The organism is Streptomyces sp. BBFR102, assembly GCF_051397025.1.
In the GTDB taxonomy this organism is placed as follows: Bacteria; Actinomycetota; Actinomycetes; order Streptomycetales; family Streptomycetaceae; genus Streptomyces.
In genome coordinates this window covers 5,038,465-5,096,135 of record NZ_CP195757.1, presented here as the reverse complement: position 1 = coordinate 5,096,135, position 57,671 = coordinate 5,038,465, and the positions used below count along the sequence as shown (strand labels likewise).

At 72.9% G+C, this 57,671-nt stretch carries 43 protein-coding genes, 3 rRNA genes and 1 pseudogene (2 of these 47 only partly in view); 32 read left to right on the top strand and 15 right to left on the bottom strand.

Annotated features, from left to right (window positions below; all coding sequences use genetic code 11):
- On the top strand, positions 1–735 hold the 3' portion of the coding sequence (gene mmuM / locus ACSLIC_RS22535; RefSeq protein ID WP_436740449.1) for a homocysteine S-methyltransferase. The gene continues 141 nt to the left of window position 1, outside the view; 735 of the gene's 876 nt are visible here — the last part of the coding sequence; the start codon falls outside the window, past its left edge; its stop codon occupies positions 733–735.
- A 246-nt stretch (positions 736–981) separates the two neighbouring features.
- On the opposite strand, the gene ACSLIC_RS22530 is transcribed toward mmuM, so the two are convergent.
- Positions 982–2,217 carry a YhjD/YihY/BrkB family envelope integrity protein gene (locus tag ACSLIC_RS22530; RefSeq protein WP_436739519.1) on the bottom strand — a complete coding sequence of 412 codons (1,236 nt, stop codon included), beginning with the start codon at positions 2,215–2,217 and terminating at the stop codon, positions 982–984.
- 17 nt (positions 2,218–2,234) lie between these two features.
- Here ACSLIC_RS22530 and ACSLIC_RS22525 point away from each other — a divergent pair, with 17 nt between their 5' ends.
- The 17 genes from ACSLIC_RS22525 (at position 2,235) to ACSLIC_RS22445 (ending at position 17,995) form a co-directional block, all read left to right on the top strand.
- The gene (locus tag ACSLIC_RS22525) at positions 2,235–3,869 is read left to right on the top strand and encodes an acyl-CoA dehydrogenase family protein (RefSeq protein WP_436739518.1); all 1,635 of its coding nucleotides are present in this window, start codon (positions 2,235–2,237) and stop codon (positions 3,867–3,869) included.
- Between the two features lie 509 nt (positions 3,870–4,378).
- Entirely contained in the window at positions 4,379–5,668 is a 1,290-nt protein-coding gene (locus ACSLIC_RS22520; protein WP_436739517.1) for a GAF domain-containing protein, read from the top strand.
- Between the two features lie 53 nt (positions 5,669–5,721).
- Positions 5,722–6,357, top strand: coding sequence for a GNAT family N-acetyltransferase (locus tag ACSLIC_RS22515; protein ID WP_436739516.1), 636 nt, complete (start codon positions 5,722–5,724; stop codon positions 6,355–6,357).
- Between the two features lie 187 nt (positions 6,358–6,544).
- Entirely contained in the window at positions 6,545–6,631 is an 87-nt protein-coding gene (locus ACSLIC_RS22510) for a putative leader peptide (protein ID WP_436740448.1), read from the top strand.
- Between the two features lie 123 nt (positions 6,632–6,754).
- The gene (locus tag ACSLIC_RS22505) at positions 6,755–8,452 is read left to right on the top strand and encodes a nitrite/sulfite reductase (protein ID WP_436739515.1); all 1,698 of its coding nucleotides are present in this window, start codon (positions 6,755–6,757) and stop codon (positions 8,450–8,452) included.
- A complete protein-coding gene (locus tag ACSLIC_RS22500; protein ID WP_436739514.1) occupies positions 8,449–8,631 on the top strand; it encodes a hypothetical protein in 183 nt (60 codons plus the stop codon). The genes ACSLIC_RS22505 and ACSLIC_RS22500 overlap by 4 nt, the downstream gene beginning before the upstream one ends.
- Positions 8,628–9,353 (top strand): phosphoadenylyl-sulfate reductase, encoded by a 726-nt coding sequence (locus ACSLIC_RS22495; RefSeq protein ID WP_436739513.1) that lies wholly within the window; start codon positions 8,628–8,630, stop codon positions 9,351–9,353. The genes ACSLIC_RS22500 and ACSLIC_RS22495 overlap by 4 nt, the downstream gene beginning before the upstream one ends.
- 3 nt (positions 9,354–9,356) lie before the next feature.
- The gene (gene cysC, locus ACSLIC_RS22490; protein WP_436739512.1) at positions 9,357–10,025 is read left to right on the top strand and encodes an adenylyl-sulfate kinase; all 669 of its coding nucleotides are present in this window, start codon (positions 9,357–9,359) and stop codon (positions 10,023–10,025) included.
- Complete coding sequence (cysD, locus tag ACSLIC_RS22485) at positions 10,022–10,963, top strand: sulfate adenylyltransferase subunit CysD (RefSeq protein WP_436739511.1); 942 nt, start codon at positions 10,022–10,024, stop codon at positions 10,961–10,963. The genes cysC and cysD overlap by 4 nt, the downstream gene beginning before the upstream one ends.
- Positions 10,964–10,965: 2 nt before the next feature.
- Positions 10,966–12,309 (top strand): sulfate adenylyltransferase subunit 1, encoded by a 1,344-nt coding sequence (locus ACSLIC_RS22480; RefSeq protein ID WP_436739510.1) that lies wholly within the window; start codon positions 10,966–10,968, stop codon positions 12,307–12,309.
- Position 12,310: 1 nt separating this feature from the next.
- Entirely contained in the window at positions 12,311–12,451 is a 141-nt protein-coding gene (locus tag ACSLIC_RS22475; RefSeq protein ID WP_436739509.1) for a hypothetical protein, read from the top strand.
- 120 nt (positions 12,452–12,571) lie between these two features.
- Positions 12,572–13,687: an ABC transporter substrate-binding protein gene (locus ACSLIC_RS22470; protein WP_436739508.1), complete on the top strand. Its 1,116-nt coding sequence runs from the start codon at positions 12,572–12,574 to the stop codon at positions 13,685–13,687.
- A gap of 80 nt (positions 13,688–13,767) precedes the next feature.
- Entirely contained in the window at positions 13,768–14,592 is an 825-nt protein-coding gene (locus tag ACSLIC_RS22465) for an ABC transporter ATP-binding protein (protein WP_436739507.1), read from the top strand.
- Positions 14,579–15,496, top strand: a complete 918-nt coding sequence (locus ACSLIC_RS22460) for an ABC transporter permease (RefSeq protein WP_436739506.1) — start codon at positions 14,579–14,581, stop codon at positions 15,494–15,496. Before ACSLIC_RS22465 ends, ACSLIC_RS22460 begins: the two co-directional genes overlap by 14 nt.
- A 2-nt stretch (positions 15,497–15,498) precedes the next feature.
- A complete protein-coding gene (locus ACSLIC_RS22455; protein WP_436739505.1) occupies positions 15,499–16,272 on the top strand; it encodes a sirohydrochlorin chelatase in 774 nt (257 codons plus the stop codon).
- Between the two features lie 209 nt (positions 16,273–16,481).
- Positions 16,482–16,970 (top strand): glutathione peroxidase, encoded by a 489-nt coding sequence (locus tag ACSLIC_RS22450; protein ID WP_436739504.1) that lies wholly within the window; start codon positions 16,482–16,484, stop codon positions 16,968–16,970.
- A 440-nt stretch (positions 16,971–17,410) separates the two neighbouring features.
- Positions 17,411–17,995, top strand: a complete 585-nt coding sequence (locus tag ACSLIC_RS22445; protein ID WP_436739503.1) for a TetR family transcriptional regulator — start codon at positions 17,411–17,413, stop codon at positions 17,993–17,995.
- A 144-nt stretch (positions 17,996–18,139) separates the two neighbouring features.
- Here ACSLIC_RS22445 and ACSLIC_RS22440 read toward each other — a convergent pair whose 3' ends face one another.
- Positions 18,140–19,351: a S8 family serine peptidase gene (locus tag ACSLIC_RS22440; RefSeq protein WP_436739502.1), complete on the bottom strand. Its 1,212-nt coding sequence runs from the start codon at positions 19,349–19,351 to the stop codon at positions 18,140–18,142.
- 626 nt (positions 19,352–19,977) lie between these two features.
- Between ACSLIC_RS22440 and ACSLIC_RS22435 the strand changes: the two genes are divergently transcribed.
- Positions 19,978–20,643 (top strand): DUF6197 family protein, encoded by a 666-nt coding sequence (locus ACSLIC_RS22435; RefSeq protein ID WP_436739501.1) that lies wholly within the window; start codon positions 19,978–19,980, stop codon positions 20,641–20,643.
- 762 nt (positions 20,644–21,405) lie between these two features.
- Complete coding sequence (locus ACSLIC_RS22430) at positions 21,406–22,266, top strand: aminoglycoside phosphotransferase family protein (RefSeq protein ID WP_436739500.1); 861 nt, start codon at positions 21,406–21,408, stop codon at positions 22,264–22,266.
- Between the two features lie 44 nt (positions 22,267–22,310).
- Here the strand turns inward: ACSLIC_RS22430 and ACSLIC_RS22425 are convergent, their stop codons facing one another.
- Together ACSLIC_RS22425 and ACSLIC_RS22420 are read right to left on the bottom strand one after the other, a co-directional pair.
- Positions 22,311–23,024: an exonuclease domain-containing protein gene (locus tag ACSLIC_RS22425; protein WP_436739499.1), complete on the bottom strand. Its 714-nt coding sequence runs from the start codon at positions 23,022–23,024 to the stop codon at positions 22,311–22,313.
- Positions 23,025–23,173: 149 nt separating this feature from the next.
- Positions 23,174–24,415, bottom strand: a complete 1,242-nt coding sequence (locus ACSLIC_RS22420) for an SAV2148 family HEPN domain-containing protein (RefSeq protein ID WP_436739498.1) — start codon at positions 24,413–24,415, stop codon at positions 23,174–23,176.
- 294 nt (positions 24,416–24,709) lie between these two features.
- Here ACSLIC_RS22420 and glgX point away from each other — a divergent pair, with 294 nt between their 5' ends.
- The 3 genes from glgX (at position 24,710) to ACSLIC_RS22405 (ending at position 30,889) form a co-directional block, all read left to right on the top strand.
- The gene (glgX, locus tag ACSLIC_RS22415; protein ID WP_436739497.1) at positions 24,710–26,857 is read left to right on the top strand and encodes a glycogen debranching protein GlgX; all 2,148 of its coding nucleotides are present in this window, start codon (positions 24,710–24,712) and stop codon (positions 26,855–26,857) included.
- 92 nt (positions 26,858–26,949) lie between these two features.
- On the top strand, positions 26,950–29,421 hold the full coding sequence (gene treY, locus ACSLIC_RS22410) for a malto-oligosyltrehalose synthase (RefSeq protein ID WP_436739496.1): 2,472 nt from the start codon (positions 26,950–26,952) through the stop codon (positions 29,419–29,421).
- Between the two features lie 184 nt (positions 29,422–29,605).
- Positions 29,606–30,889 carry a M14 family zinc carboxypeptidase gene (locus tag ACSLIC_RS22405; RefSeq protein WP_436739495.1) on the top strand — a complete coding sequence of 428 codons (1,284 nt, stop codon included), beginning with the start codon at positions 29,606–29,608 and terminating at the stop codon, positions 30,887–30,889.
- Positions 30,890–31,031: 142 nt separating this feature from the next.
- Here ACSLIC_RS22405 and ACSLIC_RS22400 read toward each other — a convergent pair whose 3' ends face one another.
- Positions 31,032–31,583 (bottom strand): FHA domain-containing protein, encoded by a 552-nt coding sequence (locus tag ACSLIC_RS22400; RefSeq protein ID WP_436739494.1) that lies wholly within the window; start codon positions 31,581–31,583, stop codon positions 31,032–31,034.
- A gap of 224 nt (positions 31,584–31,807) precedes the next feature.
- Between ACSLIC_RS22400 and treZ the strand changes: the two genes are divergently transcribed.
- The 3 genes from treZ to ACSLIC_RS22385 all read left to right on the top strand — a co-directional run bounded on the left by treZ (position 31,808) and on the right by ACSLIC_RS22385 (position 36,535).
- The gene (treZ, locus tag ACSLIC_RS22395) at positions 31,808–33,574 is read left to right on the top strand and encodes a malto-oligosyltrehalose trehalohydrolase (RefSeq protein ID WP_436739493.1); all 1,767 of its coding nucleotides are present in this window, start codon (positions 31,808–31,810) and stop codon (positions 33,572–33,574) included.
- Positions 33,571–34,053 carry an NUDIX hydrolase gene (locus ACSLIC_RS22390; protein WP_436739492.1) on the top strand — a complete coding sequence of 161 codons (483 nt, stop codon included), beginning with the start codon at positions 33,571–33,573 and terminating at the stop codon, positions 34,051–34,053. Before treZ ends, ACSLIC_RS22390 begins: the two co-directional genes overlap by 4 nt.
- A 112-nt stretch (positions 34,054–34,165) precedes the next feature.
- A complete protein-coding gene (locus ACSLIC_RS22385) occupies positions 34,166–36,535 on the top strand; it encodes a GTPase-associated protein 1-related protein (protein WP_436739491.1) in 2,370 nt (789 codons plus the stop codon).
- A 327-nt stretch (positions 36,536–36,862) separates the two neighbouring features.
- Here the strand turns inward: ACSLIC_RS22385 and ACSLIC_RS22380 are convergent.
- The 8 genes and pseudogenes from ACSLIC_RS22380 to ACSLIC_RS22345 form a co-directional block, all read right to left on the bottom strand.
- Positions 36,863–37,488 (bottom strand): annotated as a pseudogene (locus ACSLIC_RS22380) (transposase family protein).
- 588 nt (positions 37,489–38,076) lie between these two features.
- Positions 38,077–38,193: ribosomal RNA gene (gene rrf / locus ACSLIC_RS22375) — 5S ribosomal RNA — on the bottom strand.
- 97 nt (positions 38,194–38,290) lie between these two features.
- Positions 38,291–41,412 (bottom strand): 23S ribosomal RNA (locus tag ACSLIC_RS22370).
- Between the two features lie 308 nt (positions 41,413–41,720).
- Positions 41,721–43,245: ribosomal RNA gene (locus ACSLIC_RS22365) — 16S ribosomal RNA — on the bottom strand.
- Together the 16S, 23S and 5S rRNA genes form the textbook arrangement of a ribosomal RNA operon.
- Positions 43,246–43,994: 749 nt before the next feature.
- On the bottom strand, positions 43,995–44,402 hold the full coding sequence (gene msrB / locus ACSLIC_RS22360; RefSeq protein WP_436739490.1) for a peptide-methionine (R)-S-oxide reductase MsrB: 408 nt from the start codon (positions 44,400–44,402) through the stop codon (positions 43,995–43,997).
- Between the two features lie 13 nt (positions 44,403–44,415).
- Positions 44,416–45,819, bottom strand: a complete 1,404-nt coding sequence (gene murC / locus ACSLIC_RS22355; RefSeq protein ID WP_436739489.1) for a UDP-N-acetylmuramate--L-alanine ligase — start codon at positions 45,817–45,819, stop codon at positions 44,416–44,418.
- A gap of 124 nt (positions 45,820–45,943) precedes the next feature.
- Positions 45,944–46,501 (bottom strand): indole-3-glycerol phosphate synthase, encoded by a 558-nt coding sequence (locus tag ACSLIC_RS22350; RefSeq protein WP_436739488.1) that lies wholly within the window; start codon positions 46,499–46,501, stop codon positions 45,944–45,946.
- Between the two features lie 120 nt (positions 46,502–46,621).
- Complete coding sequence (locus tag ACSLIC_RS22345; protein WP_436739487.1) at positions 46,622–47,404, bottom strand: pyrimidine reductase family protein; 783 nt, start codon at positions 47,402–47,404, stop codon at positions 46,622–46,624.
- 85 nt (positions 47,405–47,489) lie between these two features.
- On the opposite strand from ACSLIC_RS22345, the gene zapE reads away from it, so the two are divergent.
- The 6 genes from zapE to ACSLIC_RS22315 all read left to right on the top strand — a co-directional run bounded on the left by zapE (position 47,490) and on the right by ACSLIC_RS22315 (position 55,635).
- A complete protein-coding gene (gene zapE / locus ACSLIC_RS22340) occupies positions 47,490–48,608 on the top strand; it encodes a cell division protein ZapE (RefSeq protein ID WP_436739486.1) in 1,119 nt (372 codons plus the stop codon).
- 421 nt (positions 48,609–49,029) lie between these two features.
- Positions 49,030–50,394, top strand: a complete 1,365-nt coding sequence (locus ACSLIC_RS22335; protein WP_436739485.1) for a PhoX family protein — start codon at positions 49,030–49,032, stop codon at positions 50,392–50,394.
- A gap of 182 nt (positions 50,395–50,576) precedes the next feature.
- A complete protein-coding gene (locus tag ACSLIC_RS22330; protein WP_436739484.1) occupies positions 50,577–51,455 on the top strand; it encodes a polysaccharide deacetylase family protein in 879 nt (292 codons plus the stop codon).
- A gap of 30 nt (positions 51,456–51,485) precedes the next feature.
- Positions 51,486–52,199, top strand: a complete 714-nt coding sequence (locus tag ACSLIC_RS22325) for a peptidyl-tRNA hydrolase (RefSeq protein ID WP_436739483.1) — start codon at positions 51,486–51,488, stop codon at positions 52,197–52,199.
- A gap of 325 nt (positions 52,200–52,524) precedes the next feature.
- The gene (locus ACSLIC_RS22320; protein WP_436740447.1) at positions 52,525–53,856 is read left to right on the top strand and encodes a multinuclear nonheme iron-dependent oxidase; all 1,332 of its coding nucleotides are present in this window, start codon (positions 52,525–52,527) and stop codon (positions 53,854–53,856) included.
- Between the two features lie 135 nt (positions 53,857–53,991).
- Positions 53,992–55,635 carry an alpha/beta hydrolase gene (locus ACSLIC_RS22315; RefSeq protein ID WP_436739482.1) on the top strand — a complete coding sequence of 548 codons (1,644 nt, stop codon included), beginning with the start codon at positions 53,992–53,994 and terminating at the stop codon, positions 55,633–55,635.
- Positions 55,636–55,648: 13 nt separating this feature from the next.
- On the opposite strand, the gene hemQ is transcribed toward ACSLIC_RS22315, so the two are convergent.
- Both hemQ and hemG read right to left on the bottom strand, forming a co-directional pair.
- On the bottom strand, positions 55,649–56,365 hold the full coding sequence (gene hemQ, locus ACSLIC_RS22310) for a hydrogen peroxide-dependent heme synthase (RefSeq protein WP_436739481.1): 717 nt from the start codon (positions 56,363–56,365) through the stop codon (positions 55,649–55,651).
- 4 nt (positions 56,366–56,369) lie between these two features.
- A protein-coding gene (gene hemG, locus ACSLIC_RS22305; RefSeq protein ID WP_436739480.1) for a protoporphyrinogen oxidase crosses the window boundary here: on the bottom strand, positions 56,370–57,671 show its 3' portion. 171 nt of this gene lie beyond the right edge of the window; 1,302 of the gene's 1,473 nt are visible here — the last part of the coding sequence; its start codon lies off the right edge, out of view; the stop codon is at positions 56,370–56,372.

Genomic DNA, 57,671 nt, shown 5'->3' with positions numbered 1-57,671 from the left:
GAGGTGGCGATCACCGCGAGCTACCAGGCGACCTTCGAGGGGTTCGCGCGCCGGGGTACGGGACGGGCGGCCACCGCGCGGCTGCTGGCGGCCGGTGTCGAGCTGGCCCGGCGGGCGGCGGACGAGGCGCGGGCGCACGACGGGGTGGTGGGGCCGCTCTGGGTGGCGGCCTCGGTGGGGCCGTACGGGGCGATGCTGGCCGACGGCTCCGAGTACCGGGGGCGTTACGGGCTGAGCGTCGCGGGACTGGAGCGCTTCCACCGGCCCCGTCTGGAGGTGCTGGCCGCCGCCGGGCCCGACGTGCTGGCACTGGAGACGGTGCCGGACGCGGACGAGGCGCGGGCGCTGCTGCGGGCGGTCCGGGGGCTCGGGGTGCCGGCCTGGCTCTCGTACTCCGTGGCGGACGGCCGGACCCGCGCCGGTGACCGCCTCGCGGACGCCTTCGCCCTGGCCGCCGACGCGCCGGAGGTGGTCGCGGTCGGCGTCAACTGCTGTGATCCGCGCGAGGTGGAACCGGCGGTCCGGCTCGCCGCCCGTGTCACGGGCAAGCCGGTGGTGGCCTATCCGAACAGCGGCGAGCGCTGGGACCCGGGCGCCCGTACCTGGCGCGGGCCCGCCCGGCCCCTGGCCGGCCTGGCCGGGGCATGGGTGGCGGCGGGGGCCCGGCTGGTCGGCGGCTGCTGCCGGGTGGGCGCGGGGACGGTACGGGAGGTGGCGGAGGCGGTGCGGGGGTAGGCCGTCCCTGACCCGTGCCAGGTGTTGCCGATGCGTTCAGCACGCGTGTTCCGCCGCCGCCCACGCTCGCGCCCACGGGCACGCGGACGTCCGGCCGGGTCCTTTCGACGCGCCCGTCATCGCCGCCGCCGGCCTCACCGCCTCCCCCGCCTTCCGCCGACGGCTCGGGCCGGAGTTCCCCGAGGGCGCCGAGCCGGCACCGCACGTCGGGGCGGGCCGCTCCCGGCGGGGGGCGGGGTACGAGGGTCAGCGGTCGCTGTCGCCCCGGGGGAAGACCGGGGCCGACGAGGCAGCGGGGTGCGGGGCCGGGGCGCCGTCGGGGGGCCGGTCGGCGGCTCCGATCCCGGCTTCGGGTGGGCGCGTCGCAGTCGCGGGCTCCGGGGCGCCACCGCGCCGGATCTGGCCGCGCAGCCGGCCGGTGACGTCCTCCGGGGGCAGGAACTTGGACCAGCGCTCGGGGAACTCGGAGGGCATCTCCGGGTCGTCGGGGTCCTCCCGCCCGGCCCGGGCGCCGGCCGCCGCGCGCTCCTCGCGGGCGGCGTCGTTGGCGGCGCGGGCGGCGGCGGTGGCCACGGAGGGCCAGACGCGGTCGATGGCGGCGTTGACGGCGGCGCCGACCAGCACGGCGAAGGCCGAGACCCCGATCCACAGCAGCACGGCGACGGGGGCGGCCAGCGAACCGTAGATGGTGGGGCCCTCGACGGTGTTGGTCAGGTAGATCCGCAGCAGGAAGCTGCCGAGGACCCACATGCCGAGGGCGACCAGGGCGCCCGGGGTGTCCTCGATCCACGGGGAGCGGACCGGCACCGACACGTGGTAGAGCGTGGTCAGGAAGACCACGGAGAGAAGGAGGAGGACCGGCCAGTAGAGGAGCTGGACCAGGTTCTCGCTCCAGGGCACCACCGAGACCAGGGTGTCCGGTCCGATCACCATCAGCGGCAGCACGACCGAGCCCACCAGCAGGGCGACGATGAAGAGGAGGAAGGCGAGCAGCCGCGTCTTGACGATGCCGCGCACACCGTCCAGGCCGTACATGACCGTGATGGTGTCGATGAAGACGTTGACCGCGCGCGAGCCGGACCAGAGCGCCAGCAGGAAGCCGATGGAGATCAGGTCGGGGCTGCCTCCTTTGGTCACGTCGTGCAGGATCGGCTGGGCGATCTCGCGGACCCCCTGGTCGGTGAGGACCGCGCGGGACGCCTCCAGGATGTTCTGCTCGACGCTGGCGATGGTGTCGGCGCCGGTCCAGCTGTCGACGTAGCCGAGCAGGCCGATGAGGCTGAGCAGCAGCGGCGGCACGGAGAGCAGCGTGAAGAACGCGGCCTCGGCGGCCAGCCCGAGGATGCGGTACTCCATGCAGGAGTTGACGGTGTCCTTCAGCAGCAGCCAGGCGGTTTTCCGCATCGACACGTTGCGGTAGAGCGCACGAGCACGTCGAAGCCGGCCGGAGGGCCGCTCGGGTGTTTCCTTTGCCTGGTCCACCTCCTTACCGTAGCGGCATGGCAGCCAGCACCCACACCGTGACCAATCAGCCCCCGCCCTTGGTCGGATACGACGTCTACGCGGCGGACCGCGCGCTCACCGAGGGCGTGGAGCGCCACCTCGACGCGGCGCTCCTCGACGAGGCACGGGCGGAGCTGTCCGAACTCGGGCGTGCCGCCGGTTCCGCGCAGGCCCAGGAGTGGGGCGTCCTCGCCAACGAGAGCAGCCCCGTCCTGCACACCCACGACCGGTACGGCCACCGGATCGACGAGGTCGCCTTCCACCCCGCCTGGGACCGGCTGCTGGGCCACGCCGTGTCGGCGGGGCTGACCGCCGCCTGGTCCCGGCCCGGCGGCCATCTGCGGCGCGCGGCCGGGTTCCTGGTGTGGACGCAGGCCGAGGCGGGCCACGGCTGCCCGCTGTCGATGACCCACGCGGCCGTCCCCGCGCTGCGCCGCGATCCGGAGCTGGCCGCCTTCTGGGAGCCGCTGCTCACCTCCCGGACGTACGACCCGGGGCTGCGGCCCGCCGCCGAGAAGGCCGGTGTGCTGGTCGGGATGGGGATGACCGAGAAGCAGGGCGGCAGCGACGTCCGGGCCAACACGACCCGCGCCGAGCCGCTCGCCGAGTCCGGCACGTACCTGCTGACCGGGCACAAGTGGTTCTGTTCGGCCCCGATGTCCGACGCCTTCCTGGTGCTGGCGCAGGCGCCCGACGGGCTCTCCTGCTTCCTGGTGCCGCGGGTGCTTGCGGACGGCACCCGCAACCCCTTCGCGATCCAGCGGCTCAAGGACAAGCTCGGCAACCGGTCCAACGCCTCCGGCGAGGTCGAGTTCGACGGGACCTGGGCGCGGCGGGTGGGCGAGGAGGGGCGGGGGGTGCGCACCATCATCGACATGGTGGCCGCGACCCGCCTGGACTGCGTCCTCGGCAGCGCGGCGACGATGCGGCAGGCCCTCGCGCAGGCCACCCACCACGCGGCGCACCGCTCGGCCTTCGGCGGGCTCCTCGCCGACAAGCCGCTGATGCGCAACGTCCTCGCCGACCTCGCCCTGGAGTCCGAGGCGGCGACCACCCTGGCGCTGCGGCTGGCCGCCGCCTACGACGACGGGAGCGAGGCCGAGCAGGCGTTCCTGCGGATCGCGGTGCCGGTCGCCAAGTACTGGGTGACCAAGCGGTGCACCGCGGTGGCCGCCGAGGCGCTGGAGTGCCTGGGCGGCAACGGCTACGTGGAGGAGTCCGGTATGCCCCGGCTGCTGCGGGAGTCGCCGCTCAACTCCCTCTGGGAGGGATCGGGCAACGTGCAGGCCCTCGACGTGCTGCGCGCGATGGGCCGCGAGCCCGGGGCGCTCGACGCCTTCCTCTGCGAGGTGGGCCGGGCGCGCGGCGCCGACCACCGGCTCGACGGGGCGATCAAGCGGCTCCTCACCGAGCTGGCCGACCTCGACGGCATCGAGGGGCGGGCCCGGCGGCTGGTCGAGCGGATGGCCCTGGTCCTCCAGGGCTCCCTGCTCCTGCGCTTCGCCCCACCGGAGGTCGCCGACGCCTTCTGCGCCTCCCGCCTGGGCGGCGACTGGGGGCACGCCTTCGGCACGCTGCCCCACACGCTCGATCTGGGCGCGGTGGTCACGCGGGCGACGCCGCGGGTCTGAGCGGAGACAGGCCGGCAACGGCCGAACGGGGGCTGGCACGCCTCCTCAGGGCCGCAGCACGATCTCCCCCACGTGGCGCCTTCGGGCCAGCGCCATGAGCAGGGCGAGGTGGCGGGGCGCGTGCACGGCCGAGCCGACGACCTGGTCCGGCGCTTGAGGGCACTTCCCAAGCCCGTCCGGCGCCTGAGGACACCCCACCGCAGCCGTCCGAGACCCGAGGACACCCCCCAGCCGGTCCGGCACCTGAGGACGAAGAAGGGGGTGGTGCCGCGCCGACACGGCACCACCCCCAGCAGCCACCCCTCGGCCAGGAGCCGAAGGCGAAACCACCCCCCAAGCTTCATCTCCCGCCCCACCTCGCACGAGAGTTGCAGAGGGTTGCAGCCCGATCGGCGAAGTCCACCCCCGCACCCCCCGCTCCCAGGCACGATGTCCAAAGCACCGCGCCCCGCCACCCGGCGCACCCCCGCGCGGAGCGCACCCCCGGGCGACGATCGAGGAGACCCACCGTGACCCAGGCAGCCATCGACCTAGGCCGCCTCACCGGCCGGGACGTGCGCCGTGCGGCGAGGCTGATGGCCGAGACGCACGCGGCAGCCCTCTCCGGCAAGCCCCCGGCCGTCCCGCCCCGCCCGGAGATAGGCGCGTCCTGGGAACGGATGCTGCGCCGGGGCGTCGACCCGGAGCGGGCGGTCCGCCCCCGCCCGCTCACCTCCGCCGAGCTGGCCGAGCGCCGCCAGCGCTCGCACCTCACCGAGGTGCTGCCGCTGCTGCGGGACGGCCTGGTCTCGGTGGCGGAGGCGGCGCAGCACATCATGGTGGTCTGCGACGCGGACGGCATCGTGCTGTGGCGCGAGGGCCATCAGGCGGTGCTCCGTCACGCGGACGCGACAGGACTGGTCCCGGGCGCCGACTGGCGGGAGGCCACCTCGGGGACCAACGGCCTCGGCACGCCCCTGGTGGCGCGCCGGCCGGTACAGGTCTTCTCGGCCGAGCACTTCGTCCGCACCCACCACCGGTGGACGTGCTCGGGCGCGCCGATCACCGACCCCCGCGACGGCCGCCTGCTGGGCGTGGTCGACGTGAGCGGTCTGCTGGAGACCCTGCATCCGGCGATGCTGAAGCTGGTGGAGTCGGTGGCGAAGCTGGCCGAGGCGGAGCTGCGCGCCCGCCATCTGCGCAGCCTGGACCGGCTGCGTTCGGTCGCGGCGCCGCTGCTGGCCCGGATCGGCGGACGGGCCGTGGCCGTGGACGAGGCGGGCTGGGTCGCGGCGGTCACCGGCATGGCGCCGGTGGACCGGCTGCCGTTGCCGCGGGCGCTGAGCGCGGGCCCGGTCCGCCTCGGTCCGCTCGGCCTCTGCGGGGCCGAGCCGCTGCCCGGCGGCTGGCTGCTGCGACCGGCCCCGTGCCCGCGCGCGGGGGCGGCTCGGCTGCGGCTGGACCTCTCCGCACCCGCCCGGCCGTCGCTGACGGTGGCGGGCGAGGTCGGCTCGTGGACGCACGACCTCTCGCCGCGCCACGCCGAGCTGCTGTTCCTCCTGGCGGGCGAGGAGTCGGGGTGTTCGGCCGCCGCTCTGGCCGAGGCGGTCTTCGGGGACCCGGGGCGCCGGGTGACGGTCCGGGCGGAGCTGTCGCGGATGCGCCGCTACCTCGGCGAGCTGCTGGAGCACCGCCCGTACCGCTTCCGGGAGGGTACCGGCGTGCAGGTGGTGCTCCCCGAGGACCGGTCGGCGCTGCTGCCGCACTCGCTGGCCCCGGCCGTGGCACGGGCCCGCGGCCAAGCGGCGCCCCGGCGCTGAGCAGGGCGGGAGGCGGGTCGGGGGCCGGCCGGGGCGCATGGTTGCCTGGCCGTATGAGCATCACCGTGACCACCTGGTACCTGGAGCAGACCTCCCCCGCGGATCTGCGCCCCGCCACCGCGGCCCGCGCCCGGGCCGCCGCTCCGGACGGCGGCGGCCCGCTGATCATGCGGGCGGAGACCCCGTCCCCGGAGTTCAGCCGCTTCCTCTACGCCTCCGTCGGCCAGGACATCCGCTGGACCGACCGGCTGGCGCTGACCTGGGCCGAGTGGGAGCGGGCGGTCTGCCGTCCGGAGGTGGAGACCTGGGTGGCGTACGACCGGGGCACGCCCGCCGGGTACGCCGAGCTGGAGGCTGCGCCGGACGGTTCGGTGGAGATCGTCTACTTCGGGCTGATCCCGGCCTTCCGGGGGCGCGGGATCGGCGGGCCGCTGCTGTCGGAGGCGGTGGCGCGCGCCTGGGACCTCGCCGAGCGGCGGGAGAGCTTCGCTCCGACCGAGCGGGTGTGGCTGCACACGTGCAGCAAGGACGGTCCGCACGCGATGGACAACTACCTGCGGCGCGGCTTCCGGCTCTACCGCACCGAGACGGCCGAGGAGGACGAGGTGGCGACGCCCGGCCCGTGGCCGGGGGCCGGCCCGCTGCCGTACGGCGTCGAGGAGCCCGGGCGGCCGGCCGCCGGGGACTGATCCGGCGTCAGGAGCGGTCCGCCCGGCGCGGCGTGACCGCTACGTCCGCAATGCGGCTCGTTCGTCCAGCGCCGGCGCCGGCCGTCGCACTCTCCCTCCGACACCCTTGTCCCGCCATTCGGGACAGGGGTGTCCGCATGTTGGATTATGGTGGACTGCCGGAAGAGCGACGTGCCACGCTTCCGCCATGTCCACAGCTGGAACTGCCTTGGTGAGTCGGCGGCACGTCGATCTCGGCCGCGTGTCCAGCGCCATCTGTCGGCCGGGCCGCTAGTCCTCAGCGCCTGCCCCGCCCCCTCTCTCCCCGCTCGGCCCGCACCACGTCGCGCACGCCTGCCCGCTCGCACGTATGCCCAGGTCAGAGCCGCTTCCTGCTGTCCCGAAGGACGTATCAGCCATGGCCGCAACCCCGCAGAATCCCGCTGCCGCCACGCCGCGCCGCAAGGCGGGCCGTCACCGTGGTGAGGGTCAGTGGGCAGCGGGTCACCTCACCCCGCTCAACGGCAACGAACAGTTCAAGAAGGATGACGACGGTCTCAATGTGCGGACACGCATTGAGACGATCTACTCCCAGCGTGGTTTCGCCTCCATCGACCCCGACGACCTGCGCGGCCGTATGCGCTGGTGGGGTCTGTACACCCAGCGCCGCCCCGGCGTCGACGGCGGCAGGACCGCCGTGCTGGCGCCGGAGGAGCTGGACGACGAGTACTTCATGCTCCGGGTCCGCGTCGACGGCGGCCGGCTGACGACCCGGCAACTGCGGGTGATCGGTGAGATCTCCCAGGAGTTCGCCCGGGGCACCGCCGACATCACCGACCGGCAGAACATCCAGTACCACTGGATCAGGATCGAGGACGTCCCCGAGATCTGGAACCGGCTGGAGGCCGTCGGCCTGTCGACGACCGAGGCGTGCGGCGACACCCCGCGCGTCATCCTCGGCTCGCCGGTCGCCGGGATCGCCGAGGACGAGATCGTCGACGGCACCTGGGCCATCGAGGAGATCCAGCGCCGCGTCATCGGCAACCCCGCGTTCTCCAACCTGCCACGGAAGTTCAAGTCGGCGATCTCCGGCTCGCCGCTGCTGGACGTCGCCCACGAGATCAACGACGTCTCCTTCGTCGGCGTCCGCCACCCCGAGCTGGGCCCCGGCTTCGACCTGTGGGTCGGCGGCGGGCTCTCCACCAACCCCAGAATCGGCCAGCGCCTCGGCGCCTGGGTGCCGCTGGCGGAGGTGCCCGAGGTCTACGAGGGCGTCATCTCGGTCTTCCGCGACCACGGCTACCGCCGCCTGCGCACCCGCGCCCGGCTGAAGTTCCTCCTCGCCGACTGGGGCACCGAGAAGTTCCGCCAGGTCCTGGAGGACGACTACCTCGGCCGCAGGCTCACCGACGGCCCCGCCCCGGAACAACCGCTGGCCCGCTGGCGCGACCACATCGGCGCCCACCGGCAGCGCGACGGCCGCTTCTGCGTCGGCTTCGCCCCACGCGTCGGCCGCGTCGACGGCACCACCCTGGTCGAGATCGCCGAGCTGGCGGAGGCGCACGGCTCCGGCCGGCTGCGCACCACGGCCGAGCAGAAGATGCTCGTGCTCGACGTCGAGGAGGAGCAGGTCGCCCCGCTCAGCGCCGGCCTGGAGGCGCTCGGCCTGGCCACCGCCCCCTCGCCCTTCCGGCGCGGCACGATGGCCTGCACCGGCATCGAGTTCTGCAAGCTGGCGATCGTCGAGACCAAGGCGCGCGGCGCCGCGCTCATCGACGAACTGGAGCGCCGCATACCGGAGTTCGACGAGCCGATCACCATCAACCTGAACGGCTGCCCGAACGCCTGCGCCCGCATCCAGGTCGCCGACATCGGCCTCAAGGGGCAGCTCCTGACGGACCCCGACGGCAGGCAGGTCGAGGGGTTCCAGGTACACCTCGGCGGTGCGCTCGGCCTGGAGGCCGGTTTCGGCCGCAAGGTGCGCGGACTGAAGGTCACCGCCGACGAACTCCCCGACTACGTCGAGCGGGTGCTCAGGCGCTTCCAGGAGGGGCGCGAGGAGGGCGAGCGGTTCGCGACCTGGGCCGCCCGTGCCGACGAGGAGGCCCTGTCGTGAGCGAGCGCGCCGCCCCCTTCCACTGCCCGTACTGCGGCGACGAGGACCTGCGCCCCGGTGAACAGGGCCACGGCGCGTGGGAGTGCGCCGCCTGCAACCGCGCGTTCCAGCTGAAGTTCCTGGGCCTGCTCACCCGTGGGCCGGCCCGTGGCACGTACGGAGAGGGCGAGGCGGTATGAGCGGGACACGCGTCGAACCGGCCGCGGCGGACGCCGGCGAGGCGGAGCTGCGGGCCCTCGCCGAGCGGGCCGGGGCCGAGCTGGAGGAGGCGCCGGCGCTGGAGATCGTGCGCTGGGCCGCCGGCACCTTCGGCGAGCGGTTCTGCGTCACCTCCTCGATGGAGGACGCGGTCGTCGCCCACCTCGCCTCCCGGGTGCGGCCCGGCGTGGACGTCGTCTTCCTCGACACCGGCTACCACTTCCCGGAGACCCTCGGCACCCGCGACGCCGTCGCCGCCGTCCTCGACGTCAACGTCCTCACCCTGAGCCCGCGTCAGAGCGTGCCCGAGCAGGACGCCGAGTACGGCCCGAAGCTCCACGAACGTGACCCCGGCCTGTGCTGCGCCCTGCGCAAGGTCAAGCCCCTCGCGGAGGGCCTGTCGGGGTACGACGCCTGGGCGACCGGGCTGCGCCGCGACGAGTCGCCGACCCGCGCCGGCACCCCGGTCGTCGGCTGGGACGCGCGCCGCCGCAAGGTCAAGGTCTCCCCCATCGCCCGCTGGACCCAGGACGACGTGGACGCGTACGTCGGCGAGTTCGGCGTGCTGACCAACCCGCTGCTCACCGACGGCTACGCCTCCGTCGGCTGCGCCCCCTGCACCCGCCGCGTGGCGGCCGGGGAGGACGCCCGGGCCGGGCGCTGGGCGGGCACGGCCAAGACCGAGTGCGGGCTGCACGGCTGAACCATGGAGACCACCACCCCCGCACCGCCCACCGGGGCGGCCCCCTCGCAGACCCGTACCCCGCAGCATGATCCGCAGAGGCAGGAGAAGAACGTGAGCGGAGCCACCGTCTGGCTCACCGGTCTGCCGAGCGCCGGCAAGACCACCCTCGCCCGGGAAACGGCGGCCCTGCTCGGCGCCGACGGCCACCGCACCGAGGTCCTCGACGGTGACGAGATCCGCACCTTCCTCTCGGCCGGCCTCGGCTTCGGGAGGGCGGAGAGGGACACCAACGTCCAGCGCATCGGCTTCGTCGCCGAACTCCTCGCCTCGCACGGCGTGACCGTGCTGGTGCCGGTCATCGCGCCGTACGCGGACAGCCGCGCGGCCGTCCGCGAGCGGCACGCGAAGAACGGCACCCCGTACCTGGAGGTGCACGTCGCCACCCCGGTGGAGGTCTGCGCCGAGCGCGACGTGAAGGGCCTGTACGCGCGTCAGGCGGCGGGCGAGATCAGCGGCCTGACGGGAGTGGACGACCCCTACGAGGTGCCCGAGGCCCCGGATCTGCGGATCGGGACGCACACCGCGACGGTCGCCGAGTCGGCCGAGAGCCTGCGGACGCTGCTGGCCGGGCGCGGGCTGCTCACCCCCGGGCAGCCCGCCGGCTCCGAAGAAGAAAGGCGAGGCGCATGAGAACCATCGCTTCCTCCGCGCGGGCCGCCGGCCCCGAGACCCCGTACGCCCTGAGCCACCTGGACGCGCTGGAGTCGGAGGCCGTGCACATCTTCCGGGAGGTGGCGGGCGAGTTCGAGCGTCCGGTGATCCTCTTCTCGGGCGGCAAGGACTCCATCGTCATGCTGCACCTGGCGCTGAAGGCGTTCGCGCCGGCGGCGGTGCCCTTCTCGCTGCTGCACGTGGACACGGGGCACAACTTCCCCGAGGTGCTGGAGTACCGGGACCGCACGGTGGCCGGGCACGGGCTGCGGCTGCACGTGGCCTCGGTGCAGGCGTACATCGACCGGGGTGACCTGCGTGAGCGCCCGGACGGGACCCGCAACCCGCTCCAGACCGTGCCGCTGACCGACGCGATCCGGGAGCAGCGTTTCGACGCGGTCCTCGGCGGCGGGCGGCGTGACGAGGAGAAGGCCCGCGCCAAGGAGCGGGTCTTCTCGCTGCGCGACGCGTTCTCCCAGTGGGACCCGCGCCGCCAGCGCCCCGAACTGTGGCAGCTCTACAACGGCCGCCACGCCCCCGGCGAGCACGTCCGCGTCTTCCCGCTCTCCAACTGGACCGAGCTGGACGTCTGGCAGTACATCGCCCGCGAGTCCATCGAGCTGCCGGAGATCTACTTCGCCCACGAGCGGCCGGTGTTCCGCCGCGGCGGCATGTGGCTCACCGCCGGCGAGTGGGGCGGCCCGAAGGACGACGAGCCGGTCGAGACCCGCCTCGTGCGCTACCGCACCGTCGGCGACATGTCCTGCACCGGAGCCGTCGACTCCGGCGCCACCACTCTGGACGCCGTCATCACCGAGATCGCCGCCTCCCGCCTCACCGAGCGCGGCGCCACCCGCGCCGACGACAGGCTCTCCGAGGCCGCCATGGAGGACCGCAAGCGCGAGGGGTACTTCTAGCCGTGACCGCCACCACCGCCGAGCAGCTCTCGGCCACCACCCTGCTGCGGTTCGCCACCGCCGGCTCCGTCGACGACGGCAAGTCCACCCTGGTCGGGCGGCTTCTGCACGACTCCAAGTCGGTCCTCACCGACCAGTTGGAGGCCGTCGAGGCCGCCTCGCTCAGCCGCGGCCACGACGGCCCGGACCTGGCGCTGCTCACCGACGGCCTGCGCGCCGAGCGCGAACAGGGCATCACCATCGACGTGGCCTACCGCTACTTCGCCACCCCCCGGCGCCGGTTCATCCTCGCGGACACACCGGGCCACGTGCAGTACACCCGCAACATGGTCACCGGCGCCTCCACCGCCGAAGTGGCCGTGGTCCTGGTCGACGCCCGCAACGGCGTCGTCGAGCAGACCCGCCGCCACGCCGCCGTCGCCGCCCTGCTGCGCGTCCCCCGCGTCGTCCTCGCGGTCAACAAGATGGACCTCGTCGACTACGCCGAGCCGGTGCACGCCGCCATCGCCGAGGAGTTCACCGCGTACGCCACCTCGCTGGGCGTGCCCGAGGTGAGGGCCATCCCGATCTCTGCGCTGGCCGGGGACAACGTGGTGGAGCCCTCGGCGCGGATGGACTGGTACACCGGCCCGACCGTGCTGGAACACCTGGAGACCGTCCCGGTCAGCCACGACCTGACCGCCTGCGCCCCGCGCTTCCCGGTGCAGTACGTGATCCGGCCGCAGAGCGCCGAGCACCCCGACTACCGGGGCTACGCCGGGCAGATCGCCTCGGGCGCGCTCCGGGTCGGCGAGGAGGTGGTGGTGCTGCCGTCCGGGCGGACCAGCACCGTCGCGGCGATCGACGCGCTCGGCGAGCCGGTCGGCATCGCCTGGGCACCGCAGTCGGTGACGGTGCGCCTCACCGACGACGTGGACGTCTCGCGCGGCGACCTGATCGCGCCGGCGGCCCAGGCACCGGAGCTGACCCGCGAGGTCACCGCGACCGTCTGCCACGTGGCGGACGCCCCGCTGACCGTGGGCCACCGGGTGCTGCTCAAGCACACCACCCGCACGGTCAAGGCGGTCGTGGAGGCGATCCCCTCGCGGCTCACCCTGGACGACCTCTCCCAGCACCCCGAGCCGGGGCGCCTTGAGGCCAACGACATCGGCCGGGTGCGGCTGCGCACCGCCGAGCCGCTGGCACTGGACGCGTACGCGCTCTCGCGGCGTACCGGATCGTTCCTGCTGATCGACCCGGCGGACGGGACGACACTGACCGCCGGCATGGCGGGCGACGCCTTCGCCGACGGTACGGCCGCCGCCGCGCCGGCCCCCGAGGCCGACGACGAGGGCTGGGACTTCTGAGATGACGACGGACGGCAGCACCGCCGCGGGCGCCGGCCCCTCCTTCGCGGACGTCTACGCGACGTTCGCGAAGGAGGGCGGCCGGGTCGGCAGCGGGGTGCTCGGCAGCGGGCAGGGCGGGGTCGCGCGATGTGCGCGCTGACGTACGCGCACCGCTCGCGCGCCCGCACCCCCCACCCGCTCCAGCGAAGACCGCCGACCGCCCGGCCGCCCCGACACCGGGGCCCCTGAGTGCCGCCGGGCCTGCGAGAGGACACCTCCCGTGCCTGCCAGCCGTCCCCCGTTCCGTACCCGTACCCGCGTCCTGGGCGCCGCTGCGGCCCTGCCGCTGCTCGTCGGCGCCCTCGCCTCGTGCGGCTACGGTGCGGGCGCCGCCGACGAGAAGCCTGAGAGGGCCACGGGCGGCGGCAAGCTCTCCACCGACAAGGTGAAGATCGGCTACTTCCCGAACCTCACCCACGCCACCGCCCTGGTCGGCGTGGAGAAGGGCCTCCTCGAGCGGGAGCTGGGCGGCGCCGAACTGGTCCCCTCCACCTTCAACGCCGGTCCCTCCGAAATCGAGGCGCTCAACTCGGGCTCCATCGACATCGGTTTCATCGGCCCCTCGCCGTCCGTCAACGGCTACGCCACGTCGCACGGCGACAGCCTGCGCGTCATCAGCGGCTCCGCCTCCGGCGGCGTCAAGCTGGTCGTCAACCCCGACAGGATCAAGCAGCCCGAGGACCTCAAGGGCAAGAAGATCGCCACCCCGCAGCTGGGCAACACCCAGGACGTGGCGTTCCTGCACTGGATCTCCGAGCAGGGGTGGAAGGTCGACCCGCAGTCGGGCGAGGGGGACGTCTCGGTCGTCCGCACCGACAACAAGATCACCCCGGACGCCTACGCCTCCGGTTCGCTGGACGGCGCGTGGGTGCCGGAGCCGACCGCCTCCAAGCTGGTCGCCGACGGCGCCGAAGTGCTGCTGGACGAGGCCGACCTGTGGCCGGACAGGAAGTTCGTGATCACCAACATCATCGTGTCGCAGAAGTTCCTCAAGGAGCACCCGGACGCCGTCGAGGCGGTGCTGCGGGGCACGGTGAAGACCAACAAGTGGATCAACGACAACCCGGACGAGGCCAAGGCGTCGGCCAACGAGGCGCTGAAGAACCTCACCGGCAAGCCGCTGCCCGCAGGCATCCTCGACCCGGCGTGGGAGTCCATCGAGATCACCGACGACCCGCTGGCCGCCACCCTCGACTCGCAGGCCGAGCACGCGGTCGGCGCCGGTCTCCTGGAGAAGCCCGACCTCAAGGGCATCTACGACCTGCGACCGCTGAACAAGGTGCTCGGGGCCGAGGGCGCGCCCCCCGTGGACGACGCCGGGCTCGGCGTCGGGTAGCCCTCGCCGCCCGGTACCCCGACCGCAGCCCGTCCGCCCGCTCGCCCCGGGCGGCCGGCCCCTTCCCGGAGGTGACTCCCATGACCACCACGGCCACCGAGGCAGGCCCCGCAGACGGTACGCCCGCCAAAGCCGCGCCGCCCCCCGCCGCCCGCGTCTGCCACGTCTCCAAGTCCTACCCCGGTCCGGCCGGGGACCAGCTCGTCCTCGACGACATCACCCTGGACGTGGCACCGGGCGAGTTCGTCACGCTGCTCGGCGCGTCCGGGTGCGGCAAGTCCACGCTGCTCAACCTGATCGCGGGGCTGGACGCGCCGAGCGGCGGCACCATCGAGACGCCCGGCCGCCCGGCACTGATGTTCCAGGAGCACGCGCTCTTCCCCTGGCTGACGGCGGGCAAGAACGTCGAACTGGCGCTGAGGCTGCGCGGCGTGCCCAAGCCGGAACGCCGCCCGCGCGCCGAGGAACTCCTGGCGCGGGTACGGCTGGCCGGCGCCCACGGCAAGCGGGTGCACGAGCTGTCCGGCGGCATGCGCCAGCGGGTGGCACTGGCGCGGGCGCTGGCCCAGGACAGCCGGCTGCTGCTGATGGACGAACCGTTCGCCGCGCTCGACGCCATCACCCGCGACGTCCTGCACGACGAGCTGACCGGGGTCTGGCGCACCGCCAACACCGACCCCGACGGCCGGAAGCTGTCCGTCCTGTTCGTCACGCACAACGTCCGCGAGGCGGTACGGCTCGCCCAGCGCGTCGTGCTGCTGTCCTCCCGTCCCGGCCGGGTGGCCCGGCAGTGGACGGTGGACATCCCGCAGCCGCGCCGCATCGAGGACGCGGCCGTGGCGGAGCTGTCCGTCGAGATCACCGAAGAACTGCGTGGGGAGATCCGTCGCCATGGCCGGCACTGATACCCGCGGCGCCGCCGAAAGGACGGCCCGCGAACCCGAAAAGCCCGCCGAGGACCTGGCGGGTCTGGGGGCGGGGCTCGACGCCCTGGACGCGGTCCCCGCCCGCCGCACCCCGCTGCGCGAGACCCTGGTCCGCAAGGTGCTGCCACCGCTGGTCGCGGGGGCGCTGGTCCTGGTGGTCTGGCAGGTCCTGGTCCGGGCGCAGGTCACCGAGGCGTACAAGCTGCCTTCGCCCGGCGCCGTCTGGGCCGAGGTCCTTGACGCCTGGCACCAGGGGACGCTGCTCGGCTACATCTGGACCAGCGTCTCGCGCGGCCTGCTCGGTTTCCTCTTCGCGCTGGCCATCGGTACGCCGCTGGGGCTGCTGGTGGCGCGGGTGGCGTTCGTCCGGGCCGCGATCGGGCCGATCCTCTCCGGCCTCCAGTCACTGCCGTCGGTGGCCTGGGTGCCGCCGGCGGTGATCTGGCTGGGCCTCGACGACCGGATGATGTTCGCGGTGATCCTGCTGGGCGCCGTCCCCTCCATCGCCAACGGCCTCGTCTCCGGCATCGACCAGGTGCCCCCGCTCTACCTGCGGGCCGGCCGCACCCTGGGCGCGAGGGGGCTGCGCGGCACCCGGCACATCGTGATGCCCGCGGCGCTGCCCGGCTACCTGGCGGGACTGAAGCAGGGCTGGGCGTTCTCCTGGCGGTCGCTGATGGCGGCGGAGATCATCGCCTCCTCGCCGGAACTCGGCGTCGGCCTCGGCCAGTTGCTGGAGAACGGCCGCACCGCGAGCAGCATGCCCGTGGTCTTCCTCGCCATCCTGCTCATCCTCGTCGTCGGCGTCGCCATCGACCTGCTGATCTTCAGCCCGCTGGAGCGCTGGGTACTGCGCGACCGCGGGCTGCTCGTGAGGAGCTGACCATGCGCCACCTCGCCCCGCCCTCCTGCGCCCCGCCCGTCCTGGTGATGGTCGCCCACGGCAGCCGGGACCCCCGGCACGCCGCCACCGTGCGCACCCTGGCCGAGCGGGTCCGCGGGCTCGCCCCCGGACTGCGGGTCGAGGCCGCCTTCCTCGACTTCGAGGCCGAGACGGTGCCCGCCCTCCTGGCGCGGCTGTACGCCGAAGGGGTGCGGGACGTCGTGGCGCTGCCGCTCCTGCTGACCCGGGCCTTCCACGCCAAGGCCGACCTGCCCGCCGTCCTTGGCGAGAGCACGGCCGCGCTGCCCCTGCTGCGCGTTTGGCGGGCCGGGGTGCTCGGCCCGTCCCCGCTGCTGGTGGCGGCGTTGGAGCGGCGGCTTCGCGAGGCCGGGGTGGAGCTGGGGCGGCGTGGCTCGACCGGGGTCGTGCTGGCCTCGGCGGGCTCCCGTGACCCGGAGGCGATCGCGGTGGTCGCGGACATCGCGCGGGAGTGGCGGCGTACCGGTTGGTGCGCCGTGCGGCCTGCGTTCGCCTCCGCCTGCGGCCCCGGGCGTCCCCGGACCGAGGAAGCGGTCTCCGCGCTGCGCGCCGGGGGCGCGCGCCGGGTGGTGGTCGCACCCTACGTCCTGGCCCCCGGGCGGCTCCCGGACCGGATCGCGGCGGGGTCCGCCGGGGCGGACGTGCTCGCACCGGTGCTGGGGGCCGCTCCCGAGGTGGCCCGCCTGGTCCTGCGCCGCTATCGCGCCGTGGTGGCCTCGCATCCGGTGGCGGCCTGACCCCGGCCGGGGCCGTCCACCCCGCCCGGCCCGGAGCGGACGGTCCCGGCCGACGAGGCGCGCCCGCGCACCACCCCGGCGTCCGCGGGCACCGGCCACACCCGCGACACCGTGCCGCGGGGCCCGCCGCTGTCCACAGGGCGGCGGGGCGCGGCGGATCGCGGGTATCGTCGGCCCGGCCGGCACCCCCTACTTCCCCCAGGAGCGACATGTCCGTCCTCGATGTCGAGATCGACGCCCTCACCGGCGGTTCCGCAGACCTGGCCCAGTACGGGGGCTCGGCCGTGCTGGTCGTCAACGTGGCGTCCCGGTGCGGCCTGACGCCGCAGTACGCGGGGCTGGAGAAGCTGCACCAGCGGTACGCGGAACGCGGGTTCACCGTGCTGGGCGTGCCGTGCAACCAGTTCATGGGGCAGGAGCCCGGCACCGCCGAGGAGATCGCGACGTTCTGCTCGGCCACATACGGCACGTCCTTCCCGATGACGGAGAAGACCGACGTCAACGGCGCCGGCCGGCACCCGCTCTACACGGGGCTGGTGGGGACGGCCGACGCCGAGGGCCACACCGGGGACATCCGCTGGAACTTCGAGAAGTTCCTCATCGCCCCGGACGGCACGGTCGCCGCGCGCTTCTCGCCCCAGACGGAGCCCGAGGCCGAAGAGATCACCTCGGCTGTGGAGGCCGTCCTGCCCCGCTGAGACCGGGTGTTCACGCGTCGAGGCCGAAGCGGCAGCGGGCCCCGCCCGCTCAAGCCGTTCCCGCGCCTCCCGGCCCGGGCGGACGGCAGCACCTCGGCCTCCGCGGTGACCCCCTGCCCGGCGCGGGACTCCGGCGTCCTGGCGGTGGGCAGTACGCCCGCCGGGCCGCCCGGTGTGCGCGGTCCCGGCGGGGGCGCCAGGCCGGGCGGTGCGAAGACGGTCCCGGCGGTCAGGCCGGACCGGCCGCGTGCCCCGGCCGTCCGACGTTCGCCCGTGGTGGGCGGTGGGCCGGCGGCGCGCGGGCGTCGTCGGCCGTGCCGGGCCGGCCCCGGTGCACGCGCGCCCGGGGGCCGGCCTCCCCTCCGTCGGCCCGTGGGGCGGGCCGGTCGGAGTGGCGCACTCCGGCACCGGCGGACCGGTCTGTCGGTTAGCGTGGCGCCATGTCACTGGAACCCTCGGCCCAGCGCGGAGTCGCGGCCCGGCGGCGCATCCTCGACGCCGCCACGACGGAATTCGCCCGGCACGGCGCCGCGGGCGCCCGGGTGGAGCGCGTGATCCAGGCCGCGCAGACCAACAAGGCCCAGCTGTACGGGTACTTCGGCAACAAGGCCGGCCTCTTCGACGCGGTGGTGGACGACTCGCTGGACCGGATCGCCACCCTGGTCCCGATCGACGCCGAGGATCTGGCCGGCTGGGCCGTCCGCCTCTACGACGCGTACCTGGAGGCGCCGGAGCTGATCCGCCTCGCCACCTGGGTCCGGCTGGAACGGAAGCCGGCCGGGTATCTGACCAAGCGCCCCACCCGGTCCGACAGCGCCAGGACCGAGGCCATCACCCGTGCCCAGGCGGCCGGGCTGGTCCGCGAGGGCGACCCGTTCGACCTCTTGGCGCTGGTCATCGCGATGTCCTGCGCGTGGTCCCCGGCGAGCGGGGTCTACACCGCCACCGTCGGCGAGGACCCGGCGGCCCACGAACGCCGCCGCGCCCTCCTGCACGACTGCGTACGGAGCGCCACCGCGCCCTGACCCCCCTGGAGCCGACGGGCCCGGGAACGCGAACGGCCGCCGTGCCCCGTGGGGGTGGGCACGGCGGCCGCCGCTTCAGAGGGCGGGTGTCCCGGGCCGGAGCCCGGGACACCCGGTGCCGAACTGGCCGGCGTGGCGCGTCGGTTACTCGGTGACCTTCAGGAGCAGGTTGGGCGTGCCGGCGCTCGGGTCGGTGATGGCGTCCGGGGTGGCACCCTCGGTGAGCGCGGTGGCGACCTCCTCCGGGGTGGCCTCCGGGTTGCCCGCGAGGTAGACGGCGGCGGCGCCGACGACGTGCGGGGTGGCCATGGAGGTGCCGGAGATGGTGTTGGTGGCGTCGTCGCCGGTGTTCCAGGCCGAGGTGATCTCGGAGCCCGGGGCGTAGATGTCGACGATCTCGCCGTAGTTGGAGAAGGACGACTGCGCGTCGTCCTCGTCGGAGGAGGCCACGGTGATGGCTTCCTCGACGCGGGCGGGCGAGCTGGACGAGGCGTCGCTGGACTCGTTGCCCGCGGCGACACCGTAGGTGACACCGGCGGCGATCGAGTTGCGGACCGCCGTGTCGAGGGCCTCGTCGGCGCCGCCGCCGAGGCTCATGTTGGCGACGGACGGGCCGGAGTGGTTCTCGGTGACCCAGTCGATACCGGCGATGACCTGCTCGGTGGTGCCGGAGCCGTTGTCGTCCAGGACGCGGACGGCGACGATGTCGGCCTTCTTGGCGACACCGTGGGCGGCGCCGGCGATGGTGCCGGCGACGTGGGTGCCGTGGCCGTTGCCGTCGTCGGCGTCGTCGTCGTTGTCCACCGCGTCGTAGCCGGAGGTGGCGCGGCCCTCGAAGTCCTCGTGGGTCACGCGGACGCCGGTGTCGATGACGTAGGCGGTGACGCCCTCACCGGCCGCGTCGGGGTAGTTGTACGCGCCGTCACCGGCGGTCTCGGCCTGGTCGATGCGGTCCAGGCCCCAGGACGGCGGGTTGGTCTGGGTCGCGTCGATGCTGAACTTCTTGTTCTGGACGACCTTCTCGACCGCCGGGTCGGCGGCCAGGCGCTTGGCGTCCTCCAGGGACATGCCGGCGGTGGAGAAGCCGTTGACGGCCGAGCCGTAGTTGCGCTTGAAGGTGCCGCCGTACTCCTTGGCCAGGCCCTTCTTCTCGGCCTTGCTGGCCTTCTCGTCGAGCATGACGATGTAGCTGCCGGAGACGGCGCCCTTGGCGGCGGTGCCGTAGACCTTGCCCTCGGCGGGCGCCGGAGTGGCACCCGCGAACGGGCTCGCGAAGACGGTGACACCGACCGCCATGGCGGTGGTGGCTATCGCGGCGGTGAGCTTGGCCCGGCGGGCACGCTGGTGAGTTGCCATGAAGAGGGATCTCCTCGCGCTGTGTGGGGGGTTATGAGGATGCGCGGCGCACACCGTCCGCCCGAGTACGACAGTGGGGGTGGGGCGGGTGATGCGGCCGGACACCAACTGCCCCGGAAACTCTGGCGAATTGCTGGGGCTGGGACGAAACACTGTCTGATTGACGCGCGCAGATCAAGACCTTCATGAGTCTGTGACTTGTTCAACAAGTTTTCGTAATCACAAATCCGCGACCTGCTGACACTTCGGGCACCAGCGGTCGCTTCCCTCACTTTCCGGGGGTATGCGGGTCACGAGCGTGAAGGTTCTGCGAGCGTTCCGGCGACTTGGTGATCACCTGGTCGGGGCTCGTGAGCACTCGCGAATGCGCCCCACGCGCCCGGCACGACCGGAGTCCCGCGCCCCAGTTGAACCGGCCACCGGCTGGCCGAATCCCCAGGGCCGCCTCCCCGCCGCGACGTCGAGATCCGGCCACCCGATCGGCCGGTAATCCTCCCCACGGGCCCCGGCACCCCCTCCGCCGAACGGACGCCACCCATCTCGCAGCGGTACAGGGGCGCGGCGCGAAAGCCGACACAACACAGCGAACACCGCACACCGGACACCACTCGTCGCAGGAGACCCCCATGACGCTCTCGCACGCCCCCTCCCCCGACGCCCTGGACGAGGAGGCCGCCCGGCTCCACGAGTCCGCTGTCTGGCAGGAACTCGTCGCCTCCTGGCCTGTCACCGCCGCCCCCGGCGCCCGGCCCGACGGCACACCGGCCCCCGGACCGGGCGCCTCCTCCCCCCGCCAGGACCTGGCCGCCTCTCAGGAGGAGTGGCGCGCCCTGCTCTCCGTCCCGGTCTCCGAACTCGTCGCGCGGGCGGCCCGCGCCCTCCCCGCACCGGACCCGGCGGCCGGCTCCCCGCTGCCGGGCCGCGTACAGGCGGTCCTCCCCGACCGCCTGTACGGCTGGCGGCGCGCGGGCCGCTCCGAGGTGCTCCCCTCGGTCCACATGGCGTACGCGCGCCGCGTCCTGGTCGAGTGGGGGTGGCAGAACCGTCCGTACCGTTTGCGGAACCTGCGCGGCGCCCGCTGCCTGTGCGGCGCCCTGCTCACCGCCCACCGCCTCGGCCACGGAAGCCTGGACACCGCCAACCGGTCGGCCGCCTGGCTGATGACCGAGCTGCGCGCCCGGGGCTGGCGGGACCTCATCGGCCCGTGGAACCGCGCCCCGGGCAGAACGGCCGGCGAGGCCCTGGAACTCCTCGACGCGGCGAGGGCCCGGGCCCGCCGCGCGGGCGAATGAGCCGGGCCCTCGACCCCGCCCGGTGTCCGGCAGTTCGCGGGGCTCGTCGGCCGCCGCGCCGCCCTGGCCCAGGAGGCCCCCGGCGGGCCGGGGCGGGACCTGCTCGGCGGGCCCGGTGGTGACGCGGGGCAGCGCGTACGGGTGCTCCTCGACGAGCCGGACGAGGAGCTGCTCGCGGACGGCGCGACGGGCGGTCCAGATGTCGTCGGCGTCCTGGGGGTGACGACCACGCGCACTTCCATGGTGGCGGCGGTGAGTCGGCGACCGCCAGGCTCCGGGAGCACCCGTCCCACGCCTCGCGGTGGTCGGGGATCTCCTCGGTCCTCTTACGCGCCGGACCGAGCGGGGCCCGGTGGTCGGGCGGGAGGAAGACCGACCCGGTCGTCCTCCCGCCGCCGCGCGACCAGTTCGCGAAGGGCCGGCTGGTGAGGCAGGAGACGGGCATGGTGATGCGCCGCTCGTCCCAGGTACGGACCGCGACCCCGGTGAGGGTCACCTCGCCCGGCCGGCCGCCGGCGCCGCCCTGGCTGCGGCGTTCCGCGAGGGCCGGCGGCCCGAACGGCAGTCGGCCGGGCCGCCGGTTCCGGCTCGGCCAACGCCGGGGACCGAGGAGGCGACGGAGGAACCCGCCACCGTCCGGCCGCCTCCCCTCCCCCTCGCCTGTGCCGCGCCGGGGCGGGCCGGGCGGGGCACAGCAGGTCCCCGGACCCCGGCGTCACCGAGGGTGAAAGACTGGCCGGGCACCATACATACGGAGGAACGATGGACGAGCCCCAGGCCAGATCCGTGCTGGCCGCCGCCGGCCTCACGACCCCGGCCGAAGAGGCGGTTCTGCTGGCCTTCGGCGAGAACGCCGTCTTCGCCTTCGGCGACGTCGTGGCCAAGGTGGGCCGCGCCCCCGAGCTGCTCGAACGCGCCCGCCGCGAACTGCGGATCGCCGTCTGGCTCCAGGAGCAGGGCGTCCCCGCCGTCCGCGCCGTACAGCCCGAGCCCCTGCTGGTCGACGGCCACCCCGTCACCCTGTGGCGCCGGCTGTCCGAACCGGTCCGACCGGCAGCCCCGGCGGACCTCGCCGCCCTGCTCCGCCAGGTCCACGCGCTGGACCCGCCCCCGTTCGGGCTGCCCCGCCGGGAACTCCTGGGCGGTGTCGAGCGCTGGCTGCGGCTGGCGGGCGACGCCGTCGACCCGGCCGACGCCGACTACCTCCGCGAACGCAGGGACGGCTTCGCCCAGGCGGCGGCCACCCTGGTCCCGCACCTCCCGCCCGGCCCCATCCACGGCGACGCGCTGCCGCGCAACGTCCACATCGGCCCCGACGGACCGGTCCTCACCGACCTGGAGACCTTCTCCTCGGACCTGCGCGAACACGACCTGGTGGTCCTGGCCCTCTCCCGCGACCGGTACGGCCTCCCCGACGAGGAGTACCGGCGGTTCACCTCGGTCTACGGCTGGGACGTGCGGGAGTGGGAGGGCTGCGCGGTCCTGCGCGGCGCCCGCGAGACGGCCAGCTGCGCCTGGGTCTCCCAGCACGCCCCGGGCAATCCCCGGGCACTGGCCGAGTTCCGCCGCAGGGTCGCCTCACTCCGCGAGGGCGACACCGAGGTCCGCTGGCACCCCTTCTGACGGCGGACCGCTCCGGCAGGTGCCCACCCGGTCCCGTCCGCCGCTCAGGCGGCCTCGGCGTGCAGCGGCCAGCCGCCGTCGACGACCGCGCCCCGCTCCCCCTTGCGCCGCAGGTACGCCTGGAAGTCGGCGGCCCGCTCGGCGGCCCAGGCGATCTGCCGCTCGTGGAGCGCGGCCGGGCCGAGGGCGGCGACCTTGGGGTGGCGCAGGGCTATCGCCCGGGCCAGCCGGGCCGCCGCCAGGGCGTCCGCCGAGGCGTCGTGGGCGTCCTCCAGCTCCACGCCGTACTCCGAGCAGACCGCCGAGAGGCGGCGGCTCCCCTTGCGGTACCGGTCGACGGCGCGGTCCACGGTCAGCGGGTCGATCACCGGCCCGACGGGCGCGCCGCCGAGCCGCTCGGCGAGCGAGGGGAGCCGGTGGCGGCGGAGTTCGGCGGCGAGCAGGGTGAGGTCGAACGGGGCGTTGTAGGCGACGACGGGGACGCCCGCGCGCCAGTACCCGGCGAGCGCGTCGGCGACCGCGTCGGCGACCTGGTCGGGCGGGCTGCCCTCGGCGGCGGCCCGGGCGTCGGTGATGCCGTGGACGGCGGTGGCCCCGGCCGGGATGGGTATGCCGGGGTCGGCGAGCCAGGTGCGGTGGCCCCGGCGCTCCCCGTCCGCCACCTCGATGACGGCGGCCGTGACGATCCGCGCCTCCCGCGGGTCGGTGCCCGTCGTCTCCAGGTCGAACCCGATCAGCAGCTCCCGGTGCCAGCCCATGGCCGCCCCTCCTTCTTGTGCGTTCCCCCAGTGGTGCCCCACCTTCGCACGCACCACCGACAGCGCCGCTTCGTCCACCTCGCCGTGCCTGCCACCTGCCCTGCGGCGCACCGGGGCGCACCCGGCGTGCCGCAGGGCGGCGGACCGCGTCAGGAGACGGGCCGCGAGTCGGCCCAGGCCAGCTCGAACTCCTCCCGGTAGGTCTCGAACAGCCCGTTCTCGCCCGGCCCTTCCCCGCGCACCACGCGTCCGCCGCCGCGCAGCACGAGGACCGGGGCTTCCATGCCCCGGGTGCGCCGCAGGTAGGACTGGACGACGGCGACCCCGTCGGCGCCGTCCCCGTCGACCAGGTAGGCGGTGAAACGGGGCGTCTCGTCGTACACCTGGATCTCGAAGGCGCCCGGGTCGCGCAGGCGGGCTCGGACCCTGCGCATGTGGAGGATGTTCATCTCCACCGAGCGGCTCAGCTCGCCGCGCTTGAGGCCCAGCTCTCGCTCGCGGCGCTTGACGGCGCTGGAGGCCGGGTTGAGGAAGAGGAGCCGGACGCGGCTGCCCTCCTCGGCCAGGCGGACCAGGCGGCGCCCGGAGAAGTTCTGCACGAGCAGGTTGAGCCCTATCCCGATGGCGTCCAGGCGCCGGGCCCCGCCGAACAGGTCCTCGGCGGGGAACTGCCGCAGCAGCCGCACCCGGTCCGGGTGGACGCCGACCACGTCCGCGTACCGGTCGCCGACCAGGTCCTCGACGGCGTCGACGCGCAGCCGCCGCGCCGAGGGCACGTCGGAGCCGGCGCCGAGCATCTCCAGCAGGACCGCCGAGGCCCGTTCGGCCTGCGAGAGGACGGCCTGCGACAGGGCCCGGTTGCGGGAGACGACGTTGCGGGTGACCTCCAGCTCGTCGAGGGCCAGCTCGACGGCGCGCCGGTCGTCGAAGTACGGCTCGAAACAGGGCCAGTGCTGCACCATCAGCTCGCGCAGCTGCGGCAGGGTGAGGAAGCTCAGCACGTTGTCGTCGGCCGGGTCGAGCAGGTAGCCCTTGCGGCGGCTGACCTCGCGCACGGCGACGGCCCGCTGCACCCACTCCTGCCCGGCGGGTCCGGCGGCGGCGACCACCCACTCCTCGCCGTGCACCGGCTCGTAGACCGGGCGCAGCACGGCGGCGACCACGGCGCGCAGCCGCTGCTCGACCAGATTGAGCCAGATGTAGGCGCGCCCGGCGCGCTGGGCGCGGGTACGGACCTCGCTCCAGGCGTCGGCGCCCCAGTCCAGCTCGGGGCCTATCTGGGCGCCGGTCTCCACCGGCCGCGCCAGGGACACCGCTCCGGACGGGACCTCCCCGGAGCCCCCCTCGTGACCTGGGTCACCAGGGGGCAGCTCCAGCCCTCCCGAGCTCACCCGCGTACCGCCTTCCGCTCCCCGGAGGCCCCCGGCACTCCCCTGTCCAACGATCAAGGAAGGGTACTCCGGGTGTGGCGGGTGTGCAGCCCGATGCCCGGGGTCCTCTCCCAACTCGACGAGCCGTCAAGGCCGTTGCCGGAAGCCTAATGGACCCCCGGGGTCCCGTCGGCCGCGGTCACCCGGGTGGACCGGCCGAAGTCCTAGGTACTGCCCCCACTTTCCGGGAGACTCGGCCCGAAGCGGTCCCACTGTTCCGGGCTTGCCCCGGGCCTCAGATGGAAGAGTCGAGCCATGCAGGTCTGGCCTGGACAGGCGTATCCCCTCGGTGCCTCCTACGACGGCGCCGGCACGAACTTCGCGGTCTTCTCGGAGGCGGCGGACCGGATCGAACTGGTGCTGCTGCACGACGACGGCTCCGAGACGGCGGTCGAGCTGCGGGAGACCGACGCGTTCGTACGCCACGCGTACCTGCCCGGCGTCATGCCCGGCCAGCGATACGGCTTCCGCGTGCACGGCCCCTACGCCCCCGAGCGCGGCCAGCGCTGCAACAGCGCGAAGCTCCTCCTCGACCCCTACGCCCGCGCGGTCAGCGGCAAGATCACCTGGGGCGAGGAGGTGTACGGCTACCACTTCGGCTCCCCGGAGAAGCGCAACGACCTCGACTCGGCGCCGCACACCATGTCGTCGGTGGTGGTCAACCCGTACTTCGACTGGGGCGACGACCGGCGCCCGCGCACGGACTACCACCGCACGGTGATCTACGAGGCGCACGTGAAGGGGCTGACGATGCTCCACCCGGCCCTGCCGGAGGAGCTGCGCGGCACCTACGCGGCCCTCGCGCACCCGGCCATCCTGGAGCACCTGACCGAGCTGGGCATCACCACGCTGGAGCTGATGCCGGTCCACCAGTTCGTCAACGACCACCGCCTCGCCGACGCGGGCCTCGCCAACTACTGGGGCTACAACACCATCGGCTTCTTCGCCCCGCACAACGCCTACGCCTCCTGGGGCGACAGGGGCCAGCAGGTGCTGGAGTTCAAGTCGGCGGTGCGCGCCCTGCACCAGGCGGGCATCGAGGTCATCCTCGACGTGGTCTACAACCACACCGCCGAAGGCAACCACCTGGGCCCGACCCTCTCCTTCCGGGGGCTGGACAACGCCTCGTACTACCGTCTGAGCGGCGACGACCCCCGCTACTACATGGACACCACGGGCACCGGGAACTCGCTGCTCATGCGGTCCCCGCACGTCCTCCAGCTGATCATGGACTCGCTGCGGTACTGGGTGACGGACATGCACGTGGACGGGTTCCGCTTCGACCTGGCGGCGACCCTGGCCCGGCAGTTCCACGAGGTGGACCGGCTGTCGTCCTTCTTCGACCTGGTGCAGCAGGACCCGGTGGTCAGCCAGGTCAAGCTGATCGCGGAGCCGTGGGACGTGGGCGAGGGCGGCTACCAGGTGGGGAACTTCCCGCCGCTGTGGACCGAGTGGAACGGCAAGTACCGCGACACGGTGCGCGACATGTGGCGCGGCGAGCCCCGCACGCTGGCGGAGTTCGCCTCCCGGCTCACCGGCTCCTCCGACCTGTACCAGGACGACGGGCGCCGGCCGCTGGCCTCCATCAACTTCGTCACCTGCCACGACGGCTTCACCCTGCACGACCTGACGGCGTACAACGACAAGCACAACGACGCCAACGGCGAGGGCAACCGGGACGGCGAGAGCCACAACCGGTCGTGGAACTGCGGGGCCGAGGGCGCCACCGAGGACCAGAAGGTTCTGGAGCTGCGCCGGCGGCAGATGCGCAACTTCATCGCCACCCTGATGCTGTCGCAGGGCGTGCCGATGCTCAGCCACGGCGACGAGTTCACCCGCACCCAGCGCGGCAACAACAACGCCTACTGCCAGGACAGCGAGGTGTCCTGGGTGCACTGGCCCGAGCAGGCCGACGGCCGGGCGACGTCGCAGGAGCCGAAGGACGGGCAGTCGCTCCTGGACTTCACCCGGACGATGGTGTGGCTCCGCCGCGACCACCCGGTCTTCCGGCGCCGCCGCTTCTTCCACGGACGCCCGGTGCGGGGCACCCACGACGGCCTCTCCGACATCGCCTGGTTCACGCCCGAGGGCGAGGAGATGACCCAGCGGGACTGGGACTCGGCGCAGGCCAGGGCGCTCACCGTGTTCCTCAACGGCAACGCCATCTCGGAGCCGGGCCCGCGCGGCGAGTCGACCCACGACGACTCGTTCCTGCTGATGTTCAACGCCTCGCCCGAGCCGCTGGAGTTCCTCGTCCCCACCGGGCTGGGCCAGGAGTGGCAGGCCGTGGTGGAGACCGCCGCGCCGGAGGGGGCCCGGCCGGGTGACGGCCCGAAGGTGCGGGCGGGGCAGCGGCTGGCCCTGCCCGACCGCAGCCTGACCGTGCTCCAGCGGCCGGCCTGACCTCTGAACGGCGCCCGCCCCGGGCCGGGCGCCGTCACCCCGGCGCGCCACGCGATGACAACAACGGCCGCGCGGCGGGTACGTACTCCTCCATGACGCCCGCCTCCCCGGTGCCGCCCGCGCCGCCCACCGCCACGTACCGGATTCAGCTCCACCCCGGCCACCCCTTCGCCGCCGCCGAGGCCGACGTGCCGGCCCTCGCCGCGCTCGGTGTCTCCCATCTCCACCTCTCTCCCGTCCTGGAGGCGGTGCCCGGCTCCTCCCACGGGTACGACGTCACCGACCCGACCCGCGTCCGCGCGGAGCTGGGCGGGGAGGCGGGGCTGCGCTCCCTCTCCCGCGCCGCCCGCGACCGGGGCATGGGCCTGGTCGTCGACGTCGTCCCCAACCACATGGCCGCCGACCCGGTCCACAACCGGGCCCTGCGCACGGTGCTGCGGGACGGGCCGCACTCGCCGTACGCGGCCTGGTTCGACATCGACTGGGCGAGGGGCGGCGGGCAGCTGCTGCTGCCGGTGCTCGGCCAACGCACGGGCGAGGCCGTGGCGGGGATGCGCGTCGAGGACGGCGAGCTGCTCCTGCCCGGCGGGCCGGCCCTGCCACTGCGCGCGGGCACCGAGCGACTGCCGCTGCCGGAGCTGCTCGACGCCCAGTGGTACCGGCCGGTGTGGTGGCGGCTGGCCCGCACCGAGCTGAACTACCGGCGCTTCTTCACCGTCAACGACCTGATCGCGGTCCGCGTGGAGGACCCGGCCGTCTTCGAGGCCACCCACGCCACCCTCCTCGCCCTGCTCGACGAGGGCGTCGTGCACGGACTGCGCGTCGACCACCCCGACGGCCTCACCGACCCGGGCGGCTACCTGGCCCGGCTGCGCGAGCGCGCCGGCGGACGGTGGACGGTGGTCGAGAAGATCCTCGCCGACGGCGAACCGCTGCCACCCGCCTGGCCGGTGGCCGGCACCACGGGCTACGACGCGCTCCGCCACGTCGACGCGGTCCTCACCGACCCCGAGGGCGCCCGCACCCTGGTGGAGCAGTACCGCGCCTTCGCCGACCCGGAGCCCGAGGAGGGCGGCGAGTGGCAGGCCACCGCGCGCCGCGCCGCCCGCGAGGTCGCCGGACACGACCTCGCCGCCGAGGTGGAGGCCCTGGTGCGCACCGCCTCCCGGGTCTGCGCCGCCGACCTCGGCCTGCGCGACCACGCCCCGTGGGCCCTGCGCGCCGCCGTCCGCGAACTCCTCGTCCGGGTGCCCGTCTACCGCCCCTACCCGGAGCAGTCCCCCGCCGAGACGGCCGCCGTCCTCACCGAGCGGGCCGCCCGGGAGGCCCGCGCCGCCTTCGACGTGCCGGAGGAGGCGCACGCCGTGGACGTCGTCCGGGGCCTGGCCGCGGGCACCCTGACCGGCCTGACCGACACGGCGGGCACGGCCGCCTTCCGGGCCCGCTTCGCCCAGGTCGCCTCCGCCCTGCACGCCAAGGCCGTCGAGGACCGGGCGTTCTACCGGTACGTCCCCCTCCTCTCCGCCTGCGAGGTCGGCGGCGACCCGGGCACCCCGGCCCTGCCCCCGGAGGCGTTCCACGCGTTCTGCGCGCGGCTCCAGCGGGACTGGCCCGCGACCGGCACGGTGCTCTCCACCCACGACACCAAGCGCAGCGCCGACGCCCGTGCCCGGATCGCGGTGCTCGCCGAGTTCCCGCGCCTGTGGGGCGAGTTCCTGACCGGCGCCGTCCAGCACGCGGGCAAGGACGCGGCGGCCGCCGTCGGGCTGCCCTTCACCTGGGCCGCCTGGCAGACCGCCTGCGCCCTGCTGCCCGAGGACGGCGCCCCGCCCTCCGAGCGCGCGGGCCAGTACGCCGACCGGCTCGTCGGCGCCCTCCTCAAGCACGCGCGCGAGGCGGGCCTGCACACCACCTGGACCGAACAGGACCCGGCGTACGAGGAGGCCGTGGAGCGGTACGTCCGCGGGGGACTGACCGGCGCCGCCGCCGACCGGCTCCCCGCCCTCGCCGAACGCCTCGCCCCCTCCGTCCGCGCCCGTGTCCTGGGGGCCGCCCTGCTCCACCTGACGATGCCCGGGGTCCCCGACGTCTACCAGGGCACCGAACACGACCGCCGCACCCTCATGGACCCCGACAACCGCCGCGCCGTCCCCTCCCCGGGCGGGGCGCTGCGGGCACGGGGCACCGCAGGCCCTCCCACCGGCCTGGACGAGGAGAAGCTGGCTCTCACCGCCACCGCGCTGCGCCTGCGCCGGCACCGCCCCGCCCTCTTCGGCGCCGCCTCGGGCTACCACCCGCTCGCCGCCCGGGGCCCCGCCGCCGCCCACTGCCTCGCCTTCGGCCGGGGGCCCGGCGGGACCCCGGCGCTGCTCACCGTGGTGACCCGCCTGCCCGGCGCCCTGCACCGGACGGGCGGCTGGCGGGACACCGCCCTCCCGCTGCCTCCCGGGCGCTACGTCGACCTGCTGACCGGCACCCGCTCCGACCCCCGCGAAGGTGAGGTCGCGCTCGCCGCCCTCCTCGCCGACCGCCCCGTGGCCCTGCTCCAGCGCGAGGGGGAATGACAGCGCCGGCTGCGTACACGTGGGGCCGTACGCCGGAGTGCGCCGTATCGCACCTGGCGTAGTTGCGCGCCGGACGGCGCGTTCCCCTCCCCCGCACGCCCCGGCGCGGCGGATCGTACGGTGCATGCCCGACGGCCGCGCCCGCGCAAGCCGTCGGCGGCGATCCACAGGGGGGTGGGCCCGTATGTCCCCGCACGAGCACGCGGTCTCCACCGTCGCACCGGACGACCGGGACGCGGCGGCCGAGCGCTTCCCGGTGCCGTCGGAACTGGTGCGCGCCGCCACCGCACTGGTACGCCGCCATCCCCGGCTCTGCGCCCTGCGCCGGATCGGGGCCTCCCGCGCCGGTCGCCCGCTGCACCTGCTCTCCGTCGGCCACGCCGACGCGGCCGTCCTGGTCGTCGCGGGGGCGCACGCCAACGAGCCGGCGGGCGGACCGGCCGTGCGCCGCCTGGCCGAACGCGTCGCGGCCGATCCCGCCCTACGGGCCCGCACCTCCTGGCACTTCCTGCTCTGCGCCGACCCCGACGGGGCGCGCCTGCACCGGATGCACACCCCCGTCTCGCTCCTGGAGTACCACCGGCGCTTCTACCGTCCGCGCGGCGCCGAACAGCCCGAGTGGTCCCCCAGTTACGTCCCGCCGCACCGCCTGCCGCCCGAGACCCGCGCCCTCACCGGTGCCCTGGACGAGCTGCGCCCCTACCTCCAGGTCTCCCTGCACGGCACCGACCTCGGCGGCAGCTGGGTGCAGGTGACCCGCGACATCCCCGGCCTCGCCGAGCCCTTCGCCAAGTCCGCCGCCGAACTGCGCATCCCGGTCGAGGCGGGCCCCTCGGACGCGGTGGGCTGGCCCGTCTCGGGCCCCGGTGTCCACGTCATGCCCGAACCGGGCACGGTCACCCCGTTCCCCAGCGTCCCCGAGGACGTCCGCCACAGCACCTGGCACCACATCCACCGCTACGGGGGCCGCACGGCCGTGGTCGAGGTCCCCCTGTGGGCGAGCGAGCGCGTCACCGACCTCTCCCGCCACCCGGACCCCGCCGCCGCACTGCGCGCCAGCGCCCACCGCCTGCGCACCCACACCAGCGCCGTCACCCGCGTCCTCACCACCGCCCTGCCCCACCTGCCCGACCCGCCGGGCCCTCTGACCCGTTCGGCCCGCTGGATTCTCGACCTCTCCCCCGCCCTGGCCGACGACTGGGAGCGCCTCCCCTCACCAGGCGCCACCGCCGCCTACGTCTCCGGCATCGAAGCCTTCGGCCGCCGCCTCCCCCTCCGCGCCGCCGGCATGCTCCTGCGCGAACTGGCCCGCCACCACCCCCCGTCGGCCACCACCCTGGATTCCCTCGTCACCCACTGGTCCCACGACTTCACCACCCGCTTCGCCCCCCGCTGGGTCCCTCTGGAAGCCCAGACAGAACACCAGACCAGAACCACCCTCGCAGCAGCCACCCACACGCCCCACTGAACCCGGGCGACCCACCGCAGCCCATCCGCGTCCCGACGGGCGCCCCTCCAAGCCCGATGGGCGCGCCCCGCCAGCCCGGCCGGCGCCTCCAAGCCCGGCCGGCGTTCGAGGCCACCGGCCCCGGCCGTCACCTGAGGCCGGTTCAGGAGACCGCCACGCGATACACCATCGACCCGAAACTCACGTGATCCCCGTCCCGCACCACGGCGAAGCCGACGACCCGGCGCCCGTTCACGGACGTCCCGTTGGTGGACGCCAGATCCCGCAGCACCCACACACCCCCCTCGAAGCTGAGCTCCGCGTGATAGCGCGACACCGTGTCATGGCTGAGCCGCAGCCCGTTCCCCCGGTCCCGCCCTATCCGCAACGCCCCCCGCAGCTCGGGCCCGGGCAGCAGCAACTTGGGCAGCCGCTCGGCCTGCCAGGCCCGCCGCATCTTGACGGTGAACCCGGAGACGGCCCGTACCGACCCGAACACCACCCGCGAGAGCGCCCCCTCCTGGGGCAGATCCGCCGTCAGTTCGGACAGCTGGGCCGTACTGCGCGCCGCGAGCGCCAGCTCCATCCTCCGGACGAACGTGTCGTGCGAGAGTCTTCCCTCGGCGGCCCCGTCCCGCAGCACCTTCAGTGCCCGGTCCCGCTGCGCGTCGGTGACGCGTGGCGCCGGCTGGGGATGGAACTGCGAGGTGGTCACGGCCTGATTGTCCGCCACGCCGTAACACGCTGTCCAGCGCAGCACCCGTCCCCACCGGCCCGTCAGCGGGCCTCGGCCGGAAACGAATTGATCTCGCCACCCCGTCCTGCCCCCGGTTGTCGGTGGCAGCGTGTTCACTGTCGACAGCGGTGTGTGAGCGCCGCGGAGGGCGCCCCGCGCACGACGGCACGGGGCGGCACCGACCGAGGACGGGCGAGAGACGGATGACCGAGGGGGCCGAGGTGGCACGGTTCGAGGTATGGGCGCCGGACAAGGACGAGGTGGCGCTCGAAGTGGGCGGTCAGCGCCTCCCCATGCAGCGGGACGTCTGCCGCCAGGGCTGGTGGACCGCCCAGGCCCCGGCCGAGGACGGCACCCGGTACGGCTTCTCGGTCGACGGCGGCCCGGTCCTGCCCGATCCCCGCTCCCGCCGCCAGCCCGAGGGGCCGGACGGCCCGAGCGCCGTCGTCGACCACGACGCATACGAGTGGCGCGTCCCGTGGCCGGGCCGCGGCCTGCCGGGCGCGGTCCTCTACGAACTGCACGTCGGCACCTTCACCCGCGAAGGCACCCTCGACGCCGCGGCCGGCCGCCTCGACGCTCTCGCGGCCCTGGGCGTCACCCACGTCGAGCTGATGCCGCTCGCTCCCTTCCCGGGGGTGCACGGCTGGGGGTACGAGGGCGTGTCCCTCTGGGCGGTCCACGAGCCGTACGGCGGCCCGGCGGCCCTGAAGCGCTTCGTCGACGCGGCCCACGAGCACGGCCTCGGCGTCGTCCTCGACGTGGTCCACAACCACCTCGGCCCGTCCGGCAACCATCTCCCCGCCTTCGGCCCGTACTTCACCGGCGCCCACCACACCCCGTGGGGTCCGGCCGTCAACCTCGACGCCCCCGGCTCCGACGAGGTCCGCTCCTTCCTGGTGGAGAGCGCCCTGGCCTGGCTGCGCGACTACCGCCTGGACGGCCTGCGCCTGGACGCCGTGCACGCCCTCTGCGACACCCGGGCGGTGCACTTCCTGGAGGAACTGGCGGACGCCGTCCGCGCCCTCTCGCGCGACCTGGGCCGCCCCCTCTTCCTCATCGCCGAGTCCGACCTCAACGACCCACGCCTGATCACCCCCAGGGACCAGGGCGGCCTCGGCCTCCAGGCCCAGTGGAACGACGACTTCCACCACGCCCTGCACACCGCTCTCACCGGCGAGGCCGCGGGCTACTACGCGGACTTCGCCGAACAGCCCCTGCGCGCCCTGGCCAAGACCCTCACCGGCGGTTTCTTCCACGACGGGACGTACTCCTCCTTCCGCGGCCGCACCCACGGCCGCCCCCTGGACCGCACCCGCGTCTCCGCCCACCGTCTCCTCGGCTACGCCCAGACCCACGACCAGATCGGCAACCGTGCCCAGGGCGACCGCCTCGCCGGCTCCGTCCCGCCCGGCCTGCTGGCGTGCGCGGCCGCTCTGGTCCTCACGGGCCCGTTCACACCGATGCTCTTCATGGGCGAGGAGTGGGGTGCGCGCACTCCCTGGCAGTTCTTCACCGACCACACCGACCCGGAGCTGGCCGAGGCGGTCCGCCAGGGGCGCCGCCGCGAGTTCGCCGCACACGGCTGGGCCGAGGAGGAGATCCCGGACCCGCAGGACCCGGCCACCCGCGACCGCTCCTGCCTCGACTGGTCGGAGCGCGACCGGGAGCCGCACCGGCACCTCCTGGAGTGGCACCGCACCCTGATCGCGCTGCGCCGCGCCCGGCCCGACCTCCTCGACGCCGACCTGGCGGCGGTGCGCGTCGCCTTCGACGAGCAGGCCCGCTGGTTCGCCTTCCGCCGGGGCGACATCCGGGTGGCCCTCAACCTCGGCGCCGGGCCGGCGGCCATCCCCCTCGGTGGCGGCGCCCTGCGCACCCTCGCCGCCTGGGACGACTCGGCCTCCCCGGACACCGACGGCGTCCTCCACCTCGGCCCGCACTCGGCGGTCGTCCTGGGCGAGCGGTGACGGCGCCCCCCGGAACACCGCGTCTGCGGGTGGCCGCCTACGTGGTCCGGCGCCGCCCGGTCCCGGCTCTCCTCGTCTTCGACCACGTCGGCATGGCGGAGGCGGGCACCCAGGTCCCGGCGGGCGGCATCCGTCCCGGCGAGCCGCCGGAGCGCGCGGTGCTGCGGGAGACGGCGGAGGAGACGGGACTGACGGCCACCGTGGTCCGGCGGCTCGGGGTGGAGGAGAAGCCGCACCCGCAGACGGGCCTGCCCCGCCGGACCACCTTCTTCCTCCTCCACGCCCCGGACGACGCGCCGGACACCTGGCTCCACCAGGTCGGGGGCGAGGGAGGCGACGCGGGGCTCACCTTCGCCTGCCGCTTCACCCTCCTCCCGCTGGGCGGACCACTGGCCGACCGTCAGGACGCCTGGCTGGCCGCCGCCGATCCCGCCTGGGCCACCCTCGGCCCGCCGCCCCGCCCCGCGGACCGCTCGTAACCGTTCCGCCGAACTCCGCCCGTGAGAACGCCTGTTCTGCTGGGATGGTACCGGCGCCCCATCGGGTACCCGCCGGTGTCCGGGCCCGACCGGCGCGAAAGGATGCGGACGTATGAGCCTCGCCCAGCTGCACCACACCTCGTCCGGCCCCGGCTTGGCCGCCGTCACCCCCGGGGTCCCGCCCGGCGTCCGGAAGGCGGCGGAACAGCTCTTCGGCTACGTCCCGCCCCGAGGCACACCTCCGCGTCCCACCCCCGCCGAGGTGGACCGGCTGCCCGCCGCGTTCTCCCTCACCGCGGTGGTCGACGGCAGCCTCCTGCTCAGCCACACCACGCCCGTGGCGGCAGGCGGTCCGGCCGGTCTCACCGCCCACACCCACGCGGTCCACCTCCCGCACGGGGCCGCCCTCCCGGACGGCGTACTGCCGGTCTTCTGCTGGGGCGCGCCGCAGTGGGCCCGCACCGCTCCCGAGGGCGGGGTGCCGAAGCCGGTCGCCGCGTTCACCCCGGCCCGCGAGCTGAGCCGGAGTTCCCTCACCCGGTTCGCCGCCTCCCGTGTGCCGTGGCTCGCCACCTTCTTCGCCGAGGTACGCGCCCTGGTCGCCGACGCGTCGAGCCCGCCCCTCGTCCTGGTCGAGCGCGACCCGGTGGCCGTCGCCCGCTGGCTCGCCCTGGCCGCGACCGCCCTCCCGCCGGCCAAGGCCCACCGGCTCACCTTCACCACGTACACCCGCGCCCCAGGTCACGGGCACCGGATATCCGGCATGCTCCCCGAGGACTACGCCGCGCTGGACGATCCCGGCCGCTACCGGGTGCTCGACTGCGCAGCCGCTCCGCCGCCCCCGCGCACCGTCCCGGACGTCTGGGCCCGCCTGTGCGCCCGCGTCTGGCTGGCCGGTGCCCCCGGCCTGTTCAAGGAGACGGCCCACTCCCCCGAGCCGGGCTGCCTGGCGGCCTCGGCGGTACGCACCGGGGTCCAGGTCGACGCCGAGGCCCGCGCGGTCGCCGCCGCCTGGATCACCTCCGCGGGGCCCTCCGTGGGCCAGAGCGACCTCTCCGACTTCGTCACCGCCCTCAGCGCCGCCGCCGACCAGAACGACCCCGTCGAGGCCCCCGCCCTCACCGGCCTGCGCGAGGCCCTCCGCGGCCGACTCCCCGCCGGCCAGCTGGAACCCCTGACGGCCACCGCCCTCACCGCCGCCATCCGCACCGGCATGCCGCGCCTGCCCTTCCTCTACGCCGGAGACCTCGGCCCCGCCCTGCGCGACCGGCTGGCCTCCCGGCTCCGTTCCGACATCCGGAGCGGCCTCACCGACCCCGGCTCACCTCCGCTCGGCCGCCCGCTGGCCCTGCTGCGGATCGCCGAGACCCTGGGCATCGACCACGCCGACCTGCTGCCGGAGCTCACCGCGCGGGCGGCGCGCGCCGTCTTCGCCGACCCGGTGGGGGCGGCGGACATCGACGAGTTCCGGGACAGCCTGGCCGGCAGCCCCGCCGTGCGGAACGCGGTGGTCGACCAGCTCGACGCCCTGGCCGCCGAGGACCCGCTCGCCGGCTCCCGCGTACTGGCCGCGCTGCCCCTGGAGGTGGACCGCTTCACCGCGCCCCACCTGCTGCTCTACTCCCTCCCTGTTCCGCAGGGCGACCGCGTCGCGGCGGTGGAGGGTCTGCTGCGCGCGATCGGCTTGTCGCCCATGACCGCTCCTGAGGCACTGGGCACCGCCACCCGCCGCGTCTGGGCGGAGTCTCCACCCACCGGCGACGAGGCACGGCGCCTGCTGTCCGCCACCGGCTCCGACACCCACCGGACCGCCGGCACCCTGCCGCTCCTGCTGCGCGCTGCGTTCGACGCCCGCCCCGACGACGAGGAGGCCGGCCTTCTCGCGACCGACCTCCTGAACTCCTTCGCTCCCGACCTGACACCGCGCGACCGTGCCGCCCTGGAGCTGCTCCTCTACACCGACCGTCTCGGCACCCCGGCCGAAGGCGCCGAATGGGTACGTCACCTCACCGCGCACGCGTCATCGGCGGCGCCCCTCCCGACCGCCCTGCGGACCCGCGCCGAACGGGCTCTCGCCCAGCGCCTGCTCGCGGGCGACGCTGCCGACATCGCCGAACTGAGCGACCTCGCCCGCTCCGGAGACCCCGCGCTCCTCGCCGCCTACGCCCAGGTGGCGGCCGAGGAGACCACGCTCCAGCGGCTCCGGACCGACCCGGCCTACGCAGCCGCGTGCTTCCGCGACTGGTCGTCCCATCCGGCCGCGACTCCCGAGTGGGACCAGACGCGGCTCTCCCTCCTCACGGCCGTGCTCCGCCCCGTCGTCCGTGCCCTGTCCGCAGAGGCGGTACGCCGGATCGAACACCTCTTGGCGTCCCACCGCAGCACCCTCGCCGAGGAGTTCCGCGCCGCGAACCAAGGCCGCCTGACCCGTCTCGCCCGAGGACTGACCCACCGGGCCCGCCGCCGAGGCACCCAGCCGTAGACCCCACGGTACGAAGGATGGACACAACAGCGAGGCCCCCGGCCTGCGATCGAGAAATCTGACGTCTCCACCGCACTGCCCGGGGGCCTCGTTGATCACCATCCTGCCGCACTCCACCGGCCCGTTCCGCCCACGGAAGGGGCCACCGAACCATCGTCACCCGCGAGAGCGACAGCCACCGAGGGCCCCACCCGCCCCAGCGTGCGATGCCTGCACTGATGTACCGAACACGCCATCCACCAACACCCGGGCCGACACAACCTCACCCCCGCAACCTCGGTACGCCCCCCTCACAACCAGGCGCGAACAGGCCGAAGCCGTACTCGATCAGCCAGCAGCCCGCGCGACGACCCCACGCCCAGGCAGTGAACTCTTCCAGCGTGGCCGCTCAAGAGTGAGTACGGCCTTGGCGATGGACGCCGCCAGGACTTGAGTCGTGCCATTCAGCGCTCGGCGGGTGCGCGAGCCGTGGCGAGAGCACGGTTGGCGGTGTGCTGGGTCAAGGTGAGCTACCGCCGGGCGCCGCTTGAGTCCGAAGGCCATCCAGGGGCCGGCACCCTGGTAGGCCCGGTCGGCCAGGGCGGGCACGCCCTGGCACTCGCAGATGCGGTCATCCGGTGCGTGCGAGCTGCGGTCAGGTCGTGACACCGTCCCGACAGTGTGGGCGAGTCCACAGCACGTTGCCGACCGGGTCGGTGACGACCTGCACATCCACACGGCGGCGGCGATGCTTGGCGGAGTAGTCGGCCCTGCCGTCGCCGGTGCGGTCGCACTCAGCAAGGGTGCCGTCGCGCAGTACGTAGTCAGGACCGTTCTCGCGCAACACCTTGAGCAGGCCCGGCGGCGAGCCGGGCGAGGGTGTCCTGCTTGCGCAGATACACCAGGGCAACCAGCGCACGCTGGTGCGGGGGCAGCTTGCAGCGGCGGCCACCCTCGCGGGTGTCGATGAGCATGGCGGCCCACCCGACCAGGGCGGGAGGCAGGTCGAGTACGGCAGGATATGGGCGAGGCTCCCACGCTGATGAGTTGAGACGTCGAACACCTCTCTCAACGGCACGGGAGCCTCGTGCCGTTGCGGATGCCGGGCTCGTCACCCATCATCCGGTGGCCGCCCTGGAAACGCTCACTACGAGGTCGACCTCGACGCCATAGACGGCGGGGTCGACCATGCGCTCCTCATCCCCGAGCGAAAAACCTGGCGACGTCGTACGGGGCGTCACCCCCACCCCGCCTCGGACCGGCCCGATGAGGCCCGTGCCCTGGTCGTGGCCGTCGAAGAAGACGCGCGCGATCTGAGGGGCGCCCTGCGTGACGCAAGGGTCCACGGCCACAGTGCGGCCTCGGCGACCTGGCGATTGCGGGTGATCAGATCAGCAGCCAGGAGACCGTTCGGCACCAGCAACGCACACGCACGGTCCACTCCCTTGGCCAGTTTGGCGGCGCCCAGCCGGCTCCCACCAGGAAAAGCCCCTGAACGCAAAAATGCCTCGGACCCCGGAAACCTGTTTTCACAAGATTTCCAGGGCCCGAGGCCACAAAGAGTTCGGCGGCGTCCTACTCTCCCACAGGGTCCCCCCTGCAGTACCATCGGCGCTGTGAGGCTTAGCTTCCGGGTTCGGAATGTAACCGGGCGTTTCCCTCACGCTATGACCACCGAAACACTACGAAACACACCAGCAACCATACCCACCCAAACAGGGGGGCCTATGGTTGGTGTTCGTGGTTTCAGAACCAACACAGTGGACGCGAGCAACTGAGGACAAGCCCTCGGCCTATTAGTACCGGTCAACTCCACCCCTTACAGGGCTTCCATATCCGGCCTATCAACCCAGTCGTCTACTGGGAGCCTTACCCTCTCAAGGAGGTGGGAATACTCATCTCGAAGCAGGCTTCCCGCTTAGATGCTTTCAGCGGTTATCCCTCCCGAACGTAGCCAACCAGCCATGCCCTTGGCAGAACAACTGGCACACCAGAGGTTCGTCCGTCCCGGTCCTCTCGTACTAGGGACAGCCCTTCTCAATATTCCTACGCGCACAGCGGATAGGGACCGAACTGTCTCACGACGTTCTAAACCCAGCTCGCGTACCGCTTTAATGGGCGAACAGCCCAACCCTTGGGACCGACTCCAGCCCCAGGATGCGACGAGCCGACATCGAGGTGCCAAACCATCCCGTCGATATGGACTCTTGGGGAAGATCAGCCTGTTATCCCCGGGGTACCTTTTATCCGTTGAGCGACGGCGCTTCCACAAGCCACCGCCGGATCACTAGTCCCGACTTTCGTCCCTGCTCGACCCGTCGGTCTCACAGTCAAGCTCCCTTGTGCACTTACACTCAACACCTGATTACCAACCAGGCTGAGGGAACCTTTGGGCGCCTCCGTTACTCTTTAGGAGGCAACCGCCCCAGTTAAACTACCCATCAGACACTGTCCCTGATCCGGATCACGGACCCAGGTTAGACATCCAGCACGACCAGAGTGGTATTTCAACGACGACTCCACACACACTGGCGTGCATGCTTCACAGTCTCCCACCTATCCTACACAAGCCGAACCGAACACCAATATCAAACTGTAGTAAAGGTCCCGGGGTCTTTCCGTCCTGCTGCGCGAAACGAGCATCTTTACTCGTAATGCAATTTCACCGGGCCTATGGTTGAGACAGTCGAGAAGTCGTTACGCCATTCGTGCAGGTCGGAACTTACCCGACAAGGAATTTCGCTACCTTAGGATGGTTATAGTTACCACCGCCGTTTACTGGCGCTTAAGTTCTCAGCTTCGCCACACCGAAATGTGACTAACCGGTCCCCTTAACGTTCCAGCACCGGGCAGGCGTCAGTCCGTATACATCGCCTTACGGCTTCGCACGGACCTGTGTTTTTAGTAAACAGTCGCTTCTCGCTGGTCTCTGCGGCCACACCCAGCTCACCGAGAAAATCGGATCACCAGACATGGCCCCCCTTCTCCCGAAGTTACGGGGGCATTTTGCCGAGTTCCTTAACCATAGTTCACCCGAACGCCTCGGTATTCTCTACCTGACCACCTGAGTCGGTTTAGGGTACGGGCCGCCATGAAACTCGCTAGAGGCTTTTCTCGACAGCATAGGATCATCCACTTCACCACAATCGGCTCGGCATCAGGTCTCAGACACAAGCCAGGCGGATTTACCTACCTGACGTCCTACACCCTTACCCCGGGACAACCACCGCCCGGGATGGACTACCTTCCTGCGTCACCCCATCACTCACCTACTACCAGCTCGGGTCACCGGCTCCACCACTTTCCATCCCCCGAAGGGTCCGGAACGGCTTCACGGGCTTAGCATCACTGGATTCAATGTTTGACGCTTCACAGCGGGTACCGGAATATCAACCGGTTATCCATCGACTACGCCTGTCGGCCTCGCCTTAGGTCCCGACTTACCCTGGGCAGATCAGCTTGACCCAGGAACCCTTAGTCAATCGGCGCACACGTTTCTCACGTGTGAATCGCTACTCATGCCTGCATTCTCACTCGTGAACCGTCCACAACTCGCTTCCACGGCTGCTTCACCCGGCACACGACGCTCCCCTACCCATCACAGCCTCCGTTGGGAGTATTGCTGCAATGACACGACTTCGGCGGTACGCTTGAGCCCCGCTACATTGTCGGCGCGGAATCACTAGACCAGTGAGCTATTACGCACTCTTTCAAGGGTGGCTGCTTCTAAGCCAACCTCCTGGTTGTCTCTGCGACTCCACATCCTTTCCCACTTAGCGTACGCTTAGGGGCCTTAGTCGATGCTCTGGGCTGTTTCCCTCTCGACCATGGAGCTTATCCCCCACAGTCTCACTGCCGCGCTCTCACTTACCGGCATTCGGAGTTTGGCTAAGGTCAGTAACCCGGTAGGGCCCATCGCCTATCCAGTGCTCTACCTCCGGCAAGAAACACACGACGCTGCACCTAAATGCATTTCGGGGAGAACCAGCTATCACGGAGTTTGATTGGCCTTTCACCCCTAACCACAGGTCATCCCCCAGGTTTTCAACCCTGGTGGGTTCGGTCCTCCACGACCTCTTACAGCCGCTTCAACCTGCCCATGGCTAGATCACTCCGCTTCGGGTCTAGAGCGTGCAACTCAAACGCCCTATTCGGACTCGCTTTCGCTACGGCTTCCCCACACGGGTTAACCTCGCTACACACCGCTAACTCGCAGGCTCATTCTTCAAAAGGCACGCAGTCACGACGCACCGAGAAAACTCGATGCGCGACGCTCCCACGGCTTGTAGGCACACGGTTTCAGGTACTATTTCACTCCGCTCCCGCGGTACTTTTCACCATTCCCTCACGGTACTATCCGCTATCGGTCACCAGGGAATATTTAGGCTTAGCGGGTGGTCCCGCCAGATTCACACGGGATTTCTCGGGCCCCGTGCTACTTGGGTGTCTCTCAAACGAGCCGCTGATGTTTCGACTACGGGGGTCTTACCCTCTACGCCGGACCTTTCGCATGTCCTTCGCCTACATCAACGGTTTCTGACTCGTCCCACGGCCGGCAGACCGTAGAAGAGAGATCCCACAACCCCGCATGCGCAACCCCTGCCGGGTATCACACACATACGGTTTGGCCTCATCCAGTTTCGCTCGCCACTACTCCCGGAATCACGGTTGTTTTCTCTTCCTGCGGGTACTGAGATGTTTCACTTCCCCGCGTTCCCTCCACACTGCCTATGAGTTCAGCAGCGGGTGACAGCCCATGACGACTGCCGGGTTTCCCCATTCGGAAACCCCCGGATCAAAGCCTGGTTGACGACTCCCCGGGGACTATCGTGGCCTCCCACGTCCTTCATCGGTTCCTGGTGCCAAGGCATCCACCGTGCGCCCTTAAAAACTTGGCCACAGATGCTCGCGTCCACTGTGCAGTTCTCAAACAACGACCAACCACCCACCACCCCGAGACATACATCCCGAGTTCACTGGGGCCGGCACCGAAGAAACAGCCACAACATGGCCGCTCCCTCAGACACCCAACAGCGTGCCCGACACCCCAACCCCAAGATCCGTTTTCCACGCCGAAGCAGTACTCACATCTCAAGCAGATTGACAGTGCCGAATAGTCAACGTTCCACCCATGAGCAACCAGCACCAGACATTCGCTGATGAACTGGCCTCTGACCAGGCAAACCTGGTAAGAAGTGCTCCTTAGAAAGGAGGTGATCCAGCCGCACCTTCCGGTACGGCTACCTTGTTACGACTTCGTCCCAATCGCCAGTCCCACCTTCGACAGCTCCCTCCCACAAGGGGTTGGGCCACCGGCTTCGGGTGTTACCGACTTTCGTGACGTGACGGGCGGTGTGTACAAGGCCCGGGAACGTATTCACCGCAGCAATGCTGATCTGCGATTACTAGCGACTCCGACTTCATGGGGTCGAGTTGCAGACCCCAATCCGAACTGAGACCGGCTTTTTGAGATTCGCTCCACCTCACGGTATCGCAGCTCATTGTACCGGCCATTGTAGCACGTGTGCAGCCCAAGACATAAGGGGCATGATGACTTGACGTCGTCCCCACCTTCCTCCGAGTTGACCCCGGCGGTCTCCCGTGAGTCCCCAGCACCACAAGGGCCTGCTGGCAACACGGGACAAGGGTTGCGCTCGTTGCGGGACTTAACCCAACATCTCACGACACGAGCTGACGACAGCCATGCACCACCTGTACACCGACCACAAGGGGGCGCCCATCTCTGGACGTTTCCGGTGTATGTCAAGCCTTGGTAAGGTTCTTCGCGTTGCGTCGAATTAAGCCACATGCTCCGCCGCTTGTGCGGGCCCCCGTCAATTCCTTTGAGTTTTAGCCTTGCGGCCGTACTCCCCAGGCGGGGCACTTAATGCGTTAGCTGCGGCACGGACAACGTGGAATGTTGCCCACACCTAGTGCCCACCGTTTACGGCGTGGACTACCAGGGTATCTAATCCTGTTCGCTCCCCACGCTTTCGCTCCTCAGCGTCAGTATCGGCCCAGAGATCCGCCTTCGCCACCGGTGTTCCTCCTGATATCTGCGCATTTCACCGCTACACCAGGAATTCCGATCTCCCCTACCGAACTCTAGCCTGCCCGTATCGACTGCAGACCCGGGGTTAAGCCCCGGGCTTTCACAACCGACGTGACAAGCCGCCTACGAGCTCTTTACGCCCAATAATTCCGGACAACGCTTGCGCCCTACGTATTACCGCGGCTGCTGGCACGTAGTTAGCCGGCGCTTCTTCTGCAGGTACCGTCACTTTCGCTTCTTCCCTGCTGAAAGAGGTTTACAACCCGAAGGCCGTCATCCCTCACGCGGCGTCGCTGCATCAGGCTTTCGCCCATTGTGCAATATTCCCCACTGCTGCCTCCCGTAGGAGTCTGGGCCGTGTCTCAGTCCCAGTGTGGCCGGTCGCCCTCTCAGGCCGGCTACCCGTCGTCGCCTTGGTGAGCCACTACCTCACCAACAAGCTGATAGGCCGCGGGCTCATCCTGCACCGCCGGAGCTTTACACCGTCCAACATGCGTTGGACGGTCATATCCGGTATTAGACCCCGTTTCCAGGGCTTGTCCCAGAGTGCAGGGCAGATTGCCCACGTGTTACTCACCCGTTCGCCACTAATCCACCCCGAAGGGCTTCATCGTTCGACTTGCATGTGTTAAGCACGCCGCCAGCGTTCGTCCTGAGCCAGGATCAAACTCTCCGTGAATGTGTACCCGACTGCGTCCGGTTAAGGACTGCGGGTGCAACAGACACAAGAGCGGTACGACAAGGAGGAATAGTCCCTGTCGTACACAGCGTCCTCGCTGTTGTATTTCAAAGGAACCTCAACCTGCCAGAAACCTGGCCGGTCGGGGTATCAACATATCTGGCGTTGACTTTTAGCACGCTGTTGAGTTCTCAAGGAACGGACGCTTCCTTTGTACTCACCCTCTCGGGCTTTCCTCCGGGCGCTTCCCTTCGGTATTTCGTGTTCCGACTCTATCAGACTCTTTCGTGTCCGACTTCCTCGGTGCCTTTCCGGTTCCAGCCCCGCGTTTCCGCTTCGCTTTTCCCTTTCCGGCGGTTCCGACTCTATCAGATCCTTTCGGGCCTGATTCCCGGTCAGCGGGATTCGCCTTCGCGGCTGTTTGGGCCGTTCCGACGTCCAGAACCATAGCGGATTCTCTTGATCTCTCACAAACCGGCCGAATGGCTTCGACTGATGTCTCGCAGAGATGACAGAGGGCCTCTGAAAGAAATTCCGGGGCTGCCTGTGGGCACGCCTGAGAAAGGTTCTCCTGGAGGGTTCTGCTGGGGTTTTGGAATGGGCCGCGCTCCACGCGGCCGAGGCGCTCGCCCAACCCGTTGAGGATGGACAGCAGCTCGTTGAACATTACGCATCCCCGGAGGGAGAGTCAAGCGGGCCCGTGCTCCTCCGGAGGAGCACGGGCCCGGGGCACTGTCGGGGAGGAGCGGTCAGCTCTGCTTCGGGGACAGTCGCATGGAGATCGAGTTGATGCAGTAGCGCTGGTCGGTGGGGGTGTCGTACCCCTCGCCGGCGAAGACGTGGCCGAGGTGGGAGCCGCAGTTCGCGCAGCGGACCTCGGTGCGGACCATGCCGTGGGACCGGTCCTCGATCAGCTCGACGGCGTCCGAGTCCTTCGGGTCGTAGAAGCTCGGCCAGCCGCAGTGCGACGCGAACTTGGTGTCGGAGGTGAAGATGTCCGCGCCGCAGGCCCGGCAGGAGTACACGCCCTCCGTCTTCGTGTCGGTGTACTCACCGACGAAAGCAGGCTCGGTGCCCGCCTGGCGGAGCACCTGGTACTCGGCAGGGGTCAGCTCCGCGCGCCACTGCTCGTCCGGCTTCTCGACGTCGTACGCCATGTCGGTCACTTCCTCACTTCGACAGGTGGTCGAGGATGTCGGGCCCGAGTTCCGTCACGTCGCCGGCGCCCATGGTCAGAACAAGGTCGCCGGGCTTGGCCATTCCCGCCAGGACCGAGGCGGCGGCGGAGCGGTCGGCCAGGGCGGTCACGTGGGCACCGGCGGCGCGCGCGGCGTCGATGATCAGGGCGCTGGTGACCCCGGGGATCGGGTCCTCGCGGGCCGGGTAGATGTCGAGGACCACCGAGGCGTCGGCGAGGCCGAGGGCCTGGCCCATCTCCTTGCCCAGTTCCTGGGTGCGGCTGAAGAGGTGCGGCTGGAAGAGGACCAGCAGGCGGGCGTCGGCGGCGACGGCGCCCCGGATGGCCTCCAGGTCGGCCGTCATCTCGCTGGGGTGGTGGGCGTAGGAGTCGATCACCTGGACGCCGGCGGCCTCGCCCTTGAGCTGGAGGCGGCGCTTCACCCCGGTGTAGGCGGCGATGGCGGGGGCCATCTCGGCGGCCGGGATGCCGAGGGCGACGGCGGCGGTGAGGGCGGCTACGGCGTTGAGCGCGTAGTGGCGGCCGGGGACGGAGACGCCGAAGGTCAGCTCGGCGCCGTCGATGCGGACCGTGACCTCGCTGCGCAGGCCCTGCGGGACGATCGACACGACGCGGACGTCGGCGTCGGCGGCCTCGCCGTAGGTGCGGACGGTGACGCCGGGAAGTCCCTTGGCCGCGAGCCGGCGGGTGAGTTCGCGGGCGCCCTCGTGGTCGGCGGAGATGACGAGAGTGCCGCCGGGCACGATCCGGGCCGCGAAGGTCTCGAAGGACTCGTGGATCTCTTCGATCGAGGCGTAGTTGGCGTGGTGGTCCAGCTCGACGTTGAGGACGATGGCGACCTCGGGGGCGTACTTGTGGAAGCTGCGGTCGCTCTCGTCGGCCTCGGCCACGAAGATTTCGCCGGTGCCGTGCAGGGCGTTGGAGCCGGGGGCGTCCAGGTCGCCGCCGATGGCGTACGAGGGGGCGCGGCCCAGCGCGTCCAGGGAGACGGCCAGCATCGAGGTGGTGGTGGTCTTGCCGTGGGTGCCGGCGACGGCGATGGGGCGGGTGCCGTCCATCAGCGCGGCCAGCGCGTCCGAGCGGTGCACGACGGGGATGCCGAGTTCGGCGGCGCGGACCAGCTCGGGGTTGTCCGGGCGGATCGCGGAGGAGATGACGACGGCGGTGGTGTCGTCCGCGAGGTGGCCGGCGGCGTGGCCGAGGTGGACGGTGGCGCCGAGGGCGCGCAGCGCCTCCGCGGTCGCCGAGTCCTTGGCGTCGCTGCCGGCGACGCGGGCGCCGCGCTGGGCGAGGATCTTGGCGATCCCCGACATTCCGGCGCCGCCGATGCCGATGAAGTGCGGTCGGTCCATGGCGGGGGGAAGGCCGGATGCCATCTGTGGTTCTCCCGAGGTCGAGGGGCACGGGTCGTGCGGGGCGGTGCCAGCCTATGCCGTGGTGCGGAGGCGGACGGACCGCCCGGCCTGCGGCGCGGTCGGCGGCGGGGTGCCTCGGGGGCGCTCAGTCGGCGCGGGCGGCCGGGTCCGTGGCCGTGCCCTGGTCCTTGACGGCTCCGGCGGCGGTGGCACCGGAGCCCGAGGAGGTGTGGGTGGGCGCCGCGGCGCCGTCGGCGGGGGCGTGCGAGTAGAGCTTGAGGACGGGGACGCCGACCTTGTGGCGGGCGCGGGTCGCCCAGTCGCGGTGGAAGAACTCCTCCACGTAGTGGGGTTCGGTCAGCACGATGACCTCGTCGGCGCCGGTCTCGGCCACCACGTCGGTGAGGGCGGTGAGGGGCTCGCCCTCGACGAGGCGGCCGGTGGCCTCGCCGCCGGCGGCGCGCAGGGCACGCAGGGAGTGGTCAAGGGCGCGGGCGGCGGGAGTGCCGTCGACCTCGCCCTCCGGCTCCTCGACCTCGCGGACGGCCTCGCCCAGCTCACCGAGGGCGACGTCGTCGATGGCGCGCAGCAGGCGGTCCTGGTCGCCTCGGGGCTGCATGAGGAGGACGAAGGAGACGGGCTCGTCCCCGTGGAGCGTGGTGACGAACTCCACGTCGGGTGCCGACAGCGGCTGCTCGATCATCAAAACGCTCGTGAACACGTCAGGCGCCCTTTCGGATCGCGGGCCCCGAAAGGCCCGTGCGGAAACCATCCTGCCCCGTGACCGCACGGGGACGCGGTGTCCCTGGTCTGTCACGGAGAGCTAAGCGGAATGAGTCCTTCCGCCGATGTCAGTCCGACGGTAGCGGGTGAAGAGGAACCCGGCCTCCTCCAGCACCGAGGCGGGCGCGAAACGTTTCGGCAGGGCGACCGGGGGCCCGCCGGCGATGCGCTGGGCGTCCCCGGCGGTGAGCATCGGGGAGAGGGTCAGGCACAGCTCGTCCAGTACCCCGGCGGCCACGAACTGGCCCAGCAGCCGGGGGCCGCCCTCGGTGAGAAGCCTGGTCAGGCCGTGTTCGGCGAGCGCGGCGACGGCGCGAGCGGGGTCGACGGCGGCGCCACTCCCGGCCGTCAGCACGTGGACGCCGGCGGCCTCGGCGGCGCGTACCCGCTCGGGCGGTGCGTCGGCGCCGGTGAGGACCAGGGTGGGCGTGCGGGGAGCCCGGAAGAGGGGCAGGTCGAAATCGAGTGCGAGGCTCGCGCTGACCACGGCGACGGCGGCGGCGGGGGTCTGTCCGGCGGCGGCGCGCCGGCGGGCGAACGCCTCGCGGGCCCGGGCTGGGCGGTACCCCTCCTGGCGTACCGTCTCGGCGCCGACGACCACGGCGTCGGCCAGGCCGCGCAGGGTGCCGAAGATCCGCATGTCGGCACTGCCGGAGATGGGCTGGGAGCGGCCCTCGTGCTGGGCCGCGCCGTCGAGGGTGCTGACCATGTTGGCGCGCAGCCAGGGGCCGTCGGTCTCGGGGTAGGCGTAGGCGTCGGCGAGTTCCGCCAAAGTCCACTCTCGGTCGGCCACATCGTCGGTCACGGGGAGCAGGCGTCGCATGACGTGCAGTTTCGCACGGCCGTGCGGGGGGCGGCGGGCGCCCGGGGAAGGGGGCGTTCCGTGTGCCCCTCTAAGCTGGTGAGCTGTGTCGTCCTCCTCCACTCCCCCGTCCTCGGCCTCCTCGTCCGCGCCGCGCGCCGACGAGTCCGCGCCCCTCTCCCTGTGCGCCCGTGAGCCCCAGGTGCCCGCCGAACGGCTGGTGGCCGAGATGGTGCCGCCGCCCCGCTTCGACCAGGTGCGCTTCGCGACGTACATCCCGGACCCGAACCAGCCGAGTCAGGCGGAGGCGGTCACCGTGCTGGAGCGGTTCGCGACCGGGCTCGGCGGGGCGAGCGCGACGGGGGCGGGCAAGCGCCGCTGGTTCGCGCGGCGGGCCGCCCCCGCGCCCGCCGGGCCGCGCGGGGTGTACCTGGACGGCGGCTACGGCGTCGGCAAGACCCACCTGCTCGCCTCGCTCTGGCACGCCACTCCGGCGGCACCGGAGCACAAGGCGTTCGGCACCTTCGTGGAGCTGACCAACCTGGTGGGCGCGCTGGGCTTCCAGGAGGCGGTACGGACGCTCAGCGGCCACCGGCTGCTGTGCATCGACGAGTTCGAGCTGGACGACCCGGGCGACACCGTGCTGGTCTCCTCGCTGCTGGCCAAGCTGGTCGAGGCCGGGGTGGCGCTGGCCGCCACCTCGAACACGCTGCCGGGCAAGCTCGGCGAGGGCCGGTTCGCGGCCGCCGACTTCCTGCGGGAGATCCAGGGGCTTTCGGCGCACTTCCGGCCGCTCAGGATCGACGGCGAGGACTACCGCCACCGCGGGCTGCCGGCCGCGCCCGAGCCGTACGGCGAGGAGCAGGTGACCCGGGCGGCGTACGCGACGCCGGGGGCGAGCCTGGACGGGTTCGGGCAGCTGCTCGACCACCTCTCGCGGGTCCACCCGAGCCGGTACGGAGCGCTCACCGACGAGCTGGGCGCCGTCTGCCTCACCGGCGTGCGCCCGGTGCCCGACCAGTCGACGGCGCTGCGTCTGGTGGTGCTGGCGGACCGGCTGTACGACCGCGAGGTGCCGGTGCTGGCCTCGGGCGTGCCGTTCGACCGGCTGTTCAGCGAGGAGATGCTGAACGGGGGGTACCGGAAGAAGTACTTCCGGGCGATATCCCGTCTCACGGCGCTGGCGCGGGACGCGCGGGGACTGGTGGAGCCCGGCGCGGCCTGAGCGAGGCCGGGCGCCTTCCGTCAGGGACCCGTCGCGGGGTGAGGTGGTCGAGCAGGGCCGAGGCGCCCCCGGGCCGGGCGCGCCGACACGGCCTCCTCGCAGGCGCGAACGGCCTCGTCGAGGCCCGGCTCGCGCGGGAGAGCCCGAGGCCGACGCCGTCGGGCGTCGCCGGGTCGGCGACGGGCCCGTACCGCCGGCTCATCTCCCCCCGGACATAACGGTGTTCGGGCTGAGCCTGCCCGTGCCGGACGGGGGTGCGGGCCGCGGGCCCTCGGCCGTACGGTCTGCCGGGGCGGCTCGTGCACGCCAGGCGGGCTGTAGCGGGGGGCCCAGGGCCACGCCTGGTTCCGGTGGGGCGGGGTGCGTGGTACACACGTGCGGGTCACATTCCTGTCCGCAGAGCCGCAGCAGGGAGTTGCCCATGTCCGCGACACGCCGCCAAGTCCTCGCCCGTACCGGTGCCGTCGCCGGTATCGCATTCACCGGCAGTCTGACCGAACTCTTCGCGGGCACGGCCGCCGCACGGGGGATGGGGAGGGCCGGGTACGGCCCGCTGGTGCCCGACCCGAAGGGCCTGCTCGACCTGCCGAAGGGTTTTCGCTACCGGGTGCTGTCCCGGGAGGGCGACCGGATGCTCTCCGGCGAGGGCCAGGTGCCGAGCAACCACGACGGGATGGCCGCCTTCGGGGGACGCCGGGGCCAGGTCCACCTCGTCCGCAACCACGAGAACCGGCCCAGCGCCTCGATCCGCGTACCGGCCGTACGAGGGCTGACGTACGACCCGGAGGGAATGGGCGGCTGTACGGCGCTCACTCTCGACCCGGCGCACCGGGTCGTGGGCGAGCGGGTCGCCATCGCCGGGACCTCGACCAACTGCGCGGGCGGACCGACCCCCTGGGGCACCTGGCTGACCTGCGAGGAGACCGAGGACAAGGCCGGGACCAACGGCTACACCAAGGACCACGGCTTCATCTTCGAGGTCGACCCGGACGACCCGCACCGGACCGGCGCGGTGCCGCTGACGGCGATGGGACGGTTCCAGCACGAGGCGGTCGCGATCGACCCGCGCCACGGGATCGTCTACGAGACCGAGGACGCCTTCGAGCGTCCGTTCGGGCTCTTCTACCGCTTCCTGCCCGAGAAGCCGCGGGGCGGCCTCGGCTCGCTGCGGGCCGGCGGAGCCCTCCAGGCGATGCGGGTGCCGGGGGTGCCGGACCTGTCGGCGATCCAGGAGACGGGCGCCTCGTTCGACCGGGTGGAGTGGGTGGACGTGCCCGATCCGCTGGCCGCGGAGACGCCGATCCGGTTCCAGGACTTCGGCCCCAAGGGCATCACCCACGCCCAGAAGCTGGAGGGCTGCTACTGGGGCGGACGCTCGGTCTACTTCGTCTCCAGCTTCGCGCGGAGCAGCGAGGGCTCGGCCGCCGACCACTACGGCCAGATCTGGCGTTACGACCCGGACCGGCGGCGCCTCACCCTGGTGATCGTCTTCGGCCCCGACACCGACGTGCAGCTCCCGGGCGAGGAGCCGGACAACATCTGCCTCGCCCCCAGCGGCGGGCTGATGGTCGCCGAGGACGGCGGGGGCGCCCAGCACGTCTACGGCGTGACGACGCGCGGCGAGGTCTACCCGATGGCCCGGGGCCGCCAGAACATCGGTACGCCCGAGGAGCCGGAGTGGGGCGAGTTCGCGGGCGTCTGCTTCTCGCCGGACCACGACACGATGTTCGTCAACTGCTACACCCCGGGGACGACCTTCGCGGTGACCGGGCCCTGGCACCGGTGACGGGGCCAGGGCCGGGGACGTGACCCCGGCCCTGCGGTCGGTCTTCTGCGCCCCGGGGCGCGCGCCTTCGCGGTGCGGGTGCCGGGGCGCCGTGGTGCGCGGGCAGGGCGAGACGGGTGAGAGGCCGCACCCAGGTCGGCGTTTTGCCTGATATTCACCTTTACCGCCTTTATGGTCGCGACGTGATCAGCAAGGTGCGCAAGGCGAAGGTCCGGACCGGCACGGCGCTGGGCGCCCTGATGGCGCTCGGTGCGACGGCCGGGTGCGGCCAGTCCTCCCCCGGCCCCCACGGCACCGCGCCGGGGCCCCGCGCCTCGCACTCCGCCTCTCCGGCCGCCCCGGCGGCGCCCCCCACACTGGCCCCCGGCCCGGGCGGCCTCACCCCGGTCTTCGCCAACGGGCCCCGGAACGCCGACAAGACCGTCGCCCTCACCTTCGACGCCGACATGACGGCCGACCAGGGCGAGCGCGCGGCGGGCGGCGAGCGCTTCGACCACCCGGAGCTGATCACCTCCCTGCGCCGGCTGAAGGTGCCCGCCACCGTCTTCATGACCGGGCGGTGGGCCGAGGAGTACCCGGACCAGGCGCGGGCCATCGGTGCCGACCCGCTCTTCGAGATCGCCAACCACTCGTACAGCCACCACGCCTTCACCGGCGACTGCTACGGCCTGCCGCGGGTCGCCGCGAGCGAGATGCGGGCCGACGTGGAGCGGGCGTACACCGCCTTCCGCGCGGCCGGTGTGCCCAAGGCGATGCCCTACTTCCGCTTCCCCGGCGGGTGTTACGACGACGCGGCGCTGCGGGCGGTCTCGGGGGCCGGGGTGACCGCCGTGCAGTGGGACGTGGTCAGCGGGGACGCCTTCGCCACCGACGCCGACGCGGTGGCGCAGCAGGTGCTGGACGGGGTACGGCCCGGCTCGGTCGTCGTCATGCACTGCACGCGCAGCGCGGCGCCCACCACCGAGCGCGCGCTGCGCCGGATCGTGCCCGCGCTGCGCGAACAGGGGTACCGCTTCGTGAAGGTGTCCGAGCTGATCGGGGCGGCTTCGCGGAAGGGGTGAGGGAGTTCCGCCGTTTGGCAGACTGGGGCCGTGACCAGCGAACCCCCCTTTGACAGCCCCTTCCGTGACGAGCCGGCCGCCCGCGACGAGGCGCCCCAGTCCGTCCTGCCGCTCGTCGTCCGGCTGGAGCGGGCCGAGCCGCCAGCCCTCACCGACGCGCTGGAGACGGCCGCCCGCGCCGTCCTGACGCTGCTCAGCGATCCCCGCTCCGAAGGGGAGGGCGAGTGGGCGCGGGCGGTGCGGGACTGGCAGGACGCGCGCATCCGCAAGGTGGTGCGGCGGGCCCGGGGCGCGGAGTGGCGCAAGGCCGCCGCGCTCCCGGGGATCACGGTCGGGGACGGGGGCGCCGAGGTGCGCGTCTACCCGCCGGTGCCGCTGGACGGCTGGCCCAAGGAGCTGGCCAAGCTCCAGGTGTCCGGGACCGAGCTGGCGGACCCCGAGGAGCCGGCGGAGCCCGCGCCCGGTGTGCCGGTGCTCTGGCTCAACCCGGACGTGCGCATGTCGGCGGGGAAGGCGATGGCGCAGGCGGGGCACGGCGCGCAGCTCGCCTGGTGGCGGCTGTCGGGGGCGGAGCGCGACGCCTGGCGCGGGCGGGGGTTCCCGCTTGCGGTGCGGACCGCCGCCGTGGGGCGCTGGAAGGAGCTGGCGGCGAGCGGGCTGCCGGTGGTGCGGGACGCCGGGTTCACGGAGATCGCGCCCGGGTCGTGCACGGTGGTGGCGGAGCATCCCGCACTGCTGAGGTGAGGGGCGGCTCCCGCCCCCCGGACGCGGCCCCTCGCCGTGCGTCAGGGCGGGCCGAGGAAGCGGACGGGGAACCGCTGGGACGTCAGCCGCTCCGGGTGGGTGGTCGGTCCGTTCACTGCGGGGCGTCCCGCCCGGCAGAGCCTCGGAGCGCAAGCACCGCCGAGGCCGGGATCGGGGGGCGGCGGACGCCCTTCATCCGGTGGCGAAGCTCAAATCCTGCTCTGAAGAGGGCCGGGTACGGTTCCGGGCCGGGCCGGCGCCGGGCAGGGTGGCCGCAGGACACGGGGGCGTCCTGGAGGGGGGAAGTCGCGTGGAACGGCTCGCGATGCGACGGCTGGGGACGGGGATCGGCTGGCGGCCCGCGATCGCGGACGCGGTCGAGGCGATGGCGGGGATCGAGTGGGTGGAGGTGGTGGCGGAGAACGTCTGCCCCGGTCACCTCCCCGACTCCCTGCGGCGGCTGCGGGAGCGCGGTGTGGCCGTGGTGCCGCACGGGGTCGGACTCGGGCTGGGGGGCGCGGAGCGGCCCGACCCGGTCCGGCTCGCGGCGCTGGCCGAGCGGGCCGAGGTACTGGGGTCGCCGCTGGTCACCGAACACATCGCGTTCGTCAGGGCGGGCGGGGAGCGGACGGCGTCGGACCGGTTGGAGGCGGGGCACCTGCTGCCGGTCCCCCGGACCCGGGAGGCGCTCGCGGTGCTCTGCGAGAACGTGCGGATCGCCCAGGACCAGTTGCCCGTACCGCTCGCCGTGGAGAACATCGCGGCGCTCTTCTCCTGGCCGGGCGAGGAGCTGACGGAGGGGCAGTTCCTCTACGAGCTGGCCGACCGGACCGGGGTGCGGCTGCTGATCGACGTGGCCAACCTGCACACCAACCACGTCAACCAGGGCGAGGACCCCGCAGCCGCCCTCGACGCGCTGCCGCTGGAGGCGCTGGCGTACGTCCATGTGGCGGGCGGGTTCGAGCGCGACGGGGTGTGGCACGACAGCCACGCCCATCCGGTGCCGGAGCCGGTCCTCGCGGTCCTGGCCGAGCTGGCGTCGCGGGTGCGGCCGCCGGGCGTGCTGCTGGAGCGGGACGAGCGGTTCCCTTCGGCGGCCGAGCTGGAGGCGGAGGTCGCGAAGATCGGCCGGACGGTGGCGGCGGCCGTCCGGGCCCCCGCCGGGGCGGGGGCCCGGCCCGGGGTCGTACCGGCGTCGGGGGCCGGGCGGGCGGCGCCGTCCCTCCCCCGGGCGGTGGACGAGGCCGCCCGGACTCGGCTGGCCCTCGGGCAGACGGCGCTGCTGTCGGCACTGGTCGCGGGGACCCCGGCGCCGGAGGGGTTCGACCGGGGGCGGCTCCGGGTGCAGAGCCGGATGCTGACAGCCAAGCGCGGCTCCGTCGTGGCCCTTCTCGCCCCGGAGCTGCCCCGCATCCTGGGCGACACGTACCGGCCGCGTTTCCTGCGCTACGCGGTGGGCCGCCCACTGACCGGCGGGCACCGCCGGGACGCGCTCGCCTTCGCGCTGCACACCCTGCGGCACGACCCGCCCGAGGGGCGCGTGGCCCGGCGGGAGCTGCGCGACTGGTGGATCGAGCGGTCGGGCCGCGCGTCACTGGTCGGCAGGCCGTGGGCCCGCTGGGCACGGGCGGCCCGCTTCGCGCTGCTGGGGCGCTGAGCGCGGCGCCACCGGCGGGGGCGTGTTGGGCCGAACCGAGCGGGTCGGCCCGACACGCCGCCCGGTGCTTGCCCCGGGCGGAACGCCGTGCGGATCATCCCTTCTGCCGTTCATCGGCCGGACGAAAGGGACGCGATGCGAGCGCCGCTCATCCTCACCGCCGCCGGGGCGCTGCTCCTCTCCCCGCTCACGGCCCTCCCCCACGCCCCCGCGGCCGGCGCCGCGGCCCCGCCCGGCGGCGCCGAGGAGCGCGGGGTGGCGCTCGCGGCCCAGCGGGCGGCGCGGACCCCGATCGCGTTCGGGCGGTGCCCGGACGAGGAGGGGCTGCCCCGGTCGCTGGAGTGCGGCACGGTACGGGTCCCGCTGGACTACGCGCGGCCGGACGGCGCGCAGATCGACCTGACCGTGAGCCGGGCCCAGGCATCCGGTCCGGCGGGCGAACGGCAGGGCGCGCTGGTCTTCAACCCCGGCGGGCCCGGCACCTCGGGGATGCTCTTCCCGCTGGTGGGGATCTTCCCCGAGTGGAAGCGGCTGGGCTCGGCCTACGACCTGGTCGGGTACGCGCCGCGCGGGGTCGGCCGGTCGGCGCCGCTCTCCTGCCGGGACCCGCGCGAGAACCCGGACGGGACGTGGCAGGCTCCCGAGCATCCGACCGCCGAGCAGAAGGCGGAGCGGATCGCCGAGGCCGAGGAGTACGCGCGGGGGTGCGCCGAGCGCGGCGGAAAGCGGCTGCGGCACGTCCACTCGCTGAACAACGCGCGGGACCTGGACGTGCTGCGGGCCGGCCTGGGTGAGCGGAAGCTGACGTTCATGGGGGCGTCGTACGGCTCGTACTTCGGCGCGCTGTACGCGAAGCTCTTCCCCTCGCACGTGCGGCGGATGGTCTTCGACTCGCCGGTCGACCCCTCGCCCTCACGCGTCTGGTATCGGAACAACCTGGCGCAGTCGGCGGCGTTCGAGGAGCGGTGGGCGGACTTCAGGCGCTGGATCGCCTCGCACGACGCGGCGTACGGGATGGGCACCGACGAGGCCCTGGTGCTGGCGGGGTACCGGCGGGCACGCGAGAAGCTGGCGGCGGAGCCGGCCGGGGGCGAGGTCGGCCCGGCGCAGCTCCAGGCGGTGATGTTGCGGGCCGGGTACTACGAGGACTACTGGCCCTCGCACGCCGGGGCGCTCGCGGCGTATCTGAAGGGTGATCCGCAGCCGCTGGTCAACCTGGCGACGCCGCTGGAGGAGGGCCGGGTGGGGGCGGAGAACGCGCGGGCCGTCTACACGGCGGTGGAGTGCAACGACGCGCCGTGGCCCACCCGTTGGGAGACCTGGGACCGCGACCACACCGCGCTGGCCCGCCGGGCGCCGTTCGAGACGTGGGAGAACGCCTGGCTGAACCTGCCGTGCGCGTACTGGAAGCAGCCCCGGCAGACGCCGACGGACGTGCGGGTGGGGCCGGGTGAGCTGCCGCCGGTGCTGATCCTCGCGGGGGAACGGGACGCGGCGACCCCGTACGCGGGGGCGCTGGCGCTGCGGCGGCGGCTGCCGGACGCCTCGCTGGTGACCGAACGGGGCGCGGGCACGCACGGGCTGGCGGGCGGGCCGAACGCCTGTGTCAACCGGCACCTGGAGGCTTACCTGATCGAGGGGAAGGTCCCCGGGCGGGACACCGACTGCGCCGCCCGGCCCGCCCCGGAGCCGGAGTCGCAGGAGGCGGGCCCGAGCGGCGACCGCGGTGGTCGGCCGCCGCTCCCCCGGGTCGCCGGGTGGGCCCCGGCGGCCCGGTGAGGCGCGCCACGGTTCAGGCGAGCTGGGCGACCAGGTCGGCGACGGACTTGCGGCGCCCGGTGTAGAAGGGCACCTCCTCGCGGACGTGGCGGCGGGCCTCGGAGCCGCGCAGGTGGCGCATCAGGTCCACGATGCGGTACAGGTCGTCGGCCTCGAAGGCGAGCATCCACTCGTAGTCGCCGAGGGAGAACGAGGCGACCGTGTTGGCGCGGACGTCCGGGTAGCCGCGGGCCATCTTGCCGTGGTCGGCGAGCATCGCCCGGCGCTCCTCGTCGGGGAGGAGGTACCACTCGTAGGAGCGCACGAACGGGTAGACGCTGATGTAGTCGCGGGGGGTCTCGTCGGCGAGGAACGCCGGGATGTGCGACTTGTTGAACTCGGCGGGGCGGTGGAGCGCCATGTTCGACCAGACCGGCTCCAGCGCGCGCCCGAGGCGGGTGCGGCGGAAGAGGTTGTACGCCTCCTGGAGGGCGTCGGCGGTCTCGGCGTGCCACCAGATCATCACGTCGGCGTCGGCGCGCAGACCGGAGACGTCGTAGGTGCCGCGGACGGTGACGTCCTTGGCGGCGAGCTCGTCGAACAGGCCCTGGACCTCGTCGGCGTAGCCGGACCGGTCCTCGGGGAGCACGTCGCGGAGCTTGAAGACGGACCACAGGGTGTAGCGGATGACCTCGTTGAGGTCCTTGGCCTTCTTGCCCGCGTTGGGGATCTTCTCGGAAGCAGCACTCATGGGGTCATTCTCCCGCGTGCCCGAACGAGCCCGACTCCGGGGCACCTTCCGGGCGGGGCGCGAGGATCCGGCGGGCCGCTTCGGTGGCGGAGGCGACGCAGGCCGGGATGCCGACACCGTCGTAGGCGGCGCCGCACAGGGCGAGGCCGGGGACTGCGGCGACCTGGTCGCGGACGCGGGCGACGCGGGCGAGGTGGCCGACCGGGTACTGCGGCAGGCCCTGGTCCCAGCGGGTGACGTGGGCGTCGACCGGTTCGGCGGCGACGCCGGTGGCGGCGTCGAGGTCGCGGCGGGCCAGGTCGAGGAGTTCGGCGTCGTCGCGGCCGAGGATCTCCCCCTCGCGGTGGCGGCCGACCGAGGTGCGGACGATGTGGAGCCCCGGCGCCTGCTCGGCGATCCACCGCCATTTGCGGCCCGCGAAGGTGGCGGCCTTGACGGTGCGTCCGTCGACCGGCGGGACCAGGAAGCCGCTGCCCTGCGGCAGGTCGGCCTCCTCGCTGCGGAAGGCGAAGGTCATCAGGGCCATCGAGGCGTACTCGATCTCGGCGAGGTCCGCCGAGGCGGCGGGCAGTTCGGCGGCGAGCAGCCGGGCGGCCTGGGGGGCGGGCACGGCGAGGAGCACGGCGTCGGCGTCCAGCGCCTCGGGCGCGGCGGGGGTGCCGGTGGTCAGGCGCCAGCCGCCGGGGGTGCGGGCGAGGCCGGTGACGGGCGTACCGGTGCGGATGCGTCCGCCCCGGGCGCGGACCGTGTCGGCCACGGCGAGCGGGAGGCGGCCGACGCCGCCGTCGATCCCCATGAAGACCGGGTCGGTGCGCGGGTCGGCGGCGGTGCGGGCCTGGATCGCGCGGACGCCCTCGGTCAGGGAGGTGTGCTCGCGGGCGGCGGCGAAGAGCTGGGGGACGGCGGCGCGCAGCGAGATGCGGTAGGCGTTGCCGGCGTAGACGCCGCCGAGGAGGGGCTCGACGAGGCGGTCGACGACCTCGCGGCCGACGCGGGCGGCGACGTACTCGCCGACGGCGATGTCCTCGCCGACCTCGGTGCGGGGCAGGGTGCGGTCCTCGGCGATACGGGCGACACCCTCCTCGGAGAGGACCCCGGCGAGGCTGGCCGGGTCGGCGGGGACGCCCATGACGTGGCCCTTGGGCATGGGGCGCAGGGCGTCGCGGGTCCACAGGGAGGCGCTGGCGGTGGCGGGGGGCTGGAGGGCGTCCGCGAGTCCGGCCTCACGGGCGAGGCCCACCGCCTCGGGGCGGCGGGCCAGCATCGACTCGGCGCCCCGGTCGACGCGGACGCCGGCGATCTCGCC

What these genes read in the sequence shown, in the direction of transcription:
- ACSLIC_RS22525 (WP_436739518.1), top strand. Translation starts at nt 2,235, where the DNA reads ATGGCAGCCAGCACCCACACCGTGACCAATCAGCCCCCGCCCTTGGTC.
- ACSLIC_RS22430 (WP_436739500.1), top strand. Translation starts at nt 21,406, where the DNA reads ATGGACGAGCCCCAGGCCAGATCCGTGCTGGCCGCCGCCGGCCTCACG.
- ACSLIC_RS22405 (WP_436739495.1), top strand. Translation starts at nt 29,606, where the DNA reads ATGTCCCCGCACGAGCACGCGGTCTCCACCGTCGCACCGGACGACCGG.
- ACSLIC_RS22465 (WP_436739507.1), top strand. Translation starts at nt 13,768, where the DNA reads ATGACCACCACGGCCACCGAGGCAGGCCCCGCAGACGGTACGCCCGCC.
- ACSLIC_RS22475 (WP_436739509.1), top strand. Translation starts at nt 12,311, where the DNA reads ATGACGACGGACGGCAGCACCGCCGCGGGCGCCGGCCCCTCCTTCGCG.
- treZ (WP_436739493.1), top strand. Translation starts at nt 31,808, where the DNA reads ATGACCGAGGGGGCCGAGGTGGCACGGTTCGAGGTATGGGCGCCGGAC.
- ACSLIC_RS22425 (WP_436739499.1), bottom strand. Translation starts at nt 23,024, where the DNA reads ATGGGCTGGCACCGGGAGCTGCTGATCGGGTTCGACCTGGAGACGACG.
- ACSLIC_RS22460 (WP_436739506.1), top strand. Translation starts at nt 14,579, where the DNA reads ATGGCCGGCACTGATACCCGCGGCGCCGCCGAAAGGACGGCCCGCGAA.
- ACSLIC_RS22515 (WP_436739516.1), top strand. Translation starts at nt 5,722, where the DNA reads ATGAGCATCACCGTGACCACCTGGTACCTGGAGCAGACCTCCCCCGCG.
- ACSLIC_RS22440 (WP_436739502.1), bottom strand. Translation starts at nt 19,351, where the DNA reads ATGGCAACTCACCAGCGTGCCCGCCGGGCCAAGCTCACCGCCGCGATA.
- murC (WP_436739489.1), bottom strand. Translation starts at nt 45,819, where the DNA reads ATGGCATCCGGCCTTCCCCCCGCCATGGACCGACCGCACTTCATCGGC.
- ACSLIC_RS22345 (WP_436739487.1), bottom strand. Translation starts at nt 47,404, where the DNA reads ATGCGACGCCTGCTCCCCGTGACCGACGATGTGGCCGACCGAGAGTGG.
- ACSLIC_RS22495 (WP_436739513.1), top strand. Translation starts at nt 8,628, where the DNA reads ATGAGCGGGACACGCGTCGAACCGGCCGCGGCGGACGCCGGCGAGGCG.
- ACSLIC_RS22505 (WP_436739515.1), top strand. Translation starts at nt 6,755, where the DNA reads ATGGCCGCAACCCCGCAGAATCCCGCTGCCGCCACGCCGCGCCGCAAG.
- ACSLIC_RS22320 (WP_436740447.1), top strand. Translation starts at nt 52,525, where the DNA reads ATGCGACGGCTGGGGACGGGGATCGGCTGGCGGCCCGCGATCGCGGAC.
- ACSLIC_RS22335 (WP_436739485.1), top strand. Translation starts at nt 49,030, where the DNA reads ATGTCCGCGACACGCCGCCAAGTCCTCGCCCGTACCGGTGCCGTCGCC.
- cysC (WP_436739512.1), top strand. Translation starts at nt 9,357, where the DNA reads ATGGAGACCACCACCCCCGCACCGCCCACCGGGGCGGCCCCCTCGCAG.
- ACSLIC_RS22350 (WP_436739488.1), bottom strand. Translation starts at nt 46,501, where the DNA reads ATGATCGAGCAGCCGCTGTCGGCACCCGACGTGGAGTTCGTCACCACG.
- ACSLIC_RS22510 (WP_436740448.1), top strand. Translation starts at nt 6,545, where the DNA reads ATGTCCACAGCTGGAACTGCCTTGGTGAGTCGGCGGCACGTCGATCTC.
- ACSLIC_RS22435 (WP_436739501.1), top strand. Translation starts at nt 19,978, where the DNA reads ATGACGCTCTCGCACGCCCCCTCCCCCGACGCCCTGGACGAGGAGGCC.
- msrB (WP_436739490.1), bottom strand. Translation starts at nt 44,402, where the DNA reads ATGGCGTACGACGTCGAGAAGCCGGACGAGCAGTGGCGCGCGGAGCTG.
- ACSLIC_RS22450 (WP_436739504.1), top strand. Translation starts at nt 16,482, where the DNA reads ATGTCCGTCCTCGATGTCGAGATCGACGCCCTCACCGGCGGTTCCGCA.
- ACSLIC_RS22315 (WP_436739482.1), top strand. Translation starts at nt 53,992, where the DNA reads ATGCGAGCGCCGCTCATCCTCACCGCCGCCGGGGCGCTGCTCCTCTCC.
- cysD (WP_436739511.1), top strand. Translation starts at nt 10,022, where the DNA reads ATGAGAACCATCGCTTCCTCCGCGCGGGCCGCCGGCCCCGAGACCCCG.
- ACSLIC_RS22455 (WP_436739505.1), top strand. Translation starts at nt 15,499, where the DNA reads ATGCGCCACCTCGCCCCGCCCTCCTGCGCCCCGCCCGTCCTGGTGATG.
- ACSLIC_RS22445 (WP_436739503.1), top strand. Translation starts at nt 17,411, where the DNA reads ATGTCACTGGAACCCTCGGCCCAGCGCGGAGTCGCGGCCCGGCGGCGC.
- ACSLIC_RS22385 (WP_436739491.1), top strand. Translation starts at nt 34,166, where the DNA reads ATGAGCCTCGCCCAGCTGCACCACACCTCGTCCGGCCCCGGCTTGGCC.
- hemQ (WP_436739481.1), bottom strand. Translation starts at nt 56,365, where the DNA reads ATGAGTGCTGCTTCCGAGAAGATCCCCAACGCGGGCAAGAAGGCCAAG.
- glgX (WP_436739497.1), top strand. Translation starts at nt 24,710, where the DNA reads ATGCAGGTCTGGCCTGGACAGGCGTATCCCCTCGGTGCCTCCTACGAC.
- treY (WP_436739496.1), top strand. Translation starts at nt 26,950, where the DNA reads ATGACGCCCGCCTCCCCGGTGCCGCCCGCGCCGCCCACCGCCACGTAC.